The sequence below is a fragment of the Variovorax sp. JS1663 genome, assembly GCF_002157355.1.
GTDB lineage: Bacteria > Pseudomonadota > Gammaproteobacteria > Burkholderiales > Burkholderiaceae_C > Variovorax.
Map to the genome: position 1 here is coordinate 1 of NZ_LYMK01000053.1, position 43,820 is coordinate 43,820.

Here is a 43,820-nt window from a genome sequence, read left to right on the forward strand (position 1 = left end):
TTCAGTCGCATACTCATCCTTCGCCTCCTCCAGACTTGGTGAATACGCCAACGCGTCTGGCGGGTCAGTCTAGCGCGACGGTATCGCTCATCTCAAGTCGCCATCAAGGTTGACGCAGCGGAAACCATTGTTCGACGCACATGTCCGGAACCGCGGCTTCATTGTCATTGCCGCGCGAATCCGCAGTTCCTAGACTCGCTGCTTCGATCACGCACATCGGCGAAACAGGTGAACAGCATGTCAAAACTTCGATTCAGGATCTCGATGTCGCTGGACGGGTTCGTCGCCGGTCCGAACCAGAGTCTGCAGGAGCCACTCGGCGCCGGCGGCGAGCAACTGCACGAGTGGGTGTTCCCGCTGGAGATCTGGCGGCGTCCGCATGGCATGGATGGCGGCGTGGTGAACGAGAGCACGCCGGTGATGGAGGAAGAGCTTGCCAACATCGGCGCGACCATCATGGGCCGCAACATGTTCGGCGGCGGTCCGGGACCGTGGAGCGAGACGGATCCCTGGAGCGGCTGGTGGGGTCGCAATCCGCCCTTTCATCACCCGGTGTTCGTGCTGACGCACCACGCGCGCGACCCGTTGATCATGGAGGGCGGCACGCGCTTCACCTTCGTGACCGACGGGATCGAGAGTGCGCTGGACCAGGCCCGGCGCGCGGCGGGCGGAAAGGACGTGGCCCTGGCGGGCGGCGCGCGCACTGCACAGCAATACCTGAAGGCCGGCCTGGTCGACGAGATGCAGCTTCACCTCGCGCCGATATTGCTGGGCGGTGGCGAGCGCCTGTTCGACGATGTCGGCGCCCTGCATTCCCTCGCCATCGTGAAAACGGTCGTGGCGCCGAACGTGATTCACCTGAAGTTCGTGAGAAGTCAGAAGCGATCAGAACCGGTACTGCAGCCAAGTCGCCAGGAACTCGCCTGAACGCCCGCCCGCCTGCCGGGTTGCACGGCCTGGCTCGAAGTGGACGTAGCTCGCCGCGACGGTGAGTCGAGGCGTCGCCGACCACTCGATCGTTGCGATCACCTGCTGTCCGATATGGCGGCTCTGCGTTCCCGCCGTCCCTCTGACCGGCGACAGGGGCGGCGCGTAGAACGCGTCGGCCTTCGTCTGCTTCCACAGCGGATTCCAGGCCAGGTTGAGCTCCACGGTCGGCGTCAACGCGAGGGTCAGGTTCGGCTGAAGATCGAGCAGGTTCGACGGAGCCACGAGATTGGCCTCTGAGAAGTAAGGCAGCCTCGGAAAGAGTGCATTGAAGGTGCCGAGACGTCCGTCGCGAAGGTTCCTGTCGCCGCTGAAGGCGTCGGCCTTCAATCCGATCCGCGGCGTCCAGGTCCGATCGGAGAAGGTGTAGCCGGTGTCGGACGACAGCGCCCACGCACGGATGCTCGAGCCGCCGAAGTTGCCGAACTGGAAGATCCCTTCGATGTTCCAGTCGAAGTCGGCGTGGCTTCCGAACAGGCGCGCGCCGACGGTGTGCCGGTGCTCGGTCTCGACGCCCTGCGCAAAGCGGGCATCCCGGCGGTTGAGCCCCAGGTAGTAGAGGTCGGCCTTCAGGCCCGCAACGGCGGGCACATTGGTGGTGGCATAGACGCCCCATAAATCCTGGGCCCGGTCGCGCCCATCATCGAAACGCCCCGTCCGCGGCGCGACCGGCTGGACCGCGAACGCGTCGACCCGCAGATCCTTCGATTCGATCCATGTGACGCGGACACCGTCGAAGGACCGCCGGATGTTCGGGCTGTCCCTGACGCCGACGAGTCGGGACGACCCGAAGCTCATCTGCTGCCGGCCTGCCCGCACCGAGAGCTGTCCTTCGCCCAGGGAAAGCTTCGCCTCGCCGAAGGCCTGGAGCACGTCGAGCGTGTCTTTCTGCGTCGCGGGCGGCGAGCCGCTCCATCCGGGCGCGTGGGCGGCGGCAATCTCCACGAAGGTTCGGAAGCCGGGACCGAAATGGATGTCGGCAAACAGGGAGGCCCGGCTGAGGAAGTAGTCGTTGCGGGGAGGCGATCCGAGCCCGAACACGGGTGCTCGCACGTACTCGTAGCGCTCCCGCAGTTCTCCGCCGAGCGTCGCATACCAGGATCCCGAGTCGTTCAGCGGTATCCACTTGAGAGGGTCCAGGAAGTCCGTGCGCAGGGCCGGATCGCGCAGGGGGGACCAGTCCTCGTCGAAGCGGAGGCTCTTCAAGGCCGGCCGGTCGACGCTGCCTTGGGCCATCGCCATTGGATTCGCGCAGAGCAGCGAGATCCACAGCAGAGCGCTGCGATGCAGGCGCTTGCAGGTCGGCCGGTGGTGCGCTCGCCGCGAGTTCATGGGTCGCGATTTTCGCCGGCCGGCCGAAGACCGCAAAGGAGGAGGCCGAAGCCTTGCTGCGCCGTTCGCTCGATCACCCGGCGAAGGCTGCGCCGAGCTTCACGCCCGGCACGTCCAGCTCCGTGCGCAGGATCGTGCCGGAGGTGGATTCCGTGCAGTAGAGCACCGTGCGCCCGGGGCCGCCATACGCAAGATTGGTCAGGGACTGTCCTTCGGTGCTTCGGAGCACGATCACGGGCTCCGCCCGGTGATTCAACACCCACACATACCCGAGGCCCGGATTCGCGATGAGCAACCGGCCGTCCTCGTCCATGGCGAGGCCGTCGGGCCCGCTCGGTCCGTACGAAGTGAAGAACTGCCCCACCTTCGCCACGCTGCCATCCGGCATCAGCGGCGCCCGCCACACGCAGTTGCCCCGGGTGGCGGCGACGAAGAGGACGCGCTGGTCCGCAGACAGCACGACCCCGTTCGGGCTCGGGACGTTGTTCAGGAGAAGGTCGAGGCGTCCATCCGGCGTCAGCCGGTAGACACGCCCCGTGGGTTCGTGCATTCCGCTCTGGCCCTGGTCCGTGAAGTAGAGATTGCCGCGTGAATCGAAAACCAGGTCGTTCACGCCCCGGAAGCGCTCGCTGTTGCGCCGCTCGAGGTAGGGCCTGATCTCGCCGCTGGACACATCGAGCGCCATCAGACCGTTCTTGTAGTCGGTGACGACCAGCGTGCGCTCATCGGCGAACTTCATGCCGTTGGGTTCGCCATCGAACTCGGCCACCAGTTCCCAACGGCCGGCGGGGTCGATCCGGAAGATCCTGCCCCACGGAATGTCGGTCACGTAGAGATTGCCGGCGGTGTCGAAGACCGGCCCCTCGAGGAAGGAATCGACGGGCGCTCCGCCCCGGTTCGCATCGGCCCAGGCGCTGCGCTGGCCAGTTCGCCGCCAGCGCTCGGGCATGCGCGTGAAGACTTCGAGATCGCGCACTTCGGGCGGGTGCAGCAGCAACATGGTCTCTCCTGGTGATTCGGCGTGCAGGCCTGGGCGGCCCGCGGCTCCGGCTATTGCCTCTCGACCTTCGCGGCCGCAGCCACCTTGCTCCACAACTGGGTGTTGTCACGCAGCATCCTGGCGAATGCATCGCCCGACACGACCGAAGGCACCGAACCCAGTTCGGCGGAAAACTTCTGCACGTCCGGGCTCGCCATGGCCGCCGCGATCTCCTTCTGCAGCCGTTGCATCACGGGCGCCGGCGTTCCCTTCGGCGCCCACAGGCCGGTGAAGTTGATGACGCCATAGTCTTTGATCCCGGCCTCGGCGAAGGTGGGCACGTCCGGCAATGCCGCCAGACGCTTGTCGCCGCTGATGCCCAGCAGGCGCACCTTGCCGCCCTTCACCTGGCCCATCACGCCGGGCGTCGACGCGATCTGGAAGTCGATGGTGCCGGACAGGAGGGCCAGCGTCGCCTCGCCTGCGCCCTTGAACGGAACGTGCGTGACGTCGATCCGCGCTGCGATGGCCAAGGCCTCGGTGGAAAAGTGCGGCGTGGTGCCGGCGCCGCCGGTGCCGTAGTTGAGCTTGCCGGGATTCGACCTGGCGTAGCCGACGAGGTCCGACAGCGTCTTGAACCTGGAATCGGCGCCAACCACGAGCGCCATCGGCGCAAAGTTGAAGGCGGAGACCGGGACCAGGTCGTGCTCGTGATCGAAGGGGAGCTTGTTGAAGACGTGCGGCAGGATCGAGTAGGTCGTGTCGTTCGCCATCAGCGTGTAGCCGTCCGGCGCGGCCTTGGCGACCTGCTGCGCACCGATGGTGCCCGTCGCACCGGCCTTGTTCTCGACAAAGAAACTCTGCCCGGTCTGCTCCGTGAGCTTCTGGGCGACGCGCCGCGTCACCTGGTCCACGGCACCGCCCGGCGGATACGGCACGACGACGCGAACGGGCTTCGATGGATAGGCGCCCTGCGCGAACGCGGCACCTGCGGCACCCGCACAGATCGCCGCTGTTCCGAGGACGACGACGGCCCTCTTCGAAATGGTCATTTAATGTCTCCTGCGTATGTTCTGAAAGTCAGGCCGGCGCCCGCTGTTTCGCCAGCACCGCGAGTGCGTTCCTCGCTGCGGCGACCCCCATGTTCACATAGGCATCGCTGGTCACGCCGCCGATGTGCGGGCTCAGCACGAATCCCTTTTCGCCCTGGAAGGGATGCCCGGCCACCATCGGCTCGACGGCGAAACTGTCCAGGCCGGCGGACATCACCTGGCCCGACCGCACGGCCGCGAGCAGCGCATCTTCATCGATCAAGCCGCCGCGGGCGGTGTTGACCAGGATCACGCCGCGCCTTGTCTCGGAAAGCGTCTGCGCGTTCACCATCTGGCGGTTGCCCTCGGTCAGCGGGCAATGCAAGGAGATCACGTCGGACTCGCGCCAGATGTCCGGCATCTCCACCTTTTCCACGTAGTCCGGCAGGTCTTTCGCGAAGGGATCGAAACCGATCACCCGCATGCCGAGTGCATCGGCCATCCTGGCAAAGCGCAGGCCGATGGCGCCGAGGCCGACCAGGCCGACCGTCCGCCCGTTCAATTCCAGGCTCTTGTGCGTCGCCTTGTCCCAGTGCCCGCCGTGCATGCGCGCGTCGAGAGAAACGACCGACTTCGCACATGCCAGCATCAATGCGAGCGCCTGTTCCGCAACGGCCGCTGCGTTGGCTCCCGCTGCGGCGACGACTTCGATGTCGCGCTCCTTTGCGGCAAGCTTGTCGATGGTGTCCGTCCCACTGCCGTGCTTCGAGACGACGCGCAAGGCAGGTGCCGCGTCCATCGCGGCGGCCCCAACCTTGCTGTAGCGCACGATGATCGCGACAGGGTTGTGCTCGGCGCAAAGCGCGACGATTCCTTCTTCCGTCGGCGCCTTGCCCGCGAAGACCACCTCGTGGCCGCGAAGAAGCTCGAGCGCCTGCGGCGCCAGGTCCGCGCCGGTGACGAGGATCTTGCTCACAGCGCCTCCCCTTCCTTCAGAACGCCCGCTGCGCGAAGAGCCCCATCGAGCCAGGATGCGGCCGTGTTGCCTTCCTTGATCGCCGCGATGCGCTTCGCTTCGTCCTGGACCTTCTTGCGCGCCGGGCCGATGAGCGATTCGATCTTCTCGCGCTCGACGACCATGACGCCGTCCCCGTCGCCGATGACGAAGTCGCCGGCGCGCACGGTCACGCCGCCCACGGTCACCGGGTGACCGATGCGGCCGCCGATGTTCTTGGTCGGTCCGTTGGGGTTGGTGCCGACGGAGAAGACAGGGTAGTCCATCTCGTCGATCTCCAGGCTGTCGCGCACCGCGCCGTCGACCACGACCCCCGCGATACCGCGCTGCCGGCATGCGGTCATCATGATCGTGCCCATGAGCGCCGAGGTCTGGTCCGCCTTGCCGTCGATGACGAGGACGTCGCCGGGCTTGGCCAGCGCGATCGCGGCATGGATCATGAGGTTGTCGCCGGGCCGCACTTCGACGGTCAAGGCTGGGCCGGCGAGCTTCATGCGGGGACGCAGCGGCTTGATCCGGCCATGCAATGCGCCGCGGCGGCCTGCCACGTCGGCAAGGATCGCGGGCTGGAATTCACAGGCCTGCTTGACGATGTCGGCAGGAACGCGCTCGAAGTCGCGAATGATTTCGGGAAGCTGATCGCTCATGGTGGTGTGTCTTTCAATGGAAGGAGTGGGAGGCGGGGCACGGCTGCGCCCCGTCGTGTCGTGCCTACGCTGACGACTGGCGTTTCCGGACGGGCCGGCAATGCGGGGTGTGGGTCAGTCGACCTTGGCGCCGGAGTCCTTGACGACCTTGCCCCAGCGCACGATGTCGTCCTGGATCAGCTTGCCGAACTGCTCGGGCGTGCCGCCGAGCACATCCGCGCCCTGCCCTTCGAGCTTCTTCTTGACTTCGGCATCCTGCAGGGCCTTGTTGAAGGCGCTGTTGAGTTTGACCACGGCGTCCTTCGGCATGGCAGCCGGGCCTGCGATCCCGAACCACGTCACCGCCTCGAAGCCCTTGTAGCCGGACTCCGCGATCGTGGGAACCGTCGGCAGGTCGTTGACGCGCTTGTCCGAGGTGACCGCGATCGCCCTCATCTTGCCGTTGCGGATGTGCCCGATGAGGGTCGGGATGGACGACATGTACAGCTGGATCTGTCCGCCGATCAGGTCGGTCACGCCTTGCGCCGCGCCCTTGTAGGGCACATGCGTGAACTTGACGCCAGCGACCTTCTGGAACTGCTCGACGGCCAGGTGGGCCACCGTGCCGCTGCCGGAGCTCGCGTAGTTGATCGCCTCCGGCCTGGCCTTGCCGGCCGCGATCACGTCGGCCAGGGTCTTGTAGGGGGAGTCCGCGGCGACGACGAGAACGAGGGGCGAGCTCGCGACCAGGCCGACCGGCGCCAGGTCCTTCTGCGGGTTGTAGGGCAGCTTGGTGTACAGCGTCGGATTGATCGCCAGGTTGCTGGTCTGCCCCAGCACGATCGTGTAGCCATCCGGCGCCGCCTTGGCCGCGGCATCGACGCCGAGGTTGCCGCCCGAGCCGGGCTTGTTGTCCACCACCAGCGTCCAGCCCTGCTGCGTAGCCACCTTGTTCGCCACTTCGCGGGCGATGATGTCGGTTCCGCCGCCGGCGGGGAACGGGACGATGAGCTTGATGGGCCGCGAGGGGTAGGTCTGCGCGAAGGCGCCGCAGGACGCGAGCGAGATCGCGACGAGCGCGGCGCGGCGGGAAATGGCGAAGTGCGAGAGGGGCAAGGTTGTCTCCGATATGTGGTGCAGGAACCGCCTGTTGCAGGCTTGGACGAACTCTAGGTTGTCGTTCCATTCCATACAATGGTGGTCCATTGTGTGAACCACGAACCATGCTACGGACCAAGACCACCCGAACAGGAATCAAGGAGCCGGACACACCGGCCGGCAGCGACGAACCCGCCGGAGGCGTCACCGCCGTCACGCGTGCCCTTCAGTTGCTCGAAGCATTCGGCATGCAGGACCAGCGTCTATCGCTCGCGGAGCTGACGCGCCGAAGCGGCATGCACAAGACAACCGCATTGCGGCTCCTGCGCACGCTCGCCCACAGCGGCTATGTGGTGCAGCGGGAAGACGGCGAGTGGCGACTCGGCCCGGCTGCGGGTTGGCTCGGAGCACGCTACCAGGCCGCGTTCGACGTGAACAACGTGGTCGAGCCGATGCTGCGCGAGCTGACGCAGGCAACGGGAGAGAGCGCGGCCTTCTACGTGCGGGAAGGGAACATCCGCACCTGCCTCATGCGTGTCGAAGGCCCTCAGCCCATCCGGCACCACGCGCGGATGGGCTCGGCCTTGCCGCTCGACAAGGGCTCGCCGGGAAGGGTGATCCTCGCTTTCTCAGGCGAGCCCGGCGCCCTGTACGAGGAGATCAGGCAACGCGGCTACCACTTCTCCATCGGAGAAAGGGAAAAGGGTGTCGCAACGGTGTCCGCACCGGTGTTCGGCCTGAACTGGCGGCTTCTGGGTTCGGTATGCATCTCCGGGCCGGCGGATCGGCTGCCGAAAAACAAGTTGCTCCGGCACGCGAAGACGATCATCAAGGCGGCCAATCAACTGTCCTACGCGCTCGCAGGAAGCTCCACGCCGCAGACGCCGAAGGTGGTTTCCGCCTGGCATCCGTAGCCGGTCTCTCCTTCGCTCAATGCCCGATTCTTCCGTTCAAGTTCAACAGAACGTGCACAAGAAGGCGCCGGAACGCGAAATCGCCTACACTCAGGGTATCGACTGCGGCGTGCTCGTTGCCTCAGTCCTTGATTGACACCGCGCGGCAGTCGCTGGCCGCAGAGGTTTTCGGTCCAGGCAGTTTTGTTTCATGCCGGCCGAACGTCACATCCTCCTCGGCGAGCTTCATCGTTGGTCCGTTCTTCAGGAATAGCACGCGGACCGTCCCCCCTTCTTTCATGGATTCAACCCTTGCGCCAGGCTGGCCTTCGGCCAACGCTCGCGCGTACTTCGGTCCGCCACATGGCGGCCACGACTTCGACACATGCAGACATCACAAGCCCACGAGGTGGGCAAATACCTCGTCACACCGATGACAAGACTCACCGACACCGGTCAATACGCGGCTTCGGTCTCCGTTCGGCGCGGAATGCACGACCGCGTCTTCCGGCTCGTCCAGCGCTTCGACAGCGCTGCCCGCGCCGCGCGCTACGCGCTGGCTCAGGGACGCCATATCGTCCTGAACAACCAACTGGCATAGGGGCGTCTCTCGACCTCCGACAATTCCGGGTCCATGGGGGATTCGGGAAGCACTCAAGAAAGCAAATCATGGAAAACAAACTCTACGTCGGCAATCTCTCCTACTCGATGCGGGACGACACGCTGCAGCGGCAATTCGAAGCTTTTGGCCATGTCTCGTCGGCCAAGGTCATGATGGAGCGCGACTCGGGACGCTCCAAGGGCTTCGGCTTCGTCGAGATGAGCTCGACTGCCGAAGCGCAAGCGGCCATCCAGGGACTCAATGGCAAGGAAGTCGATGGCCGCGCCCTGATCGTCAACGTCGCTCGCCCCATGGAGCCGCGCAGTGGCGGCTTCGGCGGTGGGGATCGTCACGGCGGCGGTGGCGGCTATCGCAGTGGCGGGAACCGCGGCGGCTACTGATCTGCGCTGCGCTCGGTGGGGGCGGGCGGCCTGCCCTCGTCCTCCCTGAGCGCCAACTTCAACTTTCGATCGCGCCCCGCGCGATCAGTGCCTGTCGAACTGAGGTTTGGCCAGGCCCGCGATCAGCTGCCGGCAGATGTTCCGCCCTGTCGTCGTCACGCGCAGCTTGCCGCCGTCCCATTCCAGCCACGCGAGATCGACATAGTCGTCGATGGCCTCATCGCCGACTTCACCCGCCTTGTTCCGATCGAGCAGATCGGCAGCGTCCAGCAGTGCGGCGCGCAGTTCTTCGCGGCGGGTGTCGGTGATGGGGATGGCGGCCATGGGCTGCTCCGATGGGAAAAGACCTTCACCTTAGCACTCACCGTGCTGGCGTGCCCTGATCTTGTCTCGCGACCTTTCCACGAGAAGAGGCGCACAATGGTCTTTCGATCTACTGTCCAAGGAGGAGCTATGCCGATGCATCTGCTCCACATCATTCGCTTGAGCAAGCTGCCTCTTTGCGTCACTGACTTGGAAGACATCGAGAAGATTGCGGCCCTGCTCGAAGCGCGGCTCATCACAGCCACGCTGCCAAGGTGGCGAGAGAATTGCCGAGCCACCTGGGCGACCGTGCACTCGGTCACGCCTCTGGGCCTGCGGGAGCTCGGGCGTCTGCAGCCATTCCATGCGGCGAATTCAGATCTCTGAGGGATCTCGCTCCAAGGCGCCAAAACAGGCGCGCACACGCATCGAAGCCGCTGCACGCACCCCTGCAACCGCCAGCCAGCGCCAGACGCTTGCCATGGCGCGTACCCGGATGCCGTGCTGCCATTCAGGCATTGCCGTGGTGGCAGCACGCGGCCTCCGCCGACGCCGCCTTCGCGGGCGACGGCTCGTACCGGTCGTGGTGGCGCACCCACTCCATCTTGTTGTCCACGTCACGCTCGCCGCGGCCCTGGGGCATGAGGTCCAGCATGTTGTAGGTGCCCATCATCACTTCGACGCCGCGTCCATAGGTCGAGTAGGTCCGGAAGACCTGGCCCGTGTCGTCCTTGCAGAACGCGCTGATGCCGGGCCATTCCTCCGATGCGAAGGGCCAGCCGCCGAAGTTGTAGTCGATCTTTCCGGTGGCCACTTCCTCCGGCGTGAAGCTCACGCGGAAGTCGTAGTTGAAGTCAGTGCCGAATGAGGACACCCACCTGAACTTCCAGCCCATGCGCTGGCGAAAGCGCTCGATCTCCGCCAGCGGCGCGCGCGAGACGGCCACGAACGTCACGTCGCGCTGCGCGAGGTGCACGGTCATGCCGTCGGTGTGATCGGCCATGTAGGAGCAGCTCGGGCAACCCTGCTCCCACCCCGGCGCCAGCATGAAGTGCTGCACCAGCAGTTGACTGCGGCCATCGAACAGCTCGGCGAGCCGGCGCGGGCCTTCGAGCGTGTCGAAGACGTAGTCCTTCTCGACGCGCACCCACGGCAGCGCGCGGCGCTCGCGGGCGATGCGATCGCGCAGGTGGGTCAGCTCCTTTTCATGGACCAGCAGCGCCCTGCGCTCGGCCAGCCATTGATCCATGGACACGACGGCATGGTTTGCCTTACCCGCTTCGGATTGGACGGTATTCATGAGTTTGCTCCTTGATTCGAAAAAAGGTCCGGATGCCACCGCGATCACGACAGGGCGGCCTTGGGGCGCCGCACGGCGCGGACCTTGCCGCTCGGACCGCCGCCGCAATAGAAGAGCCCGGCCCCGTCGGACTCGAGCCCACTGACGCCGGTGCCGGCCGGCATCTCCACCCGATCGAGTACGGCGCCGCTGTGCGGATCGATGCGGCGGATCTCGCTCTCGTCGCCCTCCCAGGTGCCATGCCACAACTCGCCATCGACCCAGGTCACACCGGTCACGAAGCGATTGGACTCGATGGTGCGGATGACCTTCCCCGTTTCGGGATCGATCTGGTGGATCTTGCGTTCCCGGTACTGTCCCACCCACAGGCTGCCTTCGGCCCAGGCGAGTCCCGAGTCGCCTCCCTGGCCGGGCGCCGGGATCGACGCCAACACCTGTCCGGTCGAAGGATCGATCTTGTCGATGCGCGCCTCGGCGATCTGGTAGAGGTACTTGCCGTCGAAGGCGGTGCCTGCATCGCCAGCGCAGGCCAGCGTGCGCGTCGGCTCGCCGCTGGCCGGGTCGAAGGCGACCAGCGTGGCGCCGGTGGCGGCCCAGACGTTGCGACCGTCATGGGTGACGCCGTGGACGCGATCGGCGCCGGCAAAAGGTCCGTACTCGCGCACGATCTCGGCCGCGTGCGAGCGGGCCCGGGTTCTGTTCCTGACTGTCATCGATCTGCTCCTTTCGGCGCGCGGGCATCGGCGCCGTCAGGACTAATCTACTCAAGCGAGAGCGCGGCGGGGAGTAACAAGATCGTCGTGAATCCGGCCAGCGGCGGGGACAACCAGCGCTGCGCGCGCGCCCGCCCGGTGGAGCACACCCGCCCCTGCGCCTCCAGCTCGACCAGCGCACGCTGGACGGTGCGCTGGCTAGCCCCCACGGCCAGCGCCAGCGCCGAGGTCGACCACGCCGCGCCGTCGGACAGCAGCGCCACCAGCGAGGCCTGGTCGCCGTCGATGGGTGGCGCCAGCACGACCACATCGCGCCCCTCCTGAGGCCGCAGCACGAAGCCGCGCGCGGTGGCCTCGATCTGCGCCAGCCCGGTCACGAGCGCGCGCAGCCGGCCGATCTCGACCCGCAGGCGGGCCCGGTGCGTCTCGTCGGGGCGCTGGGTCCGAAAGGCCTGCGCGATCAGCGCTTCGCGCTCGACGTCGCCGGGCCAGGCCGCAGCCAGCGCGTGCATCAGGGAAAACAGCAGCGGCCGGCGCGCCAGCGGCCGCCACGCATCGCCCGCGCGAAGGCCGCGGCGGCAGGCATCGACCACCAGCGCGCCGGAATCGAGCAATGCCGCAACCTGGTCGAGCCGCAACGCCTGCTCGCCGCCGTCGATGAGGCGCCGCGCGGCAGGACGATCGAGCGCGGCCTGCGCCTCCGATACCTCGGCGCGCAACGCTGGCACGCCCGCGCGATCGGCTGCCTCGTGCGCGCGGGCCAGCGCATGGCGCGCCGCATCGGTGTGCAGCGAACGCAGCGACAGCTCCGCCGCGGCCAGCTCGGCCACCGCCGCCAGCGCAGGCGGCAGGCCGCGCGCATCGAGGCCTGCCAGCGCGGCCGCGGCTTCTTCCAGGCGGCCGAGCAGCAGCAGCCGGCGCGCCGCGATCAATCGGGCCTGGCATGCATTGGTGTCGTCGCCGCGCGCCTCCAGCGTGGCGGTGGCCGCCGCCAGCGGACGCGGCGAGCCGCCGATGTCGCGCATGGCCAGCGCCACCTCGGCTTCGGCCACGACGCAGCGGGCGCGCGCCAGCTCCTCGTGCGCTCCGAATCCGCGCGCGGCACGCCGCAGCAGCTCGCGGGCGCGTGGATGCTCACCCAGCTGGGCCATCGCGATGCCGCGCAGCGCCAGCGCCGGCGGGTCCTCGCGCAGGGCGACCCGCTTGAGGGCGCCGAGCATGTCGCCGGCAGCCAGGGCGCGGGCGGAGGCGGCGATGAGGGAGTCCATGGCGACAGGCTAACCCGATGGCACGGCATTGGATAGGATGGAGGGCAGTCGTTGAGGAGCCACGATGACCGACGCACTCGCCTCCATCCTGAAGGACTGCGAATCGCGGTCCGCGCAACCTGATGCACTGAAGCTCGCCTTCGCCTACGAATGCGTCGAACGCGTCCGCCACCTGCTCGAGGACGAAGCCGTGGTTCGTTGCCTCGACACGCTGCGCGCCTACATCGATGGGAAAGTCGATCGAGGCGCGCTCGATCGGGCCGCCTCCGAGGCGGCCGACCTGGCCAATCGGCACCAGGGCTCCCGCTCGCTGGACGGCGTCGGCCACGCGGCCGTCTCGGCAAGCTACGCGGTGGCCAATGCCTTGGCCGGCCGGGTCGTTCAGGCCGCAGACTACGCAGCGTATGCGGCTGTCTACGGTGGCGGCGGCTACGGAGCCGTCAGCGATCCCGAGTCCTTCGCGCCGGAGAAGTCCTGGCAACTCGCCAGGCTGCAGGCGCTGGCGAACGCCATTGAACGGGCCGAAGGTCACTGAGCCAGCACAGAACTCCCATGAAACGGTCACCAGACTTCGGACGATTCGTCCTCAGGGTTGGGAGCGCCATGCTGGCATGCGCCCTGGCTGGCTGCGCAGGCACGGCGCAGCCGGACTATTCGGTCTGCTCGACACAGCCCGGCACCTACGCCTGTCAGATCGAGCAGTACCAGCGCGTCAACGACTGAGGCCGTCGAAGGCGCCGTTGACCCGCGCCGACAACGTCCCCTGAGATCCCGCCCGCGGTGCAAGCCGCGCCCGGACCCGCGGGAAGGGTTGAACCCATTTGCCTTCGTTTGCTGATTCACCGGCCTCTTTGTGCAGCCGGATTTGCGGGTCATCGGCTCTTCATGCACGGAGGTTCATGTGAAGCGCATTCCCCCTCGGCCCGACCTGGGCCATCTGAAGAAGCAGGCCAAGGAGCTGCTGGCCTCGTACCGCACCGGCGACGACGCTCGGCGGCGACTGGAATGCATCGGCGCTGAACCAGGCCGTATTTCGCGGCGACGCCGCCCTCGCCCGCTTCCTGCTCGCGCACGGTTCCAGCTGGACCGAGCAGCACGGCTATGGCGACAACGTGTGCGGCACGTTGTCATGGGCCTCGTGCAACGAGCCCGTGGCGGGCGGCGACTGGCTGGGCTGCGCCGAGGCGCTGGTGGCCCATGGCATGCCGGCTGCGCAACCGGACCCGCAGGACGATGCCACCGTCTTCGTCGAGGGACGCCGCATGGCGTTCCCCGACGAGGTGACCGACTTCCTGCTCGGCGCCGCTGCTACGCCTTCGCGTCGATGATGGCTGCGGCGTCGGACCCGGCGCGCTCGCGCAGGTGCGCGATCAGCGCATCGGCGGCGCGGCCGGCGCCGTCGACGTGGGCGTAGTGCAGCCGTGCCCGGGCCGCGGCCGCGGCATAGGCTGGATCGGCAGTGATCCGCCGGACCGCGGAAGCGACGTTCATCGCATCAGCGTGGCGCGGTCCGATGGCGATCGCCATGCCCTGTCGCATGGCCAACGCCACGTTGAGCTCCTGTTCCGGCTGCAAGGGAAAGCCGATGAAAGGCGTGCCGCCGGCCATCGCCGTCTGCACGCTGCCCTGCCCGCCCATGATCAGCGCGAGCTGGACGCGCGGCATGATCCTGTGGCTCGGCAGGACGCCCTCCACCAGCACCTCGTCGCCCTCGAGATCGCGCAGCGCGTGGATGGTCGCACCGACCAGCACCCGCAGCCCTCCGTCACGCACGCCTTCGACGACGCGCCGGATGAACTCGGGCGTGCTCGACGACAGGCAGACATAGGCCACCGGACGGCCGTCGCGCAGGAAGGCCTCGACCCTCGCGGGAACGGGCATGTCGAGCCGGGCATAGAGCGGACCGACGTAGCGCAGCCGCGTGCCGGCGCGGTAGGCACGCCGGTCCCGGGGCGTCCACGACGTCATGGCGGCGTCGGACACGCCGAGCACTTCGGGAACATCGGTGACCAGGGTCAGGTCGCCCAGCATCAGCGCGGCCAGGCTGGGCACCGGCTCCACGCCCAGCTCGGCCGCGACCTCGTTCAGGAAGGCGACCGGCCCGCGCATGCGGGGCGGCCCCATGTTGGCCATCATCTTCAGGATCGACGCGGGCAGCCAGTCGAGCTGCGGAACGGGCGATTGCGACGGCGCGGGCGCGAGCCCTCGCTCGAAGACCGGCGGCACATAGGAGCCGCCGTGCGAAGCCGCGAGCGGGATGCCGAGCACCCGGGCCGAGAGGAAGGCCGTCAGGGTGAACCCGATCACCACCATGTCGGCGGCGTGCACCCGCAGGAACTCGACTTCGCTGCGCACGCCAGCGCGCACCTCGTCCGCCGACTGGAGGCGCGCGCCGGGCCGGCCCAGCGCGACGATGCCCGCGATGTAGTCCCTGCAGCGCTGCTCGTCCATCAGCGGCTCCAGCAGCGTATAGGGCATGCCGGCTTCATCGAGCACGCGGGTGTAGGGTCCGCCGTGGGTGGCCATGACGATCGGCTCGCCGCGCGCCATCAAGGCCTGGGCGATGGCCAGCATGCGTGAGGTCTCGGAAAGAAATCCGCAATGGGGAAACAGCGCGATCATCGCGTCACCTCGCTGGGCCATCGCCAGCGCGACGGCATTTAGGTAATATATTCCCTATGGACCTTCGTCGTCAAATCCTGAATCTCGGACTGGAGTCCGGCGGCGATGCCGAGCGGGCCGAGCGCGTGCTGCTGTTCCGCCTTCTTCTCGCCAGCGGCATGGAGCTGCGCACGCGCATGGACAGGCTGCTCGCGGACAGCGGTCTCACCACGCAACAGGCGATGGTGCTCCAGGTGCTGCAGGGCCAGCCGGAGCCGCCGACGCTCAAGCAACTGGCCGCCAGCCTGGCAATGAGCCATCAGAATCTCAAGCAGATCGCCCTTGCGCTCGAGCGCAAGGGTTTCGTCGAGATCGCCCCGGACCCGCAGGATGCGCGCGCGCGCCGCCTGCACCTGACCCGGCAGCATCACCGCTTCTGGAAACACCGGAACACGGACGACCATGCAGAGGTCGAGCAATGGACGGCGGCGCTGTCGACGGCCGAGGTGCGCGGCCTCGTGCGCGGACTGGACAAGCTGCATCGTGCCTTGATGCAATCACGAGACGGCGCGACCCCCCCTACATCTTCGCGTCGATGATGTTGAGCTGCTCGCCCAGTGAACGGTAGAGCTGGTACTGCTGCCGCACGAACTCGCGCGTGGCTTCCGGCGGACGGACGAAGGGAATCGAGTACGTCTGCTCGGTCGCGGCAATCCAGGCCGGGTCGGCGGCGATGGTCTTGAGCGCGGCCGCGAGCCGGTCGCGCACCTCGGCCGGCAGCTTGGGAGGCCCGAAGACCGCGCTCCAGCCGACGATGCCTTCCATCTCCGCGTAGCCCAGCTCGCGTGCGGTCGGCACGTCGGGCATGGTGGGCATGCGCTCCGCGCTGGTGACCATCAGGGCACGCAGCGCGCCGCTCTTGACCAGCGAGATGAACGATCCAAGGCTGCCGCAGGCGAATTCCGTCTGGCCCGCGACCAGCGACATCGAGGCCTCGCCGGTCCCCTTGTAGGGGATCTGCGTGGGCGTCTGGTCGGTGAGCTTGAGGATGCGGAACAGCTGGCGCGGCCCCATGTCGTTGGTGGTGAGTACGCCCGCGGTGCCGAAATTCATGGTCTTGCCCTTGGTACGCATGGCGGCGACCAGGTCGTCGAAGGTCTTGTAGGGCGACTTGCCGTTGACGATGCAACCGTAGGGGTTGAGCTCCAGCGTGCCGATGAAGGTGTAGTCGTCCCACTTGTACTTGGTGGTGGTCGGCATGACGGCCGGCAGGATGGCCTGCGAGCCGGTGCGCGCCAGCAGGAGCGTGTAGCCGTCGGGCGGCGAGGCGATGGCCTGGGCCGAGCCGATCACGCCGCTGGCACCGGTCTTGTTCATGACCACCACTGCCTGCCCGAGTGCGCGCTGCGCGGCGGCCGCGAAGTTGCGCGCCGCCAGGTCGGCATCGCCGCCCGCGCTGTAGGGCGCGATGACGGTGATGGGGCGGTTGGGATAGGGGTCTTGCGCGGCGGCGGTGCCGCCGGCCAGCAGCATCGCGGCGGCCGCGATGCCCTGCATGAAGTGCGATGTGAAGCGCATGCGTTGTCTCCTTGTTGTTGAAGTTTCTCGATCGATGGGCGCCGTGCTCAGCCCGCTCTCGGATCGCGCAGCACCATCACGCAGTCGACCGCCAACGGTCCCTCGGGGCCGACCAGCACGGGGTTGAGGTCGAGCTCGGCCAGCCGGTCCTGCTGGGCAGCGGCCCATTGCGACAGGCCGGCCAGCATGCGGGCGATCGCCTGGCGGTCCACCGCGCTCTGGCCGCGCACGCCGTCGAGCAGCGCGCCCATGCGCAGCTCGCCGAGCATGCGCAGGCCCTCGTCGGCGTCGAAGGGCGCGCGGCGGAAGGACACGTCCTTGAGCACCTCCACCAGCACGCCACCGATGCCGACCATCACGACCGTGCCGAACACCAGGTCGCGTTGAACGCCCAGCACCAGCTCCACGTGGCCGCCGGCCATGCCCTGCACCACCACGCCGGAGAGGCGCGCGGCAGGCTGCGCCTCGGCGGCGCGGCGCATCAGCTCGGCGAAGCCCTCGCGCACGGCCGCCTCGTCGTTGCGCTTGAGCAGCACACCGCCGACCTCGGTCTTGTGGGTGATGTCGGGCGACTCGATCTTCAGCGCCACCGGCCCGCCGGCAGTGCGCCACAGGGCGACGGCCTCGTCCGCATCCCGGGCGAGCGTCACCGGCGCCATCGGCACGCCGGCGGCGCGCAACCACTCGGTGGCCTGGACGGTGGGCTGCACGCCCTCGACCAGTCCCTCGGGCAGGCGCGCAGGCAGGGGCAGCGCCTCGGCCGGCACACCGGCGCTTCGTTGGCGGAAGGCGTGCCATCGCACCAGCGCCGCGGCCGCTTCCACCGCGCGCTCGCCGGCGCCGTAGACCACGATGCCGAGCGCGCGCAGGCGCCGCAGCGCCTCCTCGGGCGCGGCCACCCAGCAGACGAGGAAGGGCTTGGTGGTGCGCGCCTGGATCTCGCCGAAGATGCGCACCAGCGTATCGACGTGCGCGGTCATCAGCTGCAGCCAGACGATGCCGACGTGGACCCCCGGGTCCTCCAGCAGCGCCACCACCGATTCGCTCAGCAATTCGGGACGCGCCACGAACTGGCCGGTCACGTCCACCGGATTTCCGAGCGCGCCGAAGGCCGGCATCACCTCGGCGAGACGCGCGCGCGTGGCAGGCGCGAGTTCGGGCACCGCCAGCCCCATCTCCTCGGCGCGGTCGGCCATCATCACGCCGGCGCCGCCGGACTGGGTGGCGATGCCCAGCCCTGGGCCTGCTGCCGCGCGCGGCTGGCTCAGGGCCTCCAGCATGTCGAGCATCTGCTCCTCGTTGCGCGCGCGCAGCACGCCATACTGGCGGATCACCGCGTCGAACACCGCGTCCTCCACCGCGAGCGCGCCGGTGTGCGAGGCGGCGGCACGCACGCCCGAAGCCATGCGCCCGACCTTGGTGAGCACGAGCGGCTTGCCCAATGCCTGGCAGCGTTGCGCCAGCCGCACCAGGGCGGCGCCGTCCTCCAGCCCCTCCAGGTAGCCGGCGGCAACGCGGATGCGCGGGTCTTCCACCACGCTGGACATCAGCTCGCAGAAACCCAGGTCAGCCTCGTTGCCGGTGTTGATGAAGTAGCCGAGCCCGAGGCCGCGCTGCCGCACCAGCGCCGCGATGGCGGTGCCGAAGGCGCCGGACTGGGTAACGAACGCGATCGGGCCGGGGCCGGTCTCGCCGTCGGCGTACTGGCTGAAGGTGGCGTAGACCTGCTCGAAGGCGTTGACGAAGCCCAGGCAATTCGGGCCGCACAGCACCACCCCGCAGTCGCGCGCCCGCTGCGCCAGCGCGTCCTCGAGCGCGCGGCCCTCGGCCCCCATCTCGCCGAAGCCGGAACTGAAGACGACAGCGGCGCGGATGCCGCGGCGCGCAAGCGCCTCGATGGCGGGAATCACCTCCGCGGCCGGCACCGCGACGATCGCGAGGTCGGCCGCCTCGGGCAGCTCCTCGATGCACGGGAAACAGGCCAGTCCCGCGATCTCGCGGTACTTTGGATTGACCGGCAGGATGCGACCGGCATAGCCCTTCTCCAGCAGGTGCTTGAGCGGGCGGCCGTTGATCTTGCCAAGGTCGGCCGAGGCGCCGATCACGGCGATGGAGCGCGGATGGACCAGGTGCCGCACGGCCTCGGCGCGGTCGGTGTTCGAAAGGGTCATGGGCAGCGTGAAGTCGTTCAGTTGGCGAAAGCGGCGATGCCGGTCTGGGCCCGGCCCAGCACCAGCGCGTGGATGTCGTGCGTGCCTTCGAGCGTATTGACTGTCTCGAGGTTCAGCAGGTGGCGGATGACGTGGAACTCGTCGGAGATGCCGTTGCCACCGTGGACATCGCGTGCGCTGCGCGCGATGTCCAGCGCCTTGCCGGCGCAGTTGCGCTTGAGCAGCGACACCATCTCCGGGCTGGCGCGACCCTGGTCGCGCAGGCGGCTCAGGTGCAGGCAGGCATGCAGGCCGAGCGTGATCTCGGTCTGCATGTCGGCCAGCTTCTTCTGCACCAGCTGGTTGGCCGCCAGCGGCCGGCCGAACTGCTTGCGGTCCATCGCGTACTGCCGCGCAGCATGCCAGCAGAACTCGGCCGCGCCCATCGCGCCCCAGCAGATGCCGAAGCGCGCGTTGTTCAGGCAGGCGAAGGGCGCGCCGATGCCGCTGGCACCGGGCAGGCGCTGCGACGCGGGGACGAAGACGTCGTCCATGAGGATCTGGCCCGTGGGCGAGGCACGCACCGAGAACTTGCCCTCGATCTTGCTGGTGGCGAGGCCCTTCATGCCGCGCTCGAGGATGAAGCCGCCGACGCGGCCGTCGTCGTCCTTGGCCCACACGACCATCAGGTCGGCGATGGGCGCATGCGTGATCCAGGTCTTGGTGCCCGACAGCAGGTAGCCGCCGTCGACCTTGCGCGCCCGGCTGTTCATGCTGCCCGGGTCGGACCCATGGTCCGGCTCCGTGAGGCCGAAGCAGCCCAGTTTGTCGGCGCGTGCCATCGCCGGCAGGTAGCGCTCGCGCTGCTCCTGGCTGCCGAAGAGGTAGATCGGCGTCATGCTGAGCGTGGTCTGCACGCCCAGCGCCGAGCGAAAGCAGGTGTCCACCCGCTCGAACTCGCGCGCGATCAGGCCGTAGCCGACGTAGCTGATGCCGGCGCAGCCGAAGCCCTCGATGGTCGCGCCGAGGAAGCCGAGCTCGGCCATCTCGCGCATCACCGCGATGTCGAAGGTCTCGTGGCGGTGCGCCTGGAGGATGCGGGGCATGAGCTGGCCCTGCGCATAGTCGCGCGCGGCGTCGCGGATCATGATCTCCTCGGGCGTCAGGAGGTCGTCGAAGCGCAGCGCGTCCTTCCAGTCGAAGGGCACGTCGCGCATCGCGGCGCGGGCCAGGGTGTGGGCATCGGGCTCGGGGTGCGGCACCTCAGTCCTCCACGCCGCGCAGCGGCCTGAACTTCGGGATGCCGGCCTCGTCCGAGATGGCCTCGAACCAGGCCTCGACGCGCAAGCCGATGCGCAGCGCCTGCGGCGCGCAGCCGGTGAGCTGACCGTACATGCGGGCGCCGTCGTCCAGGTCGATCAGGCACAGCATGACCGGCAGCTCGGCCTGCCAAGCCGGGTGGTTCATCGCGACCGAGCGCGAGACAGTGTGCGAGTACACGGTGCCGGTGGGCCGCGCCTCGGTCCAGGCCAGCTCGCGGCTGCCGCACTCGATGCACCAGGGCTTGGGGTGGAAGTTGAAGGTCGCGCAGCGCCGGCATTTCTGCAGCATCAGCCGGCCCTGCTTCGCACCGGTCCAGAAAGGCCGCGTGAGGTCGGTGATGGCGGGTTGCGGCTTGCCCAGGGAGAGGTCTTCCATGGTTCAGGGCTCCGTTCCGAGAATGAGGGAGATGCAGCTGCGGCCGGGTCGGCCGTAGGGAATGCCGCCGAAGCCGCAGGCGATGCCGATGCGCGCGTCGCGCACCTGCCGGTCGCCGGCCTCGCCGCGCAGCTGCGTGACCGCCTCGACCAGGGGCATGAAGCCGCCGATGGCGCCGCCGGGCTGGCCGCCGGAGAGCTGGCCGCCGTCGGTGGACATCGGGAAGTCGCCGTCGAAGCGCAGGTCGTGCTCCTCGACGAAGCGGCCGCCCTCGCCCTTGCGGCAGAAGCCGTGGTCCTCGATGGTCATCATCGCGATGAAGGGGTAGTCGTCATAGGGCTGCAGGAAGTCGATGTCCTCGTGCCGCACGCCGGCGCGCTGCATCGCGAGCGGCGCGGCCACCGCGTAGCCGGTGGTGGTGATGTCCGGCAGCGCGCGCGAGCCGTGGTAGTAGTTGTTGGCCTCGCCCGCGCCCAGCAGGTAGACCGGGCGGTCGGTGAGCGTGCGGGCCGTCTCGGCCGAGGTCACGATGTAGGCGAGGCCGCCGTTGACGATGGGCACGCAGTCCAGCAGACGGATCGGATCGGACAGCACGCGGGAATTCATGTAGTCGTCCAGCGTGAAGGGCTGGCGGTAGATCGCGCCGGGATGCAGCGACGCGTGGAAGCGGTTGGTGACCGCGATCTTGCCAAGCTGCTCGTCCTTCAGCGCGTACTGGTGCCGGTAGCGCGTCTGCACAAGCGCGAACTGCGCGCTCGCGCCCATCACGCCGAAGGGCCCCTGGAAGTCCCAATACACGCCGCGCGTACGCTCCGGCGACAGCGGCAGGCCGGGCGCCAGCGAGGGGATGTCCAGCGGCGTGTCGGCGCCGACCACCAGCACTCGATCGACGATGCCGGCGCGGATCATCGCGGCCGCGCGGATCAGCAGCGAGGCCGCCGACGCACCGCCTTGGTCGCCGCGCAGCAGCACCTGCGGGCTGATGCCCAGGTTCTCGGCGGTGGCGGCCGACCAGTTGACCGTGTGGGCCACCTCGGCATGCGAGACGCCCAGGCCTTGGCCGTCGAAGTCGTTCTTGGACATGCCGGCCTTCTGCAGGGCCAGGTCGGCCGCCCAGGCGATGTATTCGTCCACGGTGAGCACCGGCTCGCCCGGCTTGGCCCGGCTGTAGGGCGTTCGCCCGTAGCCGACGATGGCGACGTCTGCACGCATGAAGCTTGTTCCTTTGTCTTCGGTTGCAATGGGGGCGCTCAGCGCCCGGTGAACTGGGGCGCGCGGCGCTGTGCGAAGGCCTGCATGCCTTCCTTCTGGTCGGCGCTGTCGAACAGCAGCTCGAAGGCGCGGCGCTCCAGCATCAGGCCGGTGGCCAGCGGCGCATCGGCGCCGGCCAGCGCGGCCTCCTTGAGCAGGCGCAGCGCCATCGGCGGGCGGCTGGCGATCAGGGCGGCGAGCGCGAGGGCGCGCGCCTCGAGCGCGTCGTCGTCCACCACTTCGCTGACCAGGCCCATGGCCAGGGCCTCGTCGGCACCGACGGGCTCGCCGGTCAGCATCAGCTTCATCGCGCGGTACTTGCCCAGCGCCTGCATCAGGCGCTGGGTCGCGCCGCCGCCGGGCATGATGCCGACAGTCACCTCAGGCTGGCCGAAGCGGGCGCTGCGGCCCGCCACGATCAGGTCGGCATGCTGGGCAAGCTCACAGCCACCGCCCAATGCCGGGCCGGCGACTGCCGCGATCAGCGGTTTAGAGAACCCGGCGATCGGCGCCCAGCAGCGCGGCACGGCGAGGCGCCACACCTCGGCTGCCCCGAGGCCGGCGATCTCCTTGATGTCGGCACCGGCGGCGAAGCAGCCACCGCTGCCGCACAGCAGGACGCATCGCACGTCCTCGTCCTGGTCAAGTGCCGTGAAGGCCTGCGCGAGCGCCAGGCGCAGGGCCTGGTTCAGCGCGTTGCGCGCCTCGGGGCGGTTCAATCTGAGGCGCGCCACGCCGTCGAGCGGGCGGTCCACCAGCAGCGGGTCTGCGGCTTCGGTCATGCGCTTTGTCTCCGTTGTTGCGGCGCATTGTGGAAGCCGTCACATCATTCGACTACTTTCCATCTGGAATGACCAATATTCAAATTCCAAATACCATCGCTGGCCATGAACCTCCGATCGCTGGACCTGAATCTGCTGCTGGTCTTCGATGCCATCTACAACGAGCGCAGCATCTCCAAGGCCGCGCACAAGCTGCACCTGTCGCAGCCCACGGTGAGCAATGCCCTGGGCCGGCTGCGCGACCGGCTGGCCGACCCGCTGTTCGAGCGCAGCACGCAGGGCATGGCGCCGACCCTGCGCGCGAAGATGCTGGCGGAGCCGATCCGACAGGCGCTGGACATGCTAGAGCGCGGGCTTCGCGGCGACGACGCCTTCGACTTCGCCCAGTCGGACCGTGAGTTCGTGGTGGCGGTGGAAGACTACGGCGAGACCATCATCCTGCCGCGCTTCGTCGACTGGCTGGCCAAGGTGGCGCCGCGCATCCGCATCAAGATCCGGCCCGAGCCCAGCGCGCTGCTCAAGGGCGAGCTGCGCGACGGCGCGGTCGACCTGGCGCTGGACTACTTCGTGCTGCAGGACGCGGCCTTCCGCCATCAGTGCGTGCTGACCGAGACGCTGTTGAGCCTGTCGCGGCGAGACCATCCGGAGGTGGGCGAGAAGCTGAGCCTGGAGGCCTTCCTCGGCCTCAAGCACGTGGTGCTGGCGCCGCGCACCAGCGCCATGCCGATGATCGACCTCGCGCTCTCCAAGCGTGGCCTGCAACGGCAGATCGCAGTGACGGTGCCGCATTTTCTGTCGATGCCGGTGATGGTGCAGACCTCCGACCTGATCTGCACGCTGCCGCGGCGCATGGCGCACCTCTATGCCGACCACTTCCGGCTGAAGTCGCATGCGGTGCCGCTGCGCATGCCGAGCTTTCCGGTCTACCTGATGTGGCACGAGTCCGCCGAGCGCGACCCGAGCCACCAGTGGTTCCGAAAGCACCTGATGGATTTCTGCGAGCGGCTCTGAAGGAAGGCCGCGCGGGTCAGCCCGCCCGGTGCTGCGCGCAGCGACAGCGTGGACCACGACGCAAGCGCGGCCAGGCTCGCCGGCTCGCCGTGCTCGCGCAGCAGCGCGGGGCTGGCCATCAGCACGTCCTGCGTACGGCCCAGCGGGCGCACCACCAGGCTGGAATCGTCGAACGGCGGGCGGCGCACGCGCAACACCACGTCCATCGGCTCCTCCAGCGGATCGACGCGGCGGTTGCTCACCGTCAGCACCAGCCGCACGCGGGGATGCGCCTTCATGAAGGCCGGCACAGCGGCGTGAGCCAGAACTGCGCCAAAGTGATGGGGCAGCTCACACGCAGCACGCCCTGCGGCTGCGCGACCGCCTCCTGCACCAGTTCACTCGCCGACTCGCCCAGCGCCACCATTTGCTGGCAGCGCTCATAGAAGCGCTCCCCCACCGAGGTGAGCACCAGGCGGCGCGAGCTGCGCTGCAGCAGCCGCACGCCCAGGCGCTCCTCCAGCTGCGCGATGCGGCGGCTCAGCCGCGACTTGGGCACGCCCAGCTGCCGGCTCGCGGCCGAGAAGCCCTGGTGCTCGACCACCTTGGCGAAGAACAGCAGGTCGTTGAGGTCTTCCATGGCGTGGGCAATTCCTGGGACGCTGCCGATCATCGCCGGCAAAACGTTCTACCGGTGCAACGTTGCGTTCATCCAGGCCGGATTGTTCGCGCATCGTTCCATCCCGATCATCGACGCATGACTTTTCGATGGAGACAAGCTGGATGAAGCTCGCCACCTTCCGCCACCAGGGCCGATTGAGATTCGGCCTGGCCGAGGACGACGTGCTCGTGGACATCACGGACCACCCGGGCGCACCGGCCGGCCTGCGCGAACTCCTGGCCTGGGGCGACGAAGGGCTCGCCTGGATACGCAAGGCCGCCCGCCACGGGGCCCGCCTGCCGTTGTCCGAAGTGCGCCTGTGCGCGCCGATTCCCGAGCCGCGCAAGTTTCTGGGCCTGGGCGGCAACTACGCCTCGCACCTGGAAGAGGCAGCCCGCGCCGGCCTGTCGCGCGGCGCGGGCGGGCAGGTGTGGTTCAACAAGCAGGTCTCCTGCGTCAGCGGGCCCTTCGACCCGGTGCACAAGCCCCACGTGTCGGAGCAGCTCGACTACGAGGGCGAACTCGGCGTGGTAATCGGCCGCCGCTGCCGCCACGTGCGCGCTGCGGAGGCCGAGGCGGTGATCGCGGGCTACGTGGTGGTCAATGACCTCAGCGTGCGCGACTGGCAGCTGCGCGCGCCCACGCACACGCTGGGCAAGTCCTTCGACACCCACGGCCCCTTCGGCCCCTGGCTGGTCACGCGCGACGAGATCCCCGATCCGCATGACCTGCGGCTGCGCACCTGGGTCAGCGACGAGCTGCGCCAAGACGCTGGCACCGGAGAGATGCTCCACCGCATCGGCGACATGGTGGCCGAACTCTCGACCGCATTCACACTGGAGCCCGGCGACGTGTTGTCCACGGGCAGCCCGGCCGGCTGCGGCGGACTCATGGCACCGCCGCGCTACCTGCGGGCGGGCGACCGGGTGCGGGTGGAGATCGAATCGATCGGCGCGATCGAGAACCTGGTCATCGACGAACCTGAAGGAGACACGCCATGAGCACCCCACGACGCCTGCCCGATGTACAGGCGCCCCCCATCCGACCGGCGAAGCTGGCCCATGTGGTGCTGCGCGTGTCGGATCTCGCGTGCTCGCGCGACTGGTACCTGAAGGTGCTCGAAGCGAGACCGGCCTTCGAGAATGAGATGCTCTGCTTCCTGAGCTACGACGAGGAGCACCATCGCATCGGCCTGATCGCGCGGCCCGAGCTCGGACAGGCAGGCGACGCGCACCAGGGGCTGGAGCACATCGCCTTCACCTATGCCTCGCTGGGTACGCTACTGGCCACCTACCGGCGGCTGCTGGGGGAGGACATCCGGCCCTACTGGTGCATCAACCACGGGCCGACCGTCTCGCTCTACTACAAGGACCCCGATGGAAACCGGCTCGAGCTGCAGCACGACGTGTTCGAGCGGACCGAGGAGGTGGAGGCGTTCTTCGAGAGCGGTGCCTACGCCGAAAACTTCATGGGGATCCGCTTCGATCCCGAGGAGATGGCGGCTCGCTTCGAAGCGGGCGAGCCACTGGCCGCCCTGACCGCGCGGCGGCCGCTGCGCGAAGGCGAGACGCCCTGGTCCATGTTCGTGCCCTGAACTCAGAGCTTGACGGCCCCTTCGACATCCATCACCTTGCGCCGCGCCAGCGCGAGATTGGCGCGGGCCTTGTCGAGCACGACGTAAAGGAACAGGCCCGGATGGGCGCCCGAGGGGCGAATGATGTGGTACTGCTTGCCGAGCGTGATGAGGATGTCGTCGATGGCATCGTTCAGCTTGAGCGAGTCCATCGTGCGCAGTTTGGCGCGGACCACCTCGGTGTTGCCGGCAGCGGCCAGTTCCATATCCGTGCCGGAGCCGGCCTGGCCCAGAAGCATGCCGGAGCCGCTGTCGACGAGGGCACAGCTGAGCGCGCCGTCGATGCTCATGAGGGTAGAGAGAGAGTCGTTGATCGAAGCCATGTCAGTTCGCAATCTTTCGGGTTAAGGAACAGAAAAAAAGGAAGTCCCTGCGCGCCAAGCGCCTCAGACTTCCGCCAGGGTCCTGCCGATCTGATCTGCAGACCAGAACGCCTTCGCCAGCACCGCCCGCGGGGACAGCGCCATGCACAGCACCAGCTCGCCGGTCCGGCCAACGGGCTTGAGGAGCAAGGAGCCGCTGCGGGTCTCGATGAAGAGGCGCTCGCAGGCACCATGCCCCACTTCGCGCCCAGCGGCCGCAGCGATGGCCAGCAACGAGGACGCCATGGCCGCCAACTGCGCCGGGCGCACGCCGGGCTTGTTGCCCTGCGATGCGATCTCGATGCCATCCACCGTGGCGATCACCGCCGCGACGAGATCGACGCCCTCCGTGTAGCGGCGCAGGAGGTCCGCATAGCGGTTTGCCAAGGCCTGGTGCGTAGCCAGCGCCTGCGTGCGGTTCATCGGGGTGGACATGGGTCTGGGGAGTTCAAGTGGAAAGCACCGCGGTCAGCAGCTCCAGCGCATCCAGCATCTGCGTCTTCTCGCGCACGTCGACGGCGAGCACGGGAACCGCCATACCGACCTGGCCAGCGAGCTCACGCGAGAAATGCTCCAGCACATCGTGCGATGCAGGCCTCGCAGACAGCACGACGAGGACCGTGCTCGGGTGCGATTCGCGGGCGTGCGTGATGATTCCGGCGGCATAGGCCATCGCATCGGGCTGTCGGATGTCCACCAGCACCAGGGCACCGACAGCGAAGCTCAGCAGCCAACGGCGAAGAAAGCCAAACCGATCCTGTCCGGGGCTGCCGTAGACATGGAGCTCCCCGTCGCTCGAGGGCAGCCTCACGATGCCGAACTCTGCGCCGACGGTCGTGGTCTCCTTGCCATGCATCGGCACGCCCAGGTTGGGCACTTCGCAATCCGTCAGCGCATCGCCACACAGGGAGCGAATGGCCGTGGTCTTTCCGATGCCCATGGGGCCCAGCAGGACGATGCGTGGCGTCATCGCACGATCGACAGTGGGGACGAAGCCATCCGGCGGCCACGCAGCCAGCGCTTCAGGCGCCTGACGAAGCCGGCGGGCATGTACACCACGTTCTCGGTGGCGCCGGCGGCGCCCGTCTGCAGAGCACCGCGATGTTCGAGTCCGGCCAGCAGGAAATCGACGCCGGCCGGGCTGAGCCCGGCCTCGGTCATCAGCCATTGCCGCGAGACGGGGCGACGCGTCATGGTGGCCAGCGCACAGAGCACGCCCATCGACATGCCGTGGCCTGGGACGACCCAGTACTTGAGCTGATAGAGATCCACCGACTGATCAGCACCCTCCAGCAATGAGGGGCAGGGCTCGTCAAAAGTGACTTCTTTTTTCGCATGCATCTCGCAGATTATTCGGCGCCCCCCTCTGGCAACGATCCAGACTGTGACAATTCGCGAGAATCCATCCGCCAGCCAACGCGAAAATCGTTAAAGAAGTCCGCGCATCCGCTGCGCTGCCTCCCGCAATGCGCCGATCCGCTTGACCGCATCCTCCATCGTCATCCGCGCCGTCGGCGCATGCACCGCGATCGCCGCGCGCTGCCTGCCGGCCTCGTCGAACACCGGCACCGCCACCGCGACCAGCCCCGCGATGAACTCCTCCCGGTCGCAGGAGTAGCCGCGCGTCACGATGGCATCGCACTCGGCCCGCAGGTCGTCCGCGTCGGTGATGGTGTTGTTCGTCATGCGCGTCAGGGTGATATGTCCGATCACCGCGTCGCGCTCCTTCTTCTCCATCTGCGCCAGGAACAGCTTGCCGCTGGCCGTGCAGTGCAGCGGCACGTGCGAGCCTACGTCCAGCGTCAGCCGCAGCGGCCACTGCGCCTCGACGCGATCGAGGTAGAGCACCTGCACGCCGTCGAGCGTGGTGAAGTTGCAGGTCTCCCCCACCTTCCGCACCAGTTCCGCCAGCACCTCGTGCCGCTGGCCCCGCACCACGCCATGGTTCAGCGTGTCGAAGGCCAGCCGCCGCAGCGCCGGGCCGACGCTGAACATTCGTTCGTCCACATCGCGCGCGAGAAAGCCGGTCGCCAGCAGCTGGGTACAGATGCGGTGCGCCGTGCCCTTCGGCAGCGACAGCTGCGCGGCGAGGTCGGCCAGCGACAGCGCGCGGCCCTCGTTCGCCAGCAGCGACAGCAGTCGCAGGCTGCGCTCGGCCGAGGAGCCGGTGCTCGGCTCCTCGGCCTGCGATTCGGCAGCCGCGGCGCGCTTCTTCGCAGCGGCGGCGGGAGCGACAGGGGCGGCAGCAGCTTTGCGCGCAGGACGCGTCATAGGGGTAAACCTCTAGCAAACAATTAAAATGGAACGTTGTGTTCCGAAAATTCATCACCTAGCATCGGTGGCCGAAGCGATTGTTTCATTGCCGGAAGCCCTGCATGCCTGTTGAAGAAGAGTTCGATTACATCGTCGTGGGCGCCGGCTCGGCCGGCTGCGTGCTGGCCGGGCGGCTCAGCGAAGACCCGTCGACGCGGGTGCTCCTGCTGGAGGCCGGCCCCGAGGACAAGTCGCTGTGGATCCACCTGCCCATCGGCTACGGCAAGACGATGTGGAGCCCCACCTACAACTGGCGCTTCGAAACCGATCCCGACCCGAACATGAACGGCCGCCGCATCTACTGGCCGCGCGGCAAGACGCTGGGCGGCTCGAGTTCGATCAACGGCCTGATCTACATCCGCGGCCAGCGCGAGGACTACGACCACTGGGCCGCACTCGGCAACCCGGGCTGGAGCTACGAGGACGTGCTGCCCTATTTCATCCAGTCCGAGGGCAACCAGCGCGGCGCGAATGCCTTCCATGGCGCGGCGGGGCCGCTCAAGGTCTCCGACATCGGTGCGAAGCACGAGCTGATCGAGGCCTTCATCGCCGGTGCGCAGCAGATCGGCGTGCCCCGCACGGAGGACTTCAACGGCGCCGCGCAGGAAGGCGCCGGCTACTACCAGCTGACCACCCACCGCGGCTGGCGCTGCAGCACGGCCAAGGCCTACCTCGTGCCCGCACGCAAGCGCCCCAACCTGCGCGTCGAGACCGAGGCGCTGGCCAGCAGCCTGGTGCTCGATGGCCGGCGCGCAGTCGGCGTGCGCTTTCTGCAGGGCGGCGTGGAGAAGACCGCGCGCTGCCGCGCCGAGGTGCTGCTGGCCGCGGGCTCGCTGCAGTCGCCGCAGCTGTTGCAGCTCTCCGGAATCGGCCCGCGCGCCCTGCTCGCGCAGCAAGGCGTGCCGCTGGTGCACGAGCTGCCGGGCGTGGGCGAGAACCTGCAGGACCACCTGCAGATCCGCCTGAGCTACGAATGCACGCAGCCCATTACCACCAACGACCAGCTCAACTCCTGGGTCGGCCAGGCGAAGCTGGGCCTGGAATGGCTGATGCACCGCACCGGCCCGCTGGCGGTAGGCATCAACCAGGGCGGCTGCTTCATGCGTGCGCTGCACGACGCCGATGGTCGTCCGGCCGCGAGCACGCCCGACATCCAGTTCCACGTCGCCACGCTGTCGGCCGACATGGCGGGCGGCAAGGTGCATCCCTGGTCGGGCTTCACCTTCTCGGTGTGCCAGTTGCGGCCGGAGTCGCGCGGCCATGTACGCATTCGTTCGCGCGACCCGGCCGACCCGCCCTCGATGCAGCCCAACTACCTCGCGACCGAGCTCGACCGCGCGACCGCGGTGGCCGGCGTGAAGGCGGCGCGCGCCATCGCCGCAGCGCCGGCGATGCGGCCCTACGTCAAGCGCGAGATCAAGCCCGGACCCGACGCCACGAGCGACGAGGACCTGCTCGAGTTCTGCCGCAACAACGGCGCCACCATCTTCCACCCCACCGGCACCTGCCGCATGGGCAGCGACCCGCTGGCCGTGGTCGACACGCGCTTGCGCGTGCATGGCATCGGCGGGCTGCGCGTCATCGACTGCTCGGCCATGCCCACGCTGGTCTCGGGCAACACCAACGCACCGGCCGTGATGATGGCCGAGAAGGCCGTCGACATGATTCGCGAGGACGCCGCCGCCCTTGCCTGAGTTCTTTCCGCAGTCCGCAGCCCCGGCACGGGGGCTTTCCCATCACGACACTTCATCGGAGACAAACAAATGAGTGCAGCAACAGGCGACGAGAAGGCGATTCGAAGGGTAGTGACGTCGGCGCTGGTGGGCGCCAGCATCGAGTGGTACGACTTCTTCCTCTACGGCGTGGTGGCCGGCATCGTGTTCAACAAGCTCTACTTTCCGGGCAGCGACCCGGTCGTGTCGACGCTGCTGGCCTACACCACCTTCGCCGTCGGCTTCGTGACGAGGCCGCTGGGCGGCGTGATCTTCGGCCACTTCGGCGACAAGATCGGCCGCAAGAGCATGCTGATCCTCACGCTGATGATCATGGGCGTGGCCACCTTCCTGATCGGGCTGGTGCCGACCTACGCGCAGATCGGCATCGCCGCGCCGATCCTGTTGCTGCTGCTGCGCGTGGCCCAGGGCATCGGCCTGGGCGGCGAATGGGGCGGCGCGGTGCTGATGGCCTACGAGTACGCGCCGAAGGAGAAGCGCGGCTTCTATGCCTCGCTGCCGCAGATCGGCCTGGCCATCGGGCTGTGCATGGCTTCGGGCGTGGTGGCGCTGCTGTCCTTCCTGCTGACCGACGAGCAGTTCCTGTCCTGGGGCTGGCGCATCGCCTTCCTGCTCTCGGGCGTGATGGTGGCGGTGGGCATGTACATCCGCCTGCACGTGCAGGAGACGCCGGAGTTCGCGGCGGTGAAGGCGCGCAACGCCGAGCTGCGCATTCCCTTCATGGACATGCTCAAGCGCTACCCGGGCAATGTGCTCAAGGGCATGGGGGCGCGCTACATCGACGGTGTGTTCTTCAACATCTTCGGCGTGTTCTCCATCAACTACCTGACCAGCACGCTCAAGCTCAGCCGTACCGAGGCCCTGCTGGGCGTGATGGCGGCGGCGGTGGTGATGATCTTCACCATCCCCTACTTCGGCCGCATGTCCGACCGGCTCGGCCGGCCCAAGGTCTACATGTGGGGCTCGCTGATCACCGCGATCGCCGCCTTTCCGGGCTTCTGGCTGATGACGAACAGCGGCGGCAACGTGCTGCTGGTGTGGCTCGCGATCATCGTGCCCTTCGGTATCTTCTATGCCTCGGTGTACGGGCCGGAGGCGGCGCTCTTCTGCGACCTGTTCGACGCGAAGGTGCGCTACACGGGGATCTCCTTCGTCTACCAGTTCTCGGGCATCTTCGCCTCGGGCATCACGCCGATCGTCGCGACCGCACTGCTCAAGTCGGGCGGCGGGCAGCCCTGGCAGATCTGCATGTACGTGCTGTTCGCGGGCGCCGTGTCAGCCCTGTGCGCCTGGCTGATCGGGCGCTCGGGCGGCGCCGAGGAAGCGGCGAGGCCGTCGTCGCTCAGTGCCCGCGGCGCGGGGCGCTGAAGAGTTTAGTGCTCCCGGACCCCACCGTTCACCGACTCTCCGCGCGCCTGCGCCAGATCCTTCACCGCCACGCCCAGCGCCCGGATCCCCGCCGCGATCTGCCCCGCAGGGATCGAGGACAGGCGCAGGCGGAAGAAGGGACAGGGATAGGGCGGCTTGGCGAAGAACACGTCGCCAGCCTCGATCAGCACCCCGTGGTGACGCGCCATCAGCGCCAGCTCGCCCGCGTCCACCCATGACGGCGCCTGCACCCAGATCGAGGCGCCGCCCGATGGCAGCCTGAACTCGAAGTCCGGCAAGTGGTCGCGCAGGGCCTGCGCTGCCAGCGCCAGCCGCTCCTGCATCGCGTGGTTGACCCGCCGCGCGTGCGACTCGTGGTGCCCCAGCGAAAGAAAGAGCGCATAGGCCTGCTGCAGGAAAGCGCTCGGGTGCCGCAGCATCGCGTGCCGGATCACGCGCAGCTCCTTGATCAGCGCGCGCGGCGCCACGATGAAGCCCAGGCGCAATGCCGGCGACAGGCTCTTGGACACCGAGCCGACGTAGATCACCCGCCCCGTCTTGTCCAGGCTCTTGAGCGCCGGCATCGGCGTGCCCTCGTACAGGTTCTCGGCCTCGTAGTCGTCCTCGATGATCACGAAGTCCTGCAGCTCGGCCTTGCGCAGCAGCCACTGGCGCCGCTCCAGGCTCAGCGTCGCGGTGGTCGGGCTCTGGTGCGAGGGCGTGCAGAACAGGTAGTCGGCCGCGGGCAGCGCGTCGACCACCAGGCCGTCCTCGTCGACCTCGATCTCCACCCACTTCGGGTTGCGCAGCGCGAAGCTGTTGCGGGCATGCGGATGGCCCGGTTCCTCCAGGCCGACGCGCGTGTTCTCGTCGAACAGTGCCTCGGCCAACAGGTAGTAGGCATGCTGCGCGCCGAGCGTGACCAGGATCTCCTCCTTCAGCGCGAACACGCCGCGCTTGGGCAGCAGGCGCGTGCGGATCTGCTCGACAAGGTCCGGCACGTCATCGGTCTCGAAGTCAGGCGTCCAGGCCGGCAGTTGCGAGCGCGCCAGGCTGCGCGCGCAACACTCGCGGAAGTCCTCGGTGGGGAACAGCTGCGGATCGTAGGTGCCGTAGACGAAGGGATAGGGATAGTCGCGCCAGCGGTCGGGCTTGGCGAGCGTGGGCCGGTCCATCAGCGAGCGCCGCACCCGGGCCGACCACTCGGGCGGCTGGCCCGACTGGCCGCTGCGCCCCACCAGCGGCTCCGCCGGCTCGGCCGACAGCGGCCGCGCGTTCTGCGCCACGAAGACGCCGCTGCGCGGGCGCGCCTCCAGGAAACCTTCGTCCATCAACTGGAGATAGGCCGAGGTCACGGTGTTGCGGCTCAGGCCCAGCAGCGTCGCCAGTTCGCGCGACGAGGGCAGCGGCGCCCCCGGGCTCAACCGGTCCTCGAGGATGGCCTGCACCACCGCGGCACGCAGGCGGCCCTGCAACGGCAGGCCGGGTTGCTCGGGCAGCGCGAACAGCTGCGCCCACTGGATGGATCGGGGATGGGGCATGGCCGGGGCAGTTTAGATCTTCGCAGACGCCGCAAGGGTCGACTTTCGCGCGCCGATGGCCCCCGATGCGGCGGCCTTCAGCAGGCGGCGGAAGGTCGGGCATTCCATGTGGCTCGGTGCGGGGCAGACGGCCGCATGGCGCAGGCCATCGCGCATGGCCTGCAGCTTGCGGATCGTCCTGTCCAGTTCGTCGGCCTTGGCTTCGAGCCGCTCGCGGTCGATGCGCGGCTGCCCGTCCGGCGCGAACATGAGCCCGATCTCTTCGAGCGAGAAGCCCGCGGCCCGGCCCATCGCGATCAACGCCAAGCGCTCCAGCACGCTGGCGTCGAACAGGCGCCGCAGGCCGCGCCGGCCGACGGAGGCGATCAACCCCTTCTCTTCATAGAAACGCAAGGTGGACGCCGGCACACCCGAGTGCTGCGCCACCTCGCTGATATCCAAAACGCTCATTGCACTTGACCTCAAGCTGGCTTGAATTGGCAAAGTCTAGTTTCCCTCACAGCCAAGCAAGAGAGAAGCCACATGAATGCCATTGCCCGGCATGGGCGCCGGCGTCGCGGCCAGCCGCACGCCATGCCCCGCCGCGGCACGCCTGCAGACCCCTGGTCACGCACGGCGTCTTCGGCCTCGGCCTCCATGCCGCCGGATGGGCCACCAGCCCGCTCCATCCCTAGAACGGCCGCGAACTCATCTTTGTTGGCGTCGCTGCTGTTCCTGGCGCTGTTGCTGCTGACGTGCCTGCTCAGCCTGCGCCCGTGCCTGGGCCTGCTGCTGTTGCTGCGCCGCTCGCTGCCGGGCCTGCTGCTCCTGTGCGCGCATCTGCTGCTGACGCTGCTGCTCGGCTTGAGCGCGCTGCTGCTGCCCGCGCTGCATGGCCACCTGCTGCTGCTGCTGTTGCTGCATCGCTCGCTGGCGGGCCTGCTCCTGCTGCGCGCGCCTGCTGCTGCTGCGCGGCCTGTGCGCGCTGCTGCTGGGCCCGCTGCTGGACCTGTTGCTGTTGTTGTTGCTGCATCGCCCGCTGCCGGGCCTGCTCCTGCTGCATGCGCGCCTGCTGCTGCTGCGCGGCTGCGCCTCGGCCTGGCGGCGGGCGGCGGCTTCCTCCGCCGGCCCCGCGCCCGCCAGCGCCGGCGCCAGCGCGAACACCAATGCCGTCATCCATGCCTTTGCGAGCGTGCGCTTCGGCTGGGCCCGGCTTGCCGCAACGATGAAAGAGCGCTTGAACATGGCGATCCCCTCCGTATTGCTTTTTCGTGAACCCGCCAGAGCGATGGAGACAAGCTGTCCCGGGCCGAAACCCGTATCGCGTGGCTGATTCTGACAGCGCGATGGCCGTTGTAAAGGCGGGTAAAGACCACCTCGACGCAGCTTCGGCGCGGCTCGCATCGCGCGGCTCTGCGATGTTGTTGTGCACTACACTGCAGCGTCATATCCACCCGGCCTCTTGTGAGTTGCTGTTCATGGCTGCGACCGGTCCTCAAGACACTCCAAGATCACGCCGCTTGCTTTGGCTGGGGTTGGCCGCGGTCCTCCTGCTTGCCGCGGCGGCCGCAGCGATCTGGTTGGCTTCCGAGAAGAACCTTTCCACCGAGACGGACCGCCAGGCCGAGCTCGATGCGATGCTCGAGCGCCGGCGCAAGCTGACGATCGAACTCGCGGCAGCGAAGGCCGCGACCGCAACCGACTGCCCGCCCGGCGAGGTCCGACGCCCGGTCGGCGGCGCCACCCCGCCGGCGCTGCCGGCCGCCTCCGCGCCGGCACTGCCCACGAGCGGCACAGCCCCGGTGCTGAGCGAATCCCAACTGGCGGAACGGTTGGAACAAGCGACGGCCATGGTGCTGGTGCCTTCGCCTGACGGCAGCAGCCTGGGCACCGGCACCGGTTTCTTCATCGCGCCCGATCTGCTGGTCACCAATCGCCACGTCGTCGACAAGGCCGGCCGGCGCGTGCTGCTGGTGAGCACGGCCCTGCGCTCGGTGCGGCGCGCGAGCGTGCTGCGCATCACCACCAGTTCCAGCGTCGGCTCCCCCGACTTCGCGCTGCTGCGCCTGGAAGACGGAACGGCACCCGGCGTGCTCGACATGACGACGGAGATCAGCAAGCTCTCGAGCGTGGTGGCGGCCGGTTTCCCTGGCGTGGTGGTGCAGAACGATCCGCGATTCCGCCGCCTGCTGGCAGGCGACTCCTCGGTCGCTCCGGACCTGAGCCTGACGCAGGGCGCGGTGCAGTCGCTCCAGACCGGTGCCGACGGCATGCCGCTGATCGTGCACACGGCGTCGATCGCCAAAGGGAATTCGGGCGGCCCGCTGGTGGACGCGTGCGGCCGTCTGGTTGGTGTCAACACCTTCATCAACGTCGACCAGAGCCAGTCCTCGAAGATCAACTACGCCATTCGCTCGCCGGTGATGCAGGCCTTCCTGCAATCCTCCGGCACGGCCGCGCGGGCCGACGCCCGTGCCTGCTCGCGCGGCTGAGAAGCCCCATCGACCGCGCCCGGTCGAAGCCAGGCAGCAACACGGCTGCGCAACTCGTTCGAATCGCCTGCCTGACCGTTGCCACGCAAGAACGCCACAGTACACTCGACCTGTGTCCGTCGCTTACATATGAGTGGCAGCAGGCGAGGAGGGAGTCACTTGCGGCCGTTGTAGCCCATTGCGGTATTCAGCTCATGAACACAAATGCATCCGGCACCACTGGGGCGCAACTGGCGCATGACCGCGTCGATCGCTACCGTCCGCTCGGGGTCTTCGGCAAGCCCGCCTACCAGAGTCACGTCCAGTTGCGCGCCATGCTCAAGGCCAAGCGCGGGGACAAGGTGGCGAACTACTTCGCACGTCCCACCTACGATCCCGATCTGGGCGAGCTGCGCTGGACTGCCGAGATGCCCGGCACGGCCCGTGGATGGCATGAGATGTCGGGCGAGGAGCAGGTCCAGCGCGCGCTCGATCTGGAGGTGGTGCGCTCGGGCCTGGTGAGTTTCGCGCAGGACTTGCGCACGCAGAACGCGGGCCAGCCCGGCGGCGCGACCTCCTTCGCCAGCCTGCTGGAGCAGGCGACGCGCGTGCCGGCGGACGGCAACTTCCTCTACTTCGTGGACGACCAGCCCGTGATCGCCTTCTGGGGCTTCGAGGACCAGAACGGCTTCAGCGTCGACCCCTCCGCGCTGGCGCCAAAGAGCTCACCCGCCCCGAAAGGGGAGCCGGTCGTTGCAGCGGCGGCCACGACCGAGGCGACGCCGGTCGCGGCCGCAGCGGCGACGCGGCCCGCTTGGTGGAAGTGGCTGCTCTGGCTGCTGCTGGCCCTCCTGCTGCTGGCCCTGCTCTTCTTCGGCTTGCGCGGCTGCAAGTCCGACGAGGCGGACGGGTCCCTGTTCGGCCTTCCCTCGGCGAAGCCGACGGATCCGACGACCGCGACGCCGCCCGGCGTCGTGCCCTCGCAGCCGCCGGTCGATACCGTGGCGCCGCCCGGTGTCGGTGGCCCCTCGAGCTCGGTCCCGCCGCCGGTGGGCACGGTGCCGGGCATCGAGCCGCCCAGTGCCCCGGGCACGACACCCGAGATCGCGCCGCCCGTGCCCGGGACCGGGCCCGACGCTGTAGCACCGCCGGACACGAAGGTACCGCCGGGCGACGCCCCGTCCGAAAGCCGCACCGAGCCGCCGGTCCCGCCGGTGCCGGAGCCGCCTGGCACGCCCGATACCACGAACCCGAAGGGCTCGGACCCGACGCCTCCCGCGCCGCCCTCCGCCGACAGCGGCCGCCCGATGAAGATGCCCGCCAGCCCCACCGCGGCCCGCAAGCTCGACTTTCTCGAAGGCGACTGGAAAGCCGGCGAGGGGCTGGTGGATCGCAAGACCAAGGAGCCGCTGGACCTGTCCTTCAAGTTCAGCAAGGATGGGAAAGGCGAGGTGACGTTCCGCCGACCGGACGGCACCAGCTGCAGCGGCGAGGTGCAGGGCCGCATGGACGGAGGCAAGCTCGGCATCCGCGGCAGCGACGCCGTACCGTGCAGCGACGGCAGCCGCTACGGGGCACCCCAGATCGAATGCGGCAATGATTCCGGCGGCCAGACCCAGTGCTTCGGCCTCAACCCCGACGGCAGCCGCTACTACATGGGCATGCAGCGGCGCTGACGGCCGCGCGGACCTCGTACCTCTCTCACGCAAGCTACACATCGATGGCACTGAACGAACTCATGCACTTCCCCGAAGTGGTCCCGCTGATCCCCGGCAGCGGCGTCCAGTTCCTCGACTTCGGCTTTTCCATCGACAAGCAGACGCCGGTGCCCAGGGAGTGGGGCTTCTTCGATCCGCGGACTTCGCTGGACGCTGCCAAGGTGCCGCCCTGCGTGCGGCGCGGCGACGAAGAGCCGCGGGGCGTCGAGTCCTATTCCGTCGACATCAAGTCCATCGAGCAGATGTTCGACCGCGTGTGGATCCCGCTGCCGCTGCTGCGGCGCGAGGCGCAGGGCTTCTACCGGGGCCCCACCAACTGGGCGCGCGCCTACCTCGCGCGGCTCGACGAGCCGGACAGCAAGGGCAACACCTACCGGCTGGTGATCGCCTGCGACACCAGCCTGCTCGCCTTCGTCGAGAGCGAAGCCTACCTGGCACCATCGCCGAACGACGCCCGCAACGGCCGCGAGTTCGCGCTGCCCGGCCCGCAGGACCCGATCGACTGGTACCTCGCGGAGGGCTGGGTCAAGGACTGGTGCCTGGAGACCTTCAAGGACATGCTCGAGCGCGAGGAGCGCCGCCGTCGCCACTTTTCCTTCCGTCCGCTGACCAATGCCGAAGTGCATGACCAGATGCAGGGCAGCAGCGAGCACATCGCGCGCTACCGGGCGTTCATCGACCTGCTGCACGGGCTCGACGTGCTGCCGTCCTTCCAACTCGTCGACCGGATCACCGAGCCGCGCTCGCCGCCGATCGACGTCGACCTCGTGCTCGACCTCGGCAACTCGCGCAGCTGCGGCCTCCTGATCGAGTCCGATCCCGAGCAGCTCGGCGCCGACATCACCAAGTCGGTCACGCTGCAGCTGCGCGACCTGAGCCGGGCCGAGCAGGTGTATTCCGATCCCTTCCCGAGCCGCTTCGAATTCGCGCGCGCACAGTTCGGGCGCGACCACCTGTCGATCCGCAGCGGCCGTTCCGAAGCCTTCGGCTGGCCCACCGTGGTGCGCGTGGGCGTGGAGGCGGCGCGGCTGGCCGCACGGCGCTCCGGCACGGAGGGATCGTCGGGCCTGTCGAGCCCCAAGCGCTACCTCTGGGACGAAGACCCGCGGCGCGACTCCTGGCGCTTCAACGTCGGCGCGGCCGAGGCCGGGCACTCGGACTACGCCACCGGCGTCGCCTTCACCACGCTGGTGAACGACCTCGGCGAGGCGCTGCACCAGTTGAGCCCCGACCTGCTCGCGCAGTTTCCCGACAAGGGCTTCCCGGCGATCCGTGCCCAGTACTCGCGCCGCAACCTGACCTCGTTCGCGCTGGCGGAGATCTTCGTGCAGGCGATCGCCTTGATGAACTCGCCGATGCACCGGCTGCGCCGCCCGGCCAACGCCAACCTGCCGCGGCGGCTGCGCCGCATCATCATGACCATGCCCACGGCCATGCCGCTGGCCGAGCGCGAGATCCTGCGCAAGCAGGCCGAGGCGGCCTGCGATCTCGCCAACCTGTCGCTGGGGCAGGCTCGCATCGACTACGCCGACGACGGCAGCATGCAGCTCAGCTACGCCGGCCAGGGCGGTGGCGGCAGCGGTGAGGGGCCCGAGGTGATCCTGCAGTGGGACGAGGCGACCGCCACGCAGGCGGTGTATCTCTACACCCAGGTGGCACTGAACCATTCGGGCGATGCGCGCAGCTTCTTCCGCAACGCGCGCCATCCGGACAACCAGCACGAGCCCGGCACCGCGGACCGCTTCCGCCTGGCGACCATCGACCTGGGCGGCGGCACCACCGACATCGTCGTGACCTCCGTTGCGGCAGACGGCGCGGGCGCGCACGTGACGCTCACGCCCGAGCAGGAATTCCGCGACGGCTTCAGCCTGGCGGGCGACGACGCCCTGCTGCGCGTGGTGCGCGAGCACGTGATCGAGCCGATCCGGCAGCGGCTGCGGGAGGCCGGCATGGGCGAGCGCGCGGACTACGCGCTCAACCAGCTGCTGGGGGGCGACCGCGGCGACATGAAGGCGGTGGAGCTGGTGCGCCGCCAGCAGTTCGCGGCCCAGATCGCCGCGCCGATCGCCCTCGGCCTGTTGCAGGACTACGAGGCCTACGACCCGCTGGCGCCCGCGCCGGCGGCGGTGCGCGGATTCAGCGAATTCTTCATGCCCGACAACGCGCCGACGCAGGCGCTGCTCGACCACGTGAACCAGGAGCTGGCGCAGAAAGGCGCACGCGACTTCCGGCTGCAGGACATGCGCTTCGAGGTCTCGCTGCCCGACATCGACCGCACGGTGCGCAGCGTGTTCCAGGAGATGCTGCGGGCACTTGGAGAGATCGTCGCGCGCTACCGCTGCGACATGCTGATCCTCTCGGGCCGGACCTCGCGCCTTCCCGCGGTGCGCGCCATCCTGGAGGAATGCGCGGCCCTGCCCTCGCACCGCATCCTGCCGCTGCACCTGTTCCGGGTCGGTCAGTGGTATCCCTTCCGCGACTACCGGGCGACGATCGGCGACCCCAAGACCACGGCCGCCGTGGGCGCGATGATCTGCCTGCTCGGCAATGGCCAGCTGCAGAACTTCAACTTCCGCTCGAACGAACTGCGGCTGCGCTCCACGGCGCGCTATTTCGGCAAGCTCGACCAGTCCAACCGGCTGCTGAAGGAGGACGAGTTCTACGACAACCTCGATCTCGACAACGTCGACTACGAGCTGCCCGAGCAGCCCTTTGAATTCCGCGGGCCGATGCCGCTCGGGTTCCGCCAGGTGCCGGTGGACCGCTGGCCGGCCTCGCGCCTCTACAGCATCGACTATGCGAGCCCCGAGGATGCGCGCGCCCTGAACCCGATGACGCCGCTGCGCGTCACGCTGGCGCGGGCGGGCAAGAAAACGACCAACAGGCGGACCGGCGAGGAGTACATGGACAACCCCGAACTCAAGATCAAGCGGGTCGAGGACCGCGAGGGCCGCACCGTGCCGCCGGCCCGGCTGCGGCTGCGGCTGCAGACGATCGGCCAGCAGCAGGGCTACTGGCTGGACACCGGCATCCTGCTGGGAGGCTGAAATGAAGCTCTCCCCCAGGCTCCCCCACTTCGTGTGGTCCGCCAACCCCTTCGCCGGGGGCGCACCCGGCGGCCCGGCTTCGCGGCCTGCGTGTTTCACGCGTCGCGGGTCCCGCGATAGCGTGGTGGAAAACTGAGATGAGCGAACCGACTTCCAACATGCTGCTCGATGGCTCGCAGGCCCTGGCCCGCGCGAGCGCCCAATCGCGCGCCTGGGTGCAGCGGCTCGCGCAGACCGCCACCTCGGTCGCCACCGAAGAGCGCCTGCTGCTCGAGGCAACGCGGCGCGCCGAGAACCTGGCGCGCAAGGTCGCCTCCTCGGCAGGCCGGCGCAACAGCGCGGGCGTGTTCGGCCCCAGCCAGGCCGGCAAGTCCTACCTGGTCTCGGTGCTGGGCAAAAGCGAGGACAAGCCGCTCATCGCCGACTTCGCGGGCACGCCGAAGAACTTCATCCAGGAGCTCAATCCCCCGGGCGGCAAGGAAGCCACCGGGCTGGTGACGCGCTTCACCATCGAGAAGGGCACGAGCGACACGACGCACCCGGTCGAACTGCGCCTGCTGACCGAGACCGACATCGTCAAGGTCATCGGCAACAGCTTTTTCTCGGACTTCGACCAGAACAATCGCAAGCTCGCCCTGCCGGGCGAAGACCAGATCCGCGCCATGATCGAACGGCTGGAGAGCATGGCGCGCCAGAGCGCCCCCCACCTCGACGAGATCGTGATGTTCGACATCGGCGAGTATTTCCGGGACAACTTTGCCGTGCCGATCGAGCCGATGGCGCGCACCGGCTACTGGGATGCGCTGACGCGCTTCGGCCATCGCCTGCCGCTCGCGCAGCGTGCCGAGCTCTACAGCGTGCTGTGGGGCCTGTCGAAGGACCTGACCGACGTCTTCCTGCTGCTGACGCGCGCGCTCGAATCCCTGGGCCATGCGCCGACGGGGCGCGCCGCGCTGGACTGCCTGATCCCGCGCACCCAGAGCATCATCGACGTCGACATCATCAAGCTGCGCCTGGGCACGCCCGAGGACGAGAAGGATCTCATCAGCGTGGTGCCGGAGCGTGCGGACGGCGGCGACGCGCCGCCGGTGAAGGTGCCGCGCGCGACGCTCACCGCGCTGGTGGCCGAGATCAAGGTCGTGATGGCGAACCAGCCCTGGCCCTTCTTCACGCACACAGACCTGCTGGACTTCCCGGGCGCGCGGGCGCGCGAGAAGATGGTCGAGCTGCCGCAGGACCCGGAGGAGCGCACCTTCAGCGTGCGCAACATGCTCCTGCGCGGCAAGATCGCCTACCTCTTCCAGCGCTACACCGAGGAGCGCGAGCTCACCTGCATGCTGCTGTGCATGCCGCCCAGCAACCAGGAGGTCAAGGACCTGACCTCCCTGGTCGGCAAGTGGGTGGCGCAGACCCACGGTGCGAGCCCCGAGACGCGTGCGCAGTTGCCCTGCGCCCTCTTCTTCGTGCTGACCAAGTTCGACATGGAACTGCTCGCCAAGCCGGGCGACACGCCCGAGTCCTGGGCCGGCCGCATCGATGCACGCCTCGATGCCTCGATGTACCAGCTCTACAAGCAGCAGGAGTGGCTGCAGAACTGGAGCGGCAAGGCCTTTGCCAACACCTATTTCCTGCGCAACCCCGAGTACGAACTCGACGCAGTGTTCCAGTACGGCCCCACCGACGCCGACAACAAGCGGCGAGAGACCGGCATCGCCGCGCAGGCCGAAGCCCGGATCGCGGCCAACCGCCAGGGCGTCGTCGAATCCGAGCTCTGCCGCAAGCACTTCAACGACCCGGCCGCAGCCTGGGACTGTGCCATGCAGCTCAACGACGGCGGCGTGCGCCACCTTGTCGACAACCTGGAGCGTGTGCTGTCGCCCATGCTCAAGACGCGGCAGCTCGCGGGCCGCCTGGTCGACCAGGCCAGGCATCTCGATACCCGGATGCGCCGCTTCTATCAGGCCGACGACGACTCGTCGCGCAAGGAAAAGGAAGAGGGCCTGATGAACCTGCGCCGCAGGCTCTTCCGGGCCACCAGCGAGCGCGAGTTCGTCAACTTCATGCAATTGCTGGCGCGCATCAAGGTGCTGGAGGCCGACGTCCGTGGCGCCTTCCTCAACGTCGCCTCGCTCAAGATCGAGGCCGCGCCCGCGGTCGAGGAGGCAGCCGCCGCCCCCGCGGCCGAGGCCGATCCCTGGGACGACCCGTGGGCCGAGCCCACCGCAGCCTCGGGCACGGCCGCGGCGCCGCCCCCCCCGCGCCGCGCGCGCGACCGCTTCGACCATTTCGCAACCCAGGTCCTCAACCTGTGGACCGAGAAGGTCCGCGGGTTGTCGAGCCAGGCCGAGACGCTGAGCGCCCTCGGCATGGACGCCCAGCTGGTCGGCGACCTCGGCAACGAGCTGGTGATCGGCGCGCACCGCCGCCAGCTGACCGAGCGCATCGCCGACCGCGTGCGCACGCAGGTGGCGGCGGCCAACCTGCGCTGGGACGAGGTGACCGATCGCAGTGCCGGCATCGCGACCGTGATGGTCAACGACTACGTCGCCTACCTCGGTTTCAGCGAGAGCCCGAGCGCCGAGCGCCCGGCAGTCCCCGAGGCCCCCAAGCCGCGGCAGCGCGGCGTCTTCGAGCCGCTGCCCTTGCCGGCGCGCGGCCAGATGCCGGCCGTGTCGCAGACGCAGGTCTCGATGGAGCGCGACTACTTCCTCGATTGGGGCGTGGCCCTCAAGCAGCTGGGACTGGACAACGTGAGCTTCTCGGGCGGCCGCGAGATCGGCGAGGCGGACAACCGGGACCTGGGCGAGATCCTGCAAGGCCTGGCGCCGGCCTTGCAGGTGAAGGCAGGCTGAAGCGCGAACGCGCCCCAGACGCGCGTGCTTCTGTATAACATTCGTTTGCAAATTTGACCTGCCCCTGACTTGCCCATGCCCACCCGCCTGCTTCAACTCGAACAACACGCCAGCGGGACGGCCTCGTTCCAACTCACCGGTCCCTCCGCCGGCCAGGTCGCGATGCCCGAGGACCTGGAGATCTCCATCATCCAGCAGGGCCCCACGGAGCGCTACCTCGACCCGCGCAATCCGGACGATCCGTGGACCACCGCGGTCTACCGCTTCCGCCCCCTCGACCCGCGGCGCCAGGGCAATGCTGTCTGGCTCGACATCGACTACGGCGTCACCTATCACCTGCGCGCTCACCAGGCCTACAAGCTGCGCATTCGCCAGCCCCAGGGCACGGAGGCGGATGAGATCTTCACCGGGCCAGCCACGCTGCGCCGTCCGTCCCTCAAGCCGACCGGCTGGACGCCGCCACCCGATCCGCGCGGTCCGGTGTCGGTGCCGCAGGCCGAGGTGCCGCCGCCGGCACCCCTACCCTCGCCGCCCCCGCCCCCGCC

44 protein-coding genes and 1 pseudogene are annotated in these 43,820 nt (G+C 68.5%); 19 read left to right on the forward strand and 26 right to left on the reverse strand.

Translation table 11 applies throughout. The features are described from left to right. Nucleotides 1–237 precede the first annotated feature (237 nt). A complete protein-coding gene (locus A8M77_RS29820; RefSeq protein ID WP_086925131.1) occupies nucleotides 238–927 on the forward strand; it encodes a dihydrofolate reductase family protein in 690 nt (229 codons plus the stop codon). Here the strand turns inward: A8M77_RS29820 and A8M77_RS29825 are convergent. The 6 genes from A8M77_RS29825 to A8M77_RS29850 all read right to left on the reverse strand — a co-directional run bounded on the left by A8M77_RS29825 (nucleotide 886) and on the right by A8M77_RS29850 (nucleotide 7,086). Further along, nucleotides 886–2,319, reverse strand: coding sequence for an alginate export family protein (locus tag A8M77_RS29825; RefSeq protein ID WP_086925091.1), 1,434 nt, complete (start codon nucleotides 2,317–2,319; stop codon nucleotides 886–888). The two genes, A8M77_RS29820 and A8M77_RS29825, sit on opposite strands and share 42 nt — an antisense overlap. 73 nt (nucleotides 2,320–2,392) lie before the next feature. After that, a complete protein-coding gene (locus A8M77_RS29830) occupies nucleotides 2,393–3,319 on the reverse strand; it encodes an SMP-30/gluconolactonase/LRE family protein (RefSeq protein WP_086925092.1) in 927 nt (308 codons plus the stop codon). 50 nt (nucleotides 3,320–3,369) lie between these two features. After that, the gene (locus A8M77_RS29835; RefSeq protein WP_086925093.1) at nucleotides 3,370–4,350 is read right to left on the reverse strand and encodes a Bug family tripartite tricarboxylate transporter substrate binding protein; all 981 of its coding nucleotides are present in this window, start codon (nucleotides 4,348–4,350) and stop codon (nucleotides 3,370–3,372) included. A 28-nt stretch (nucleotides 4,351–4,378) separates the two neighbouring features. Then, the gene (locus A8M77_RS29840; protein WP_086925094.1) at nucleotides 4,379–5,305 is read right to left on the reverse strand and encodes an NAD(P)-dependent oxidoreductase; all 927 of its coding nucleotides are present in this window, start codon (nucleotides 5,303–5,305) and stop codon (nucleotides 4,379–4,381) included. Further along, on the reverse strand, nucleotides 5,302–5,991 hold the full coding sequence (locus tag A8M77_RS29845) for an RraA family protein (RefSeq protein WP_086925095.1): 690 nt from the start codon (nucleotides 5,989–5,991) through the stop codon (nucleotides 5,302–5,304). The genes A8M77_RS29840 and A8M77_RS29845 overlap by 4 nt, the downstream gene beginning before the upstream one ends. A 114-nt stretch (nucleotides 5,992–6,105) precedes the next feature. After that, nucleotides 6,106–7,086 carry a Bug family tripartite tricarboxylate transporter substrate binding protein gene (locus tag A8M77_RS29850; protein ID WP_443273029.1) on the reverse strand — a complete coding sequence of 327 codons (981 nt, stop codon included), beginning with the start codon at nucleotides 7,084–7,086 and terminating at the stop codon, nucleotides 6,106–6,108. A gap of 107 nt (nucleotides 7,087–7,193) precedes the next feature. On the opposite strand from A8M77_RS29850, the gene A8M77_RS29855 reads away from it, so the two are divergent. From A8M77_RS29855 to A8M77_RS29865, 3 genes are all read left to right on the forward strand, one after another. Next, on the forward strand, nucleotides 7,194–7,982 hold the full coding sequence (locus A8M77_RS29855; RefSeq protein ID WP_086925097.1) for an IclR family transcriptional regulator: 789 nt from the start codon (nucleotides 7,194–7,196) through the stop codon (nucleotides 7,980–7,982). A 364-nt stretch (nucleotides 7,983–8,346) separates the two neighbouring features. After that, a complete protein-coding gene (locus A8M77_RS29860) occupies nucleotides 8,347–8,562 on the forward strand; it encodes a hypothetical protein (protein WP_086925098.1) in 216 nt (71 codons plus the stop codon). 68 nt (nucleotides 8,563–8,630) lie between these two features. Then, nucleotides 8,631–8,963, forward strand: a complete 333-nt coding sequence (locus tag A8M77_RS29865) for an RNA recognition motif domain-containing protein (RefSeq protein WP_086925099.1) — start codon at nucleotides 8,631–8,633, stop codon at nucleotides 8,961–8,963. Nucleotides 8,964–9,047: 84 nt separating this feature from the next. On the opposite strand, the gene A8M77_RS29870 is transcribed toward A8M77_RS29865, so the two are convergent. After that, nucleotides 9,048–9,287, reverse strand: a complete 240-nt coding sequence (locus A8M77_RS29870) for a hypothetical protein (protein ID WP_086925100.1) — start codon at nucleotides 9,285–9,287, stop codon at nucleotides 9,048–9,050. Between the two features lie 135 nt (nucleotides 9,288–9,422). On the opposite strand from A8M77_RS29870, the gene A8M77_RS29875 reads away from it, so the two are divergent. Further along, a complete protein-coding gene (locus A8M77_RS29875; protein ID WP_143694802.1) occupies nucleotides 9,423–9,653 on the forward strand; it encodes a hypothetical protein in 231 nt (76 codons plus the stop codon). A gap of 124 nt (nucleotides 9,654–9,777) precedes the next feature. Here A8M77_RS29875 and A8M77_RS29880 read toward each other — a convergent pair whose 3' ends face one another. Genes A8M77_RS29880 through A8M77_RS29890 form a run of 3 tightly spaced genes read right to left on the reverse strand, consistent with a single transcriptional unit; the run spans nucleotide 9,778 to nucleotide 12,547 of the window. Further along, nucleotides 9,778–10,566 (reverse strand): DUF899 domain-containing protein, encoded by a 789-nt coding sequence (locus tag A8M77_RS29880; protein WP_086925102.1) that lies wholly within the window; start codon nucleotides 10,564–10,566, stop codon nucleotides 9,778–9,780. A gap of 44 nt (nucleotides 10,567–10,610) precedes the next feature. After that, the gene (locus A8M77_RS29885) at nucleotides 10,611–11,279 is read right to left on the reverse strand and encodes a Vgb family protein (protein ID WP_086925103.1); all 669 of its coding nucleotides are present in this window, start codon (nucleotides 11,277–11,279) and stop codon (nucleotides 10,611–10,613) included. A 47-nt stretch (nucleotides 11,280–11,326) separates the two neighbouring features. After that, complete coding sequence (locus A8M77_RS29890) at nucleotides 11,327–12,547, reverse strand: helix-turn-helix domain-containing protein (RefSeq protein WP_086925104.1); 1,221 nt, start codon at nucleotides 12,545–12,547, stop codon at nucleotides 11,327–11,329. Nucleotides 12,548–12,611: 64 nt separating this feature from the next. Between A8M77_RS29890 and A8M77_RS29895 the strand changes: the two genes are divergently transcribed. Both A8M77_RS29895 and A8M77_RS37395 read left to right on the forward strand, forming a co-directional pair. Beyond that, the gene (locus tag A8M77_RS29895; protein ID WP_086925105.1) at nucleotides 12,612–13,082 is read left to right on the forward strand and encodes a putative immunity protein; all 471 of its coding nucleotides are present in this window, start codon (nucleotides 12,612–12,614) and stop codon (nucleotides 13,080–13,082) included. 577 nt (nucleotides 13,083–13,659) lie between these two features. After that, entirely contained in the window at nucleotides 13,660–13,875 is a 216-nt protein-coding gene (locus tag A8M77_RS37395) for a hypothetical protein (RefSeq protein WP_202820673.1), read from the forward strand. Here the strand turns inward: A8M77_RS37395 and A8M77_RS29905 are convergent. Next, nucleotides 13,856–15,121, reverse strand: a complete 1,266-nt coding sequence (locus A8M77_RS29905) for a nucleotide disphospho-sugar-binding domain-containing protein (protein ID WP_143694803.1) — start codon at nucleotides 15,119–15,121, stop codon at nucleotides 13,856–13,858. The genes A8M77_RS37395 and A8M77_RS29905 overlap by 20 nt on opposite strands. A gap of 104 nt (nucleotides 15,122–15,225) precedes the next feature. Between A8M77_RS29905 and A8M77_RS29910 the strand changes: the two genes are divergently transcribed. Next, nucleotides 15,226–15,747 carry a MarR family winged helix-turn-helix transcriptional regulator gene (locus A8M77_RS29910; protein WP_086925107.1) on the forward strand — a complete coding sequence of 174 codons (522 nt, stop codon included), beginning with the start codon at nucleotides 15,226–15,228 and terminating at the stop codon, nucleotides 15,745–15,747. Here the strand turns inward: A8M77_RS29910 and A8M77_RS29915 are convergent. The 6 genes from A8M77_RS29915 to A8M77_RS29940 are packed head-to-tail and all read right to left on the reverse strand — an operon-like array spanning nucleotide 15,728 to nucleotide 22,607. Further along, complete coding sequence (locus tag A8M77_RS29915) at nucleotides 15,728–16,726, reverse strand: Bug family tripartite tricarboxylate transporter substrate binding protein (RefSeq protein WP_158101021.1); 999 nt, start codon at nucleotides 16,724–16,726, stop codon at nucleotides 15,728–15,730. The two genes, A8M77_RS29910 and A8M77_RS29915, sit on opposite strands and share 20 nt — an antisense overlap. 47 nt (nucleotides 16,727–16,773) lie before the next feature. Then, entirely contained in the window at nucleotides 16,774–18,897 is a 2,124-nt protein-coding gene (locus A8M77_RS29920) for an acetate--CoA ligase family protein (RefSeq protein WP_086925109.1), read from the reverse strand. 17 nt (nucleotides 18,898–18,914) lie between these two features. Continuing rightward, on the reverse strand, nucleotides 18,915–20,093 hold the full coding sequence (locus tag A8M77_RS29925) for an acyl-CoA dehydrogenase (protein ID WP_086925132.1): 1,179 nt from the start codon (nucleotides 20,091–20,093) through the stop codon (nucleotides 18,915–18,917). A 46-nt stretch (nucleotides 20,094–20,139) separates the two neighbouring features. Next, the gene (locus A8M77_RS29930) at nucleotides 20,140–20,574 is read right to left on the reverse strand and encodes a Zn-ribbon domain-containing OB-fold protein (protein ID WP_086925110.1); all 435 of its coding nucleotides are present in this window, start codon (nucleotides 20,572–20,574) and stop codon (nucleotides 20,140–20,142) included. A 3-nt stretch (nucleotides 20,575–20,577) separates the two neighbouring features. Further along, the gene (locus A8M77_RS29935) at nucleotides 20,578–21,786 is read right to left on the reverse strand and encodes a thiolase family protein (RefSeq protein WP_086925111.1); all 1,209 of its coding nucleotides are present in this window, start codon (nucleotides 21,784–21,786) and stop codon (nucleotides 20,578–20,580) included. 38 nt (nucleotides 21,787–21,824) lie between these two features. After that, a complete protein-coding gene (locus A8M77_RS29940) occupies nucleotides 21,825–22,607 on the reverse strand; it encodes an enoyl-CoA hydratase-related protein (RefSeq protein WP_086925112.1) in 783 nt (260 codons plus the stop codon). Between the two features lie 105 nt (nucleotides 22,608–22,712). Between A8M77_RS29940 and A8M77_RS29945 the strand changes: the two genes are divergently transcribed. After that, complete coding sequence (locus A8M77_RS29945; RefSeq protein ID WP_086925113.1) at nucleotides 22,713–23,618, forward strand: LysR family transcriptional regulator; 906 nt, start codon at nucleotides 22,713–22,715, stop codon at nucleotides 23,616–23,618. Here A8M77_RS29945 and A8M77_RS37025 read toward each other — a convergent pair. Then, nucleotides 23,531–23,896: a LysR substrate-binding domain-containing protein gene (locus A8M77_RS37025; protein ID WP_238137025.1), complete on the reverse strand. Its 366-nt coding sequence runs from the start codon at nucleotides 23,894–23,896 to the stop codon at nucleotides 23,531–23,533. The two genes, A8M77_RS29945 and A8M77_RS37025, sit on opposite strands and share 88 nt — an antisense overlap. Then, complete coding sequence (locus A8M77_RS37030; protein ID WP_238137026.1) at nucleotides 23,893–24,237, reverse strand: LysR family transcriptional regulator; 345 nt, start codon at nucleotides 24,235–24,237, stop codon at nucleotides 23,893–23,895. The genes A8M77_RS37025 and A8M77_RS37030 overlap by 4 nt, the downstream gene beginning before the upstream one ends. Before the next feature lie 143 nt (nucleotides 24,238–24,380). Here A8M77_RS37030 and A8M77_RS29955 point away from each other — a divergent pair, with 143 nt between their 5' ends. Continuing rightward, nucleotides 24,381–25,259 (forward strand): fumarylacetoacetate hydrolase family protein, encoded by an 879-nt coding sequence (locus tag A8M77_RS29955; RefSeq protein WP_086925114.1) that lies wholly within the window; start codon nucleotides 24,381–24,383, stop codon nucleotides 25,257–25,259. Then, nucleotides 25,256–25,852, forward strand: coding sequence for a VOC family protein (locus A8M77_RS29960; protein WP_086925115.1), 597 nt, complete (start codon nucleotides 25,256–25,258; stop codon nucleotides 25,850–25,852). The genes A8M77_RS29955 and A8M77_RS29960 overlap by 4 nt, the downstream gene beginning before the upstream one ends. A 2-nt stretch (nucleotides 25,853–25,854) precedes the next feature. Here A8M77_RS29960 and A8M77_RS29965 read toward each other — a convergent pair whose 3' ends face one another. The 5 genes from A8M77_RS29965 to A8M77_RS29985 form a co-directional block, all read right to left on the reverse strand. Next, nucleotides 25,855–26,214 (reverse strand): hypothetical protein, encoded by a 360-nt coding sequence (locus A8M77_RS29965; RefSeq protein ID WP_086925116.1) that lies wholly within the window; start codon nucleotides 26,212–26,214, stop codon nucleotides 25,855–25,857. A 63-nt stretch (nucleotides 26,215–26,277) separates the two neighbouring features. Continuing rightward, nucleotides 26,278–26,688, reverse strand: coding sequence for a roadblock/LC7 domain-containing protein (locus A8M77_RS29970; RefSeq protein WP_086925117.1), 411 nt, complete (start codon nucleotides 26,686–26,688; stop codon nucleotides 26,278–26,280). Between the two features lie 13 nt (nucleotides 26,689–26,701). Further along, nucleotides 26,702–27,223 carry a GTP-binding protein gene (locus A8M77_RS29975; protein ID WP_086925118.1) on the reverse strand — a complete coding sequence of 174 codons (522 nt, stop codon included), beginning with the start codon at nucleotides 27,221–27,223 and terminating at the stop codon, nucleotides 26,702–26,704. Beyond that, complete coding sequence (locus A8M77_RS29980; protein WP_143694804.1) at nucleotides 27,220–27,594, reverse strand: hypothetical protein; 375 nt, start codon at nucleotides 27,592–27,594, stop codon at nucleotides 27,220–27,222. Before A8M77_RS29980 ends, A8M77_RS29975 begins: the two co-directional genes overlap by 4 nt. 87 nt (nucleotides 27,595–27,681) lie before the next feature. Continuing rightward, the gene (locus A8M77_RS29985) at nucleotides 27,682–28,524 is read right to left on the reverse strand and encodes an IclR family transcriptional regulator (RefSeq protein WP_086925120.1); all 843 of its coding nucleotides are present in this window, start codon (nucleotides 28,522–28,524) and stop codon (nucleotides 27,682–27,684) included. Between the two features lie 104 nt (nucleotides 28,525–28,628). On the opposite strand from A8M77_RS29985, the gene A8M77_RS29990 reads away from it, so the two are divergent. Both A8M77_RS29990 and A8M77_RS29995 read left to right on the forward strand, forming a co-directional pair. Then, on the forward strand, nucleotides 28,629–30,260 hold the full coding sequence (locus A8M77_RS29990; RefSeq protein WP_086925121.1) for a GMC family oxidoreductase: 1,632 nt from the start codon (nucleotides 28,629–28,631) through the stop codon (nucleotides 30,258–30,260). A 69-nt stretch (nucleotides 30,261–30,329) separates the two neighbouring features. Beyond that, nucleotides 30,330–31,667, forward strand: coding sequence for an MFS transporter (locus A8M77_RS29995; RefSeq protein ID WP_086925122.1), 1,338 nt, complete (start codon nucleotides 30,330–30,332; stop codon nucleotides 31,665–31,667). A 5-nt stretch (nucleotides 31,668–31,672) separates the two neighbouring features. On the opposite strand, the gene pdxR is transcribed toward A8M77_RS29995, so the two are convergent. Both pdxR and A8M77_RS30005 read right to left on the reverse strand, forming a co-directional pair. Beyond that, a complete protein-coding gene (gene pdxR, locus A8M77_RS30000; RefSeq protein WP_086925123.1) occupies nucleotides 31,673–33,208 on the reverse strand; it encodes a MocR-like pyridoxine biosynthesis transcription factor PdxR in 1,536 nt (511 codons plus the stop codon). Nucleotides 33,209–33,220: 12 nt separating this feature from the next. Then, nucleotides 33,221–33,658, reverse strand: a complete 438-nt coding sequence (locus A8M77_RS30005) for a helix-turn-helix domain-containing protein (protein WP_086925124.1) — start codon at nucleotides 33,656–33,658, stop codon at nucleotides 33,221–33,223. Between the two features lie 72 nt (nucleotides 33,659–33,730). Here A8M77_RS30005 and A8M77_RS30015 point away from each other — a divergent pair, with 72 nt between their 5' ends. The 6 genes and pseudogenes from A8M77_RS30015 to A8M77_RS30040 form a co-directional block, all read left to right on the forward strand. After that, nucleotides 33,731–34,462 (forward strand): hypothetical protein, encoded by a 732-nt coding sequence (locus tag A8M77_RS30015; RefSeq protein WP_158101022.1) that lies wholly within the window; start codon nucleotides 33,731–33,733, stop codon nucleotides 34,460–34,462. 50 nt (nucleotides 34,463–34,512) lie between these two features. Next, the gene (locus A8M77_RS30020) at nucleotides 34,513–35,679 is read left to right on the forward strand and encodes a S1 family peptidase (RefSeq protein WP_143694806.1); all 1,167 of its coding nucleotides are present in this window, start codon (nucleotides 34,513–34,515) and stop codon (nucleotides 35,677–35,679) included. A gap of 194 nt (nucleotides 35,680–35,873) precedes the next feature. Then, entirely contained in the window at nucleotides 35,874–37,334 is a 1,461-nt protein-coding gene (locus A8M77_RS36270; RefSeq protein WP_086925128.1) for a hypothetical protein, read from the forward strand. A 44-nt stretch (nucleotides 37,335–37,378) separates the two neighbouring features. Continuing rightward, on the forward strand, nucleotides 37,379–40,423 hold the full coding sequence (locus A8M77_RS30030; RefSeq protein WP_086925129.1) for a virulence factor SrfB: 3,045 nt from the start codon (nucleotides 37,379–37,381) through the stop codon (nucleotides 40,421–40,423). 137 nt (nucleotides 40,424–40,560) lie between these two features. Next, nucleotides 40,561–43,275 carry a virulence factor SrfC family protein gene (locus A8M77_RS30035; protein WP_086925130.1) on the forward strand — a complete coding sequence of 905 codons (2,715 nt, stop codon included), beginning with the start codon at nucleotides 40,561–40,563 and terminating at the stop codon, nucleotides 43,273–43,275. Nucleotides 43,276–43,350: 75 nt separating this feature from the next. Beyond that, nucleotides 43,351–43,820: pseudogene (locus A8M77_RS30040) on the forward strand (hypothetical protein); the annotation flags it as partial.

Excerpts from the sequence above, each read along its gene's own strand:
- A8M77_RS29820 (WP_086925131.1), top strand. The coding sequence starts at position 238 with ATGTCAAAACTTCGATTCAGGATCTCGATGTCGCTGGACGGGTTCGTC.
- A8M77_RS29825 (WP_086925091.1), bottom strand. The coding sequence starts at position 2,319 with ATGAACTCGCGGCGAGCGCACCACCGGCCGACCTGCAAGCGCCTGCAT.
- A8M77_RS29830 (WP_086925092.1), bottom strand. The coding sequence starts at position 3,319 with ATGTTGCTGCTGCACCCGCCCGAAGTGCGCGATCTCGAAGTCTTCACG.
- A8M77_RS29835 (WP_086925093.1), bottom strand. The coding sequence starts at position 4,350 with ATGACCATTTCGAAGAGGGCCGTCGTCGTCCTCGGAACAGCGGCGATC.
- A8M77_RS29845 (WP_086925095.1), bottom strand. The coding sequence starts at position 5,991 with ATGAGCGATCAGCTTCCCGAAATCATTCGCGACTTCGAGCGCGTTCCT.
- A8M77_RS29855 (WP_086925097.1), top strand. The coding sequence starts at position 7,194 with ATGCTACGGACCAAGACCACCCGAACAGGAATCAAGGAGCCGGACACA.
- A8M77_RS29860 (WP_086925098.1), top strand. The coding sequence starts at position 8,347 with ATGCAGACATCACAAGCCCACGAGGTGGGCAAATACCTCGTCACACCG.
- A8M77_RS29865 (WP_086925099.1), top strand. The coding sequence starts at position 8,631 with ATGGAAAACAAACTCTACGTCGGCAATCTCTCCTACTCGATGCGGGAC.
- A8M77_RS29870 (WP_086925100.1), bottom strand. The coding sequence starts at position 9,287 with ATGGCCGCCATCCCCATCACCGACACCCGCCGCGAAGAACTGCGCGCC.
- A8M77_RS29875 (WP_143694802.1), top strand. The coding sequence starts at position 9,423 with ATGCATCTGCTCCACATCATTCGCTTGAGCAAGCTGCCTCTTTGCGTC.
- A8M77_RS29880 (WP_086925102.1), bottom strand. The coding sequence starts at position 10,566 with ATGAATACCGTCCAATCCGAAGCGGGTAAGGCAAACCATGCCGTCGTG.
- A8M77_RS29885 (WP_086925103.1), bottom strand. The coding sequence starts at position 11,279 with ATGACAGTCAGGAACAGAACCCGGGCCCGCTCGCACGCGGCCGAGATC.
- A8M77_RS29890 (WP_086925104.1), bottom strand. The coding sequence starts at position 12,547 with ATGGACTCCCTCATCGCCGCCTCCGCCCGCGCCCTGGCTGCCGGCGAC.
- A8M77_RS29895 (WP_086925105.1), top strand. The coding sequence starts at position 12,612 with ATGACCGACGCACTCGCCTCCATCCTGAAGGACTGCGAATCGCGGTCC.
- A8M77_RS29905 (WP_143694803.1), bottom strand. The coding sequence starts at position 15,121 with ATGCTGGCCATCGCCCAGGCCTTGATGGCGCGCGGCGAGCCGATCGTC.
- A8M77_RS29910 (WP_086925107.1), top strand. The coding sequence starts at position 15,226 with ATGGACCTTCGTCGTCAAATCCTGAATCTCGGACTGGAGTCCGGCGGC.
- A8M77_RS29915 (WP_158101021.1), bottom strand. The coding sequence starts at position 16,726 with ATGCGCTTCACATCGCACTTCATGCAGGGCATCGCGGCCGCCGCGATG.
- A8M77_RS29920 (WP_086925109.1), bottom strand. The coding sequence starts at position 18,897 with ATGACCCTTTCGAACACCGACCGCGCCGAGGCCGTGCGGCACCTGGTC.
- A8M77_RS29925 (WP_086925132.1), bottom strand. The coding sequence starts at position 20,093 with ATGCGCGACGTGCCCTTCGACTGGAAGGACGCGCTGCGCTTCGACGAC.
- A8M77_RS29930 (WP_086925110.1), bottom strand. The coding sequence starts at position 20,574 with ATGGAAGACCTCTCCCTGGGCAAGCCGCAACCCGCCATCACCGACCTC.
- A8M77_RS29935 (WP_086925111.1), bottom strand. The coding sequence starts at position 21,786 with ATGCGTGCAGACGTCGCCATCGTCGGCTACGGGCGAACGCCCTACAGC.
- A8M77_RS29940 (WP_086925112.1), bottom strand. The coding sequence starts at position 22,607 with ATGACCGAAGCCGCAGACCCGCTGCTGGTGGACCGCCCGCTCGACGGC.
- A8M77_RS29945 (WP_086925113.1), top strand. The coding sequence starts at position 22,713 with ATGAACCTCCGATCGCTGGACCTGAATCTGCTGCTGGTCTTCGATGCC.
- A8M77_RS37025 (WP_238137025.1), bottom strand. The coding sequence starts at position 23,896 with ATGAAGGCGCATCCCCGCGTGCGGCTGGTGCTGACGGTGAGCAACCGC.
- A8M77_RS37030 (WP_238137026.1), bottom strand. The coding sequence starts at position 24,237 with ATGGAAGACCTCAACGACCTGCTGTTCTTCGCCAAGGTGGTCGAGCAC.
- A8M77_RS29955 (WP_086925114.1), top strand. The coding sequence starts at position 24,381 with ATGAAGCTCGCCACCTTCCGCCACCAGGGCCGATTGAGATTCGGCCTG.
- A8M77_RS29960 (WP_086925115.1), top strand. The coding sequence starts at position 25,256 with ATGAGCACCCCACGACGCCTGCCCGATGTACAGGCGCCCCCCATCCGA.
- A8M77_RS29965 (WP_086925116.1), bottom strand. The coding sequence starts at position 26,214 with ATGGCTTCGATCAACGACTCTCTCTCTACCCTCATGAGCATCGACGGC.
- A8M77_RS29970 (WP_086925117.1), bottom strand. The coding sequence starts at position 26,688 with ATGTCCACCCCGATGAACCGCACGCAGGCGCTGGCTACGCACCAGGCC.
- A8M77_RS29975 (WP_086925118.1), bottom strand. The coding sequence starts at position 27,223 with ATGACGCCACGCATCGTCCTGCTGGGCCCCATGGGCATCGGAAAGACC.
- A8M77_RS29980 (WP_143694804.1), bottom strand. The coding sequence starts at position 27,594 with ATGCATGCGAAAAAAGAAGTCACTTTTGACGAGCCCTGCCCCTCATTG.
- A8M77_RS29985 (WP_086925120.1), bottom strand. The coding sequence starts at position 28,524 with ATGACGCGTCCTGCGCGCAAAGCTGCTGCCGCCCCTGTCGCTCCCGCC.
- A8M77_RS29990 (WP_086925121.1), top strand. The coding sequence starts at position 28,629 with ATGCCTGTTGAAGAAGAGTTCGATTACATCGTCGTGGGCGCCGGCTCG.
- A8M77_RS29995 (WP_086925122.1), top strand. The coding sequence starts at position 30,330 with ATGAGTGCAGCAACAGGCGACGAGAAGGCGATTCGAAGGGTAGTGACG.
- pdxR (WP_086925123.1), bottom strand. The coding sequence starts at position 33,208 with ATGCCCCATCCCCGATCCATCCAGTGGGCGCAGCTGTTCGCGCTGCCC.
- A8M77_RS30005 (WP_086925124.1), bottom strand. The coding sequence starts at position 33,658 with ATGAGCGTTTTGGATATCAGCGAGGTGGCGCAGCACTCGGGTGTGCCG.
- A8M77_RS30015 (WP_158101022.1), top strand. The coding sequence starts at position 33,731 with ATGAATGCCATTGCCCGGCATGGGCGCCGGCGTCGCGGCCAGCCGCAC.
- A8M77_RS36270 (WP_086925128.1), top strand. The coding sequence starts at position 35,874 with ATGAACACAAATGCATCCGGCACCACTGGGGCGCAACTGGCGCATGAC.
- A8M77_RS30030 (WP_086925129.1), top strand. The coding sequence starts at position 37,379 with ATGGCACTGAACGAACTCATGCACTTCCCCGAAGTGGTCCCGCTGATC.
- A8M77_RS30035 (WP_086925130.1), top strand. The coding sequence starts at position 40,561 with ATGAGCGAACCGACTTCCAACATGCTGCTCGATGGCTCGCAGGCCCTG.